The 55898-nt window shown below is 69.4% G+C and carries 59 protein-coding genes and 6 pseudogenes; 54 read left to right on the forward strand and 11 right to left on the reverse strand.

Going from position 1 to position 55898, the window contains the following annotated elements; genetic code table 11:
• The first annotated feature begins 328 nt into the window (after positions 1-328).
• Positions 329-775, forward strand: a complete 447-nt coding sequence (locus tag NQU54_RS32970; RefSeq protein ID WP_257634213.1) for a hypothetical protein — start codon at positions 329-331, stop codon at positions 773-775.
• A gap of 281 nt (positions 776-1056) precedes the next feature.
• Here NQU54_RS32970 and NQU54_RS32975 read toward each other — a convergent pair whose 3' ends face one another.
• The 7 genes and pseudogenes from NQU54_RS32975 to NQU54_RS33005 all read right to left on the reverse strand — a co-directional run bounded on the left by NQU54_RS32975 (position 1057) and on the right by NQU54_RS33005 (position 10871).
• Positions 1057-2451: a hypothetical protein gene (locus NQU54_RS32975; RefSeq protein WP_257634214.1), complete on the reverse strand. Its 1395-nt coding sequence runs from the start codon at positions 2449-2451 to the stop codon at positions 1057-1059.
• Between the two features lie 509 nt (positions 2452-2960).
• On the reverse strand, positions 2961-3383 hold the full coding sequence (locus tag NQU54_RS32980) for a zinc ribbon domain-containing protein (RefSeq protein ID WP_306279319.1): 423 nt from the start codon (positions 3381-3383) through the stop codon (positions 2961-2963).
• A 61-nt stretch (positions 3384-3444) separates the two neighbouring features.
• Positions 3445-4533: pseudogene (locus NQU54_RS32985) on the reverse strand (RNA-guided endonuclease TnpB family protein); the annotation flags it as partial.
• A gap of 226 nt (positions 4534-4759) precedes the next feature.
• Positions 4760-7183 (reverse strand): hypothetical protein, encoded by a 2424-nt coding sequence (locus NQU54_RS32990; protein ID WP_257634215.1) that lies wholly within the window; start codon positions 7181-7183, stop codon positions 4760-4762.
• Between the two features lie 724 nt (positions 7184-7907).
• Positions 7908-8612, reverse strand: a complete 705-nt coding sequence (locus NQU54_RS32995; RefSeq protein WP_257634216.1) for a P-loop nucleotide/nucleoside kinase family protein — start codon at positions 8610-8612, stop codon at positions 7908-7910.
• Positions 8609-9949 carry a UTRA domain-containing protein gene (locus tag NQU54_RS33000; protein WP_257634217.1) on the reverse strand — a complete coding sequence of 447 codons (1341 nt, stop codon included), beginning with the start codon at positions 9947-9949 and terminating at the stop codon, positions 8609-8611. Before NQU54_RS33000 ends, NQU54_RS32995 begins: the two co-directional genes overlap by 4 nt.
• A gap of 1 nt (position 9950) precedes the next feature.
• Complete coding sequence (locus tag NQU54_RS33005; RefSeq protein ID WP_257634218.1) at positions 9951-10871, reverse strand: sigma-70 family RNA polymerase sigma factor; 921 nt, start codon at positions 10869-10871, stop codon at positions 9951-9953.
• Positions 10872-11241: 370 nt separating this feature from the next.
• Here NQU54_RS33005 and NQU54_RS33010 point away from each other — a divergent pair, with 370 nt between their 5' ends.
• The 45 genes and pseudogenes from NQU54_RS33010 (at position 11242) to NQU54_RS33225 (ending at position 44860) form a co-directional block, all read left to right on the forward strand.
• Positions 11242-12045: a hypothetical protein gene (locus NQU54_RS33010; protein WP_257634219.1), complete on the forward strand. Its 804-nt coding sequence runs from the start codon at positions 11242-11244 to the stop codon at positions 12043-12045.
• 430 nt (positions 12046-12475) lie between these two features.
• The gene (locus NQU54_RS33015) at positions 12476-12811 is read left to right on the forward strand and encodes a hypothetical protein (RefSeq protein ID WP_257634220.1); all 336 of its coding nucleotides are present in this window, start codon (positions 12476-12478) and stop codon (positions 12809-12811) included.
• 157 nt (positions 12812-12968) lie between these two features.
• Complete coding sequence (locus tag NQU54_RS33020; protein ID WP_257634221.1) at positions 12969-13616, forward strand: ATP-binding protein; 648 nt, start codon at positions 12969-12971, stop codon at positions 13614-13616.
• Positions 13617-13860: 244 nt separating this feature from the next.
• Entirely contained in the window at positions 13861-14001 is a 141-nt protein-coding gene (locus tag NQU54_RS33025) for a hypothetical protein (RefSeq protein WP_257634222.1), read from the forward strand.
• 243 nt (positions 14002-14244) lie between these two features.
• Complete coding sequence (locus NQU54_RS33030; protein WP_257634223.1) at positions 14245-14430, forward strand: hypothetical protein; 186 nt, start codon at positions 14245-14247, stop codon at positions 14428-14430.
• 154 nt (positions 14431-14584) lie between these two features.
• A complete protein-coding gene (locus NQU54_RS33035) occupies positions 14585-14881 on the forward strand; it encodes a hypothetical protein (RefSeq protein WP_257634224.1) in 297 nt (98 codons plus the stop codon).
• Positions 14882-15005: 124 nt separating this feature from the next.
• Entirely contained in the window at positions 15006-15317 is a 312-nt protein-coding gene (locus NQU54_RS33040) for a WhiB family transcriptional regulator (RefSeq protein WP_257634225.1), read from the forward strand.
• 155 nt (positions 15318-15472) lie between these two features.
• Positions 15473-15670, forward strand: a pseudogene (locus NQU54_RS49465) (DUF5999 family protein); the annotation flags it as partial.
• A 234-nt stretch (positions 15671-15904) separates the two neighbouring features.
• The gene (locus tag NQU54_RS33050) at positions 15905-16576 is read left to right on the forward strand and encodes a hypothetical protein (protein WP_257634227.1); all 672 of its coding nucleotides are present in this window, start codon (positions 15905-15907) and stop codon (positions 16574-16576) included.
• A 320-nt stretch (positions 16577-16896) separates the two neighbouring features.
• A complete protein-coding gene (locus NQU54_RS33055; RefSeq protein ID WP_257634228.1) occupies positions 16897-17685 on the forward strand; it encodes a hypothetical protein in 789 nt (262 codons plus the stop codon).
• A 542-nt stretch (positions 17686-18227) separates the two neighbouring features.
• Positions 18228-19805, forward strand: a complete 1578-nt coding sequence (locus NQU54_RS33060) for a DUF2637 domain-containing protein (RefSeq protein WP_257634229.1) — start codon at positions 18228-18230, stop codon at positions 19803-19805.
• 243 nt (positions 19806-20048) lie between these two features.
• The gene (locus tag NQU54_RS33065; protein WP_257634230.1) at positions 20049-20420 is read left to right on the forward strand and encodes a hypothetical protein; all 372 of its coding nucleotides are present in this window, start codon (positions 20049-20051) and stop codon (positions 20418-20420) included.
• A 117-nt stretch (positions 20421-20537) separates the two neighbouring features.
• Complete coding sequence (locus NQU54_RS33070; protein WP_257634231.1) at positions 20538-22016, forward strand: hypothetical protein; 1479 nt, start codon at positions 20538-20540, stop codon at positions 22014-22016.
• Positions 22017-22018: 2 nt separating this feature from the next.
• On the forward strand, positions 22019-22411 hold the full coding sequence (locus tag NQU54_RS33075) for a hypothetical protein (RefSeq protein ID WP_257634232.1): 393 nt from the start codon (positions 22019-22021) through the stop codon (positions 22409-22411).
• An 84-nt stretch (positions 22412-22495) separates the two neighbouring features.
• Positions 22496-25081, forward strand: a complete 2586-nt coding sequence (locus NQU54_RS33080; protein ID WP_257634233.1) for a hypothetical protein — start codon at positions 22496-22498, stop codon at positions 25079-25081.
• Between the two features lie 44 nt (positions 25082-25125).
• Complete coding sequence (locus NQU54_RS33085) at positions 25126-25359, forward strand: hypothetical protein (RefSeq protein WP_257634234.1); 234 nt, start codon at positions 25126-25128, stop codon at positions 25357-25359.
• A 93-nt stretch (positions 25360-25452) separates the two neighbouring features.
• Entirely contained in the window at positions 25453-25980 is a 528-nt protein-coding gene (locus NQU54_RS33090) for a hypothetical protein (RefSeq protein ID WP_257634235.1), read from the forward strand.
• A 128-nt stretch (positions 25981-26108) separates the two neighbouring features.
• Positions 26109-26462: a hypothetical protein gene (locus tag NQU54_RS33095; protein WP_257634236.1), complete on the forward strand. Its 354-nt coding sequence runs from the start codon at positions 26109-26111 to the stop codon at positions 26460-26462.
• Positions 26455-26799 (forward strand): hypothetical protein, encoded by a 345-nt coding sequence (locus NQU54_RS33100; RefSeq protein WP_257634237.1) that lies wholly within the window; start codon positions 26455-26457, stop codon positions 26797-26799. Before NQU54_RS33095 ends, NQU54_RS33100 begins: the two co-directional genes overlap by 8 nt.
• Before the next feature lie 42 nt (positions 26800-26841).
• Entirely contained in the window at positions 26842-27522 is a 681-nt protein-coding gene (locus tag NQU54_RS33105) for a hypothetical protein (protein ID WP_257634238.1), read from the forward strand.
• Positions 27523-27683: 161 nt separating this feature from the next.
• Positions 27684-27938, forward strand: a complete 255-nt coding sequence (locus tag NQU54_RS33110) for a hypothetical protein (protein ID WP_257634239.1) — start codon at positions 27684-27686, stop codon at positions 27936-27938.
• Positions 27939-28051: 113 nt separating this feature from the next.
• Complete coding sequence (locus NQU54_RS33115) at positions 28052-28402, forward strand: hypothetical protein (RefSeq protein WP_257634240.1); 351 nt, start codon at positions 28052-28054, stop codon at positions 28400-28402.
• Entirely contained in the window at positions 28399-28752 is a 354-nt protein-coding gene (locus NQU54_RS33120) for a hypothetical protein (RefSeq protein ID WP_257634241.1), read from the forward strand. Before NQU54_RS33115 ends, NQU54_RS33120 begins: the two co-directional genes overlap by 4 nt.
• Before the next feature lie 81 nt (positions 28753-28833).
• A complete protein-coding gene (locus NQU54_RS33125; protein WP_257634242.1) occupies positions 28834-29412 on the forward strand; it encodes a hypothetical protein in 579 nt (192 codons plus the stop codon).
• Positions 29413-29564: 152 nt separating this feature from the next.
• Entirely contained in the window at positions 29565-30287 is a 723-nt protein-coding gene (locus NQU54_RS33130; protein WP_257634243.1) for an NUDIX domain-containing protein, read from the forward strand.
• A 26-nt stretch (positions 30288-30313) separates the two neighbouring features.
• The gene (locus NQU54_RS33135; protein ID WP_257634244.1) at positions 30314-31384 is read left to right on the forward strand and encodes a DUF5131 family protein; all 1071 of its coding nucleotides are present in this window, start codon (positions 30314-30316) and stop codon (positions 31382-31384) included.
• Positions 31385-31557: 173 nt separating this feature from the next.
• A complete protein-coding gene (locus tag NQU54_RS33140; protein ID WP_257634245.1) occupies positions 31558-31788 on the forward strand; it encodes a hypothetical protein in 231 nt (76 codons plus the stop codon).
• Positions 31789-32001: 213 nt separating this feature from the next.
• Positions 32002-34569: a DNA translocase FtsK gene (locus NQU54_RS33145; protein WP_257634246.1), complete on the forward strand. Its 2568-nt coding sequence runs from the start codon at positions 32002-32004 to the stop codon at positions 34567-34569.
• Between the two features lie 375 nt (positions 34570-34944).
• Entirely contained in the window at positions 34945-35589 is a 645-nt protein-coding gene (locus NQU54_RS33150) for a hypothetical protein (protein WP_257634247.1), read from the forward strand.
• A gap of 340 nt (positions 35590-35929) precedes the next feature.
• Positions 35930-36292, forward strand: a complete 363-nt coding sequence (locus NQU54_RS33155) for a hypothetical protein (protein WP_257634248.1) — start codon at positions 35930-35932, stop codon at positions 36290-36292.
• Positions 36292-36771: a DUF3307 domain-containing protein gene (locus tag NQU54_RS33160; protein WP_257634249.1), complete on the forward strand. Its 480-nt coding sequence runs from the start codon at positions 36292-36294 to the stop codon at positions 36769-36771. The genes NQU54_RS33155 and NQU54_RS33160 overlap by 1 nt, the downstream gene beginning before the upstream one ends.
• A gap of 137 nt (positions 36772-36908) precedes the next feature.
• Positions 36909-37301, forward strand: a complete 393-nt coding sequence (locus NQU54_RS33165; protein WP_257634250.1) for a hypothetical protein — start codon at positions 36909-36911, stop codon at positions 37299-37301.
• Positions 37298-37900, forward strand: coding sequence for a hypothetical protein (locus tag NQU54_RS33170; RefSeq protein ID WP_257634251.1), 603 nt, complete (start codon positions 37298-37300; stop codon positions 37898-37900). The genes NQU54_RS33165 and NQU54_RS33170 overlap by 4 nt, the downstream gene beginning before the upstream one ends.
• Positions 37901-38091: 191 nt before the next feature.
• Complete coding sequence (locus tag NQU54_RS33175; protein ID WP_257634252.1) at positions 38092-38958, forward strand: AAA family ATPase; 867 nt, start codon at positions 38092-38094, stop codon at positions 38956-38958.
• 12 nt (positions 38959-38970) lie between these two features.
• Positions 38971-39420: a plasmid transfer protein KilB gene (gene kilB / locus NQU54_RS33180; RefSeq protein WP_257634253.1), complete on the forward strand. Its 450-nt coding sequence runs from the start codon at positions 38971-38973 to the stop codon at positions 39418-39420.
• 178 nt (positions 39421-39598) lie between these two features.
• Complete coding sequence (locus NQU54_RS33185; RefSeq protein WP_257634254.1) at positions 39599-39862, forward strand: hypothetical protein; 264 nt, start codon at positions 39599-39601, stop codon at positions 39860-39862.
• Complete coding sequence (locus NQU54_RS33190; protein WP_257634255.1) at positions 39859-40500, forward strand: GGDEF domain-containing protein; 642 nt, start codon at positions 39859-39861, stop codon at positions 40498-40500. The genes NQU54_RS33185 and NQU54_RS33190 overlap by 4 nt, the downstream gene beginning before the upstream one ends.
• Positions 40497-41003, forward strand: a complete 507-nt coding sequence (locus NQU54_RS33195; RefSeq protein WP_257634256.1) for a hypothetical protein — start codon at positions 40497-40499, stop codon at positions 41001-41003. The genes NQU54_RS33190 and NQU54_RS33195 overlap by 4 nt, the downstream gene beginning before the upstream one ends.
• Entirely contained in the window at positions 41000-41152 is a 153-nt protein-coding gene (locus NQU54_RS33200; RefSeq protein ID WP_257634257.1) for a hypothetical protein, read from the forward strand. Before NQU54_RS33195 ends, NQU54_RS33200 begins: the two co-directional genes overlap by 4 nt.
• A complete protein-coding gene (locus NQU54_RS33205) occupies positions 41149-41538 on the forward strand; it encodes a hypothetical protein (RefSeq protein WP_257634258.1) in 390 nt (129 codons plus the stop codon). Before NQU54_RS33200 ends, NQU54_RS33205 begins: the two co-directional genes overlap by 4 nt.
• Before the next feature lie 70 nt (positions 41539-41608).
• A complete protein-coding gene (locus NQU54_RS33210) occupies positions 41609-41965 on the forward strand; it encodes a hypothetical protein (RefSeq protein ID WP_257634259.1) in 357 nt (118 codons plus the stop codon).
• Between the two features lie 157 nt (positions 41966-42122).
• Positions 42123-42641 carry an ASCH domain-containing protein gene (locus NQU54_RS33215; RefSeq protein ID WP_257634260.1) on the forward strand — a complete coding sequence of 173 codons (519 nt, stop codon included), beginning with the start codon at positions 42123-42125 and terminating at the stop codon, positions 42639-42641.
• 281 nt (positions 42642-42922) lie between these two features.
• Positions 42923-43360, forward strand: coding sequence for a DUF4326 domain-containing protein (locus tag NQU54_RS33220; RefSeq protein ID WP_257634261.1), 438 nt, complete (start codon positions 42923-42925; stop codon positions 43358-43360).
• 454 nt (positions 43361-43814) lie between these two features.
• A pseudogene (locus tag NQU54_RS50280) lies at positions 43815-44021 on the forward strand (hypothetical protein); the annotation flags it as partial.
• Positions 43994-44860 (forward strand): DUF5131 family protein, encoded by an 867-nt coding sequence (locus NQU54_RS33225; protein WP_257634262.1) that lies wholly within the window; start codon positions 43994-43996, stop codon positions 44858-44860. The pseudogene NQU54_RS50280 and the gene NQU54_RS33225, both read left to right, overlap by 28 nt.
• Positions 44861-44905: 45 nt before the next feature.
• Here NQU54_RS33225 and NQU54_RS33230 read toward each other — a convergent pair.
• The 3 genes and pseudogenes from NQU54_RS33230 to NQU54_RS33240 all read right to left on the reverse strand — a co-directional run bounded on the left by NQU54_RS33230 (position 44906) and on the right by NQU54_RS33240 (position 47724).
• A pseudogene (locus NQU54_RS33230) lies at positions 44906-45858 on the reverse strand (IS481 family transposase).
• A gap of 250 nt (positions 45859-46108) precedes the next feature.
• Positions 46109-46750, reverse strand: coding sequence for an NADPH-dependent F420 reductase (locus tag NQU54_RS33235; RefSeq protein ID WP_257634263.1), 642 nt, complete (start codon positions 46748-46750; stop codon positions 46109-46111).
• Positions 46747-47724 (reverse strand): NADP-dependent oxidoreductase, encoded by a 978-nt coding sequence (locus NQU54_RS33240; RefSeq protein WP_257634264.1) that lies wholly within the window; start codon positions 47722-47724, stop codon positions 46747-46749. Before NQU54_RS33240 ends, NQU54_RS33235 begins: the two co-directional genes overlap by 4 nt.
• 70 nt (positions 47725-47794) lie before the next feature.
• Here NQU54_RS33240 and NQU54_RS33245 point away from each other — a divergent pair, with 70 nt between their 5' ends.
• The 5 genes from NQU54_RS33245 to NQU54_RS33265 all read left to right on the forward strand — a co-directional run bounded on the left by NQU54_RS33245 (position 47795) and on the right by NQU54_RS33265 (position 52757).
• Entirely contained in the window at positions 47795-48823 is a 1029-nt protein-coding gene (locus NQU54_RS33245; protein WP_257634265.1) for a GlxA family transcriptional regulator, read from the forward strand.
• A gap of 161 nt (positions 48824-48984) precedes the next feature.
• Positions 48985-49491, forward strand: coding sequence for a hypothetical protein (locus NQU54_RS33250; RefSeq protein ID WP_257634266.1), 507 nt, complete (start codon positions 48985-48987; stop codon positions 49489-49491).
• Positions 49492-49767: 276 nt separating this feature from the next.
• Positions 49768-49962: a hypothetical protein gene (locus NQU54_RS33255; protein WP_257634267.1), complete on the forward strand. Its 195-nt coding sequence runs from the start codon at positions 49768-49770 to the stop codon at positions 49960-49962.
• A gap of 504 nt (positions 49963-50466) precedes the next feature.
• Positions 50467-51675 (forward strand): Dyp-type peroxidase, encoded by a 1209-nt coding sequence (locus NQU54_RS33260; RefSeq protein WP_308408518.1) that lies wholly within the window; start codon positions 50467-50469, stop codon positions 51673-51675.
• Positions 51676-51830: 155 nt separating this feature from the next.
• Positions 51831-52757 carry a YVTN family beta-propeller repeat protein gene (locus NQU54_RS33265; protein WP_257634269.1) on the forward strand — a complete coding sequence of 309 codons (927 nt, stop codon included), beginning with the start codon at positions 51831-51833 and terminating at the stop codon, positions 52755-52757.
• 232 nt (positions 52758-52989) lie between these two features.
• Here NQU54_RS33265 and NQU54_RS33270 read toward each other — a convergent pair.
• A pseudogene (locus NQU54_RS33270) lies at positions 52990-53199 on the reverse strand (YceI family protein); the annotation flags it as partial.
• 102 nt (positions 53200-53301) lie between these two features.
• Between NQU54_RS33270 and NQU54_RS33275 the strand changes: the two are divergent.
• From NQU54_RS33275 to NQU54_RS33285, 3 genes and pseudogenes are all read left to right on the forward strand, one after another.
• Positions 53302-53720 (forward strand): annotated as a pseudogene (locus NQU54_RS33275) (DUF1643 domain-containing protein); the annotation flags it as partial.
• 3 nt (positions 53721-53723) lie between these two features.
• The gene (locus tag NQU54_RS33280; RefSeq protein ID WP_257634271.1) at positions 53724-54245 is read left to right on the forward strand and encodes a hypothetical protein; all 522 of its coding nucleotides are present in this window, start codon (positions 53724-53726) and stop codon (positions 54243-54245) included.
• A gap of 447 nt (positions 54246-54692) precedes the next feature.
• Positions 54693-55883: a ParB/RepB/Spo0J family partition protein gene (locus NQU54_RS33285; protein ID WP_257634272.1), complete on the forward strand. Its 1191-nt coding sequence runs from the start codon at positions 54693-54695 to the stop codon at positions 55881-55883.
• Positions 55884-55898: the final 15 nt, after the last annotated feature.

Genomic DNA, 55898 nt, shown 5'->3' on the forward strand with positions numbered 1-55898 from the left:
CGTGGCCAGCTGGCCACCACAACCGCCGAGCAGCACCCCGCACCAGAACGTCTCCTGCTCATACCGGCGACGGAACACGTTCAGCTCGATCGCCTCCAACGGCAGCATGAGCGGCTCCTCCGAATCCGCGCTGCCCAACACCGCTGTCTGGATCTGCCGTCGGTCCTCGAGCACGCAGCCCCCTTCTCTCCCCGAAGTCATCGTGTCACCGGTGGTGTTCGCTCTCCAGAGGGGCTTGAGCCACCACCGGCTTATGCCGTGGGGCGCGCAGGGACTGGCGACGCGGGCGCCGTGGCAGGGCGGCGGTGCTTCTCGCTACCGTCTCCAGATGACCTCCAATGATGAGTTCGCCGCCGACTTACGACCGAGCGAGGCACCGACCGGGGTGATCGTCAGCGCGCTGCGCTGGGACATCCTGAACGAGTGGATCCGATACCTGAACGACGACAAGCACCCGGACAAGACGGCCGAGATGGCGTACGTCTGGGGATTCATCAACCGGGATTTCGGCGGCGACGCGCTGCGGTGCCTGTGGAGCAAGCACGAGACCAACTACCCAATGTTCGCCGAGGCGGTGTGGCTGCTGCACCGCGAGTTCAGCGAAGGCGCCGGATCAGACCATCACCCTGTCTTCGCCGACCTGCCGCCGATCCCTGCCGACGTCCTGTTCCGAAAGATCGCGAACTCGTCCGCAGTGGCATTCCGGAAACTGAACGAAGACCAGATGCTCGAGATCCTCCGCAAGGCACCACAGGACTACGCGGCGATGCGGTAAAGACGCCCCCGAAACATCGACGCCCCGCCTTGGAGTTCGCCTGATAGGCGGGGCCGTCCACAGCTCTCACCAGCCGCGTCAGGGGGCTGACCCATGGTGACCTGCTCTCAAGCCGCGGCTAAGCGGGCAGTCATCTTCGGCGTCAAGCCGTCTTGTGTGACCGAGAACCCCGGCAGGCTGGCCGCCGGTGAAGCGATCAGGGGATACCTGGACTCGCGCTGCCGCTACGGGTCGCGACCGGGGTCCGGAGCCACTGGCATTGGCTCCGGACCTCCTTTACGTCAGGTGGCTTGCTTCCCGGGCCCGAGCCGATCGAAGTAGTCCCTCAGAACCTCCTCGCTGAGCTCGCCGTCCATGTTCAGCGCACTGCGCAGGGCCCTGACGGTGGCGTCGGCGGGGGTGTCCCAGCGGTTGTGGGCCTCGCGCATGATCTCGCCGATTGTCCAGTGGGCCGCATCGGGATGGTGCCGGACGAACCAGTCCAGCATCTTCGCCACCGGGATCGTCAGGTTGAGGTCCCACCAGTAGGGCGCCTGGGCCGCCTTCTTCCGGTCCTTCGCGTCGCGGAGCTTGAGCATCTGACCGAAGTCATCGAGGACGGCATGCCGGATCGTCGCGCCGAGGATGTCGGTGGGCAGGATGCGGTCCAGGCTGACCGCGACGCTCCACGCCAGGTTGTCGGCGACCTCCTTGACAGACGCCTCGTTACGCTGGCGCAGGATCCACCGCTTCCGGACGTCCGGGCGCTCCCAGAGGGTGTTGAGGAAGTCGTTGGCGAACCGGTCCCGGACCTCGGCGGCGCCTGGTGACAGGTCGTGGCGGTCGCCGGCGGACATCGCCGCCCGCACCCCGTCGGCGGAGCGCCGGCGTGCTTCCACCCAGTCCTCGGCTACCGGCCGCGACCACTGCGCGCGGCCGCCGACGGTCGCCTGCGGCAGCGGGACGTCGCTCTCCCGGCGCGAGATGTAGGACCGCAGGGTGGAGGCGCTGATCTCCCCCATGGCGGCCATTGCGGGGATTCCCAGCAGCTGGTCGCCGGAGAGCTCGGGGCTGGCCACGTTGACGACGCACCGTTCCAGCGGCAGTGCGTTCTCCTGCTGCGCGTGCAACTGCGCCCACAGGGCCAGGTGATCGAGCCAGTTCGCCGGCGTCGGCGCCTCGCGGTCGAAGGTGGCGACCTTCAGCGCGTGCGCGCGGGAGGGGTTCGCGCGGCCGTCGAGCATGTCGGCCGCGGTGACGGTCACCGCGGCCTGGGCCTTGCGGCGCTCGTAGTCCTGGCTGACCAAGTCCCAGATCTGGCCGGGCCGGTACCAGGTGGTGCCGTCCCACCAGTAGCCGCCCGCGCGGTACAGCAGCGGGTCTCCCGCCCAGTCGTTGTGCAGGGATGAGGTGTGTCCGTCGCTCATCAGGATCACGGTCCGGCCGTGATCGGGGTGGTAGCGCACGGCCCAGGCGAGTTTGTGGTTGATGGGGTCCGTGGTGAAGGCCCGCCACCCGCCGTTGGAACGCTCGGGGTCGAAGCGCCCCCAGGTGCCCTGGGCCTCGTGGCGGCCGACCGCCTCGATGGCCTCGGGGCCTTCGTCCAGCGGGAGATGGGAGTCGTCGACGAACGGCAGGCCCGGGACTGGGTGATCGGTTCGGGTGCCGTTCGCGAGGGGACGGAAGTAGTGCGACAAAGCGTTGCCCTTCTTTTCCCGGCAAGTGCTGCGCTTCTAGTACAACACTTCCATGTTCGCTTCTACAACGAACCACAGCCCTTTAGCACAGCGGTATTTGGCCAAGTTGAGCGCTCATGCCGTACGCCGGTCAGACAGGGCCTGGTCACCAGCTGCGGCACTGCCTCGTTGGGCGCGCTCGACGCGGGCACGGCGCAGCGCCCGTACGCGCGGCCTCGGCGGTCACTCCCCACGCGTACGGGTCGGACACCCCGACCACCGGATTCGGAAGTCACCGTCACGGTCGCTCCCAACGTGTACGGTCGGACCGCGCAGTCATGCACAATGCTCCTGTCGCGGGCGGTCGCTCCCCACGTGTATGGATCGGACGCTCACCACCAGGCTGTTCAGGGTGATCTCCTCGGTCGCTCCCCACGTGTATGGGTCGGACGACATCCCGGACGTCCAGATCTTCGGCACGGTCGGTCGCTCCCCACGTGTATGGGTCGGACACTGTTTGGCCTGCGACTCTATGGTCGGTTTGCCGTCTCGTGACCGATGTCGTTGAGGGTGAAGAGCGTCAGCGGATCGCTCCGCTGAGGTGGCACCGGCCTGGGTAGGACGGTGTCTTCCCGTTTCATCACCTCCTGCCGTCCAGCCCGTGGGCTGGGCGGTCTCATGGAGGCTCCGCAGGCGTTTGGTGTCTCCCCTCTACCAGGGGCGACAGGGCATTGAGCAGCTGCAACAGCGTGTTGGGCGATGTTCCGGGCGGCGTTGAGGTCCCGGTCGATTCCCAGCCCGCAGTTGGTGCAGTGGAACGTCCTGTCCGCGAGTGTGAGGCGTGGGTTTTGCCACCCGCAGGCGGAGCAGGTCTTGCTGGAGGGCCACCAGCGGTCCAGGACCGCGAGGATGGAGCCGTACCAGAGGGTCTTGTAGGAGAGCTGGCGGCGCAGCGCGCAGCTCGCCGGGCGAGGTGTCGAGGATGGAGCGGTTGAGGCCGGCTTTCTGTTTCACGCGGCGGCCGGGCGCCTCGAGGGTGCCACGGGCGGTTCGCGTCATGCCGGCGACGTTGAGATCCTCGATGGCGACTTCAGCGAAACGCGTGGCCAGCTGCTTGGTCATCGCGTGCAGCACGGTGCCGCGGTGCACGGCGACCTCGTGGTGCAGCCGCGCCACTCGGCGCCGGGCCTTGGCTCGGCGCGCGGAGTCCTTCTGGGCGCGTGAGAGGGCGCGCTGGGCTTTGGCCAGTCGGTGTTCGGCCTGCCGCAGGTGGCGGGGGTTGGCGACGAACGCTGATGCCGGATCGTCGGGGTCGAGGGGCTGGGAGAGGACGGCGAGGTGTTTGACGCCCAGGTCGACGCCGACGCGGCCGCGCTCGCGCTGTCGTCGGGTGGGCCGCTCGGGCAGCTCAGCGGTGACCTTGCACAGCACCGAGGCGTACCACCGGTGCCCTGAGCGGACCACGGTGACCGACTGCACCACCGCCTCTCCGCGGTCGACCAGGCGGGCCAGGCGCTTGGCCGACTCGTGCAGCCGCACCTCCCCCACCGTCGGTAATCGCAGCCGCCGGTAGCCGGCCAGCCGGATCGAAGGCCGCTTCACATCGTGATGCAGCCGGAACGACTCCCGGGCCCGGCCCTTCTTCTTGAACCGCGGATACCCCACCGGGCGCCCCGCCCGAGCCCCGCGCAGCGAATCCAGCCAGTTCTGCCACGCCCGGTCGGCATCAATGAACGCCGACTGGAACACGTGGGTGTTCACCTCATGCCACCACGGGCACGGCCGCGCCGGACCATAGGCCCCCTCGGGGAGATCGCCCCGACGGGAGTCGCCCTTGATCTGGTTCAGGTGCTTTTGGATCACAGGCTTCGTCGGAACGGGCACCCGCACCTTCTTACGGGCCTCTACCTCCGGCAGACCCTGGCCCACGAGCGCCTGGACCTCACGCCGCCACTGCTGGTGCGCGGCCACCTTCATCCCCAGCGCATGGTTGAACGCCCACCGAGCTGCGCCAGCATGCCGCGTGAACGCCTCCCCCTGGACACGGCTCGGGTCGAGCGCGAACTTGAACGCACGAAGGACCTCCTGCCGCACCCAACCCACCTCCTCAACTCAGCCCCACTGCGACGGCGTCGAAAACAGTAGAGGCGACCACTGACAATCGGTGCTGACCTGGGCATTCACACGCGCGCCAGGACCTCCTGATCGACGGCGCGTTGGTCAGCTGAGCCCGTTCGGCACGGCCCCGCGCAGCTCCCGAGCGCGGGACACCCCGATGGACGAGCACCCGAGGTGGGGCAGGCGATCGCACCGTCGGGGACGCAGATCCCTACTCCCGATCGGCAGGGTCGGCCGATCCGGCTGCACCTCGCGGCCGCGCCCGGTCACCCCTGATGCCCTCCCACGGGGGCGGCTTTCCGGCAGCCTCCCGATCACAGGGAGCGCACCGCCCGGAAGCGGGAGGCACACCGACCTGCCGCCGACCGCACGAGGGCACTTTGCACTTCCAGGACCGACTGCTGGCCTGGTTCCCGCCGCCGGAGACCAGCCGCATCAGCAGCCGCTGCCCATCACCGTCCAAACGCTCCATCTCCGGCGCCAGCAGCCCCTGCATCTCCCCCGCACAGGAACCGCACACCCCCGACAGCGAATCCACCGGCCCCTCGGTCCGGCACACCCCGCACACCACCGGCGCCTCCGGAACCGATACTTCCGGAGCCACCCGCGGTTCGACGCCCACGCCCCCACTCCGGTCAGCCGGACGACGTCCCGAGCCCGGATCAACGCTCAAACCGCCCACCCCATGCTGCCGGGCAGCCTTCGCCTGCCGGAGCGCACCGACCGCGGCCTGGCGCTCGGACTCCGCGTGGCCCCCGGCGGCCCCACGGACGGCATGCCAGCGGGCCTGCTCGGCCGCGGCCTGCTCGCGCCGCCACACGAAGTCCTCCGCCTCGATGGCCACCTGCTCACGGAGCCGGTCTTCGAGAATCCGACGCCGCACATCGGCACCGAGGCCGGGCAACGCTCGGTCGATCTCCGCAGCGATCCGGGCACGCCGCGTACGGCGAAGGTGGATCACATTGCCGCAGTTCTCACACTCGCCGCCGGTGTCCAGGCGGATCCCGTCATCGCACCGCAGGTCCGAGCAGTCCGGCCGCTGCACCAGGCCCCGCCGGATGAGCCAGCCGTACGGACTCCGCACCAGGGCCTCACCACCGATCTCCTCCAGCCGGTCGGTGAGCCGGTCGGCCAGCAGCCGCGGGGCGGCATCCGGCTGCATCAGCAGATCCTTCAGCCGCCCCAGCTCCCTCTTCACGGCCTCCTCGACCCGATCCTGCTGCCAGCCGTTCAGCCGTTCCCACAACCACGCGACTGGCCCCAGTGCCACCCGCAGACCAAGATCAGCCGGAAGGCCCACCCTCCGCTGCCGCTGCGTCTTTCCACCGCCCACGGCCTTCGGACGGCCACCGGCCTCAGCTCGGGGAGCGCGCTGTCCATCCCGCTCATCAACCGAGGACTTTTTCGGCTTTTCCCCGCGTAGCGGGCACTCCTCAGCCACCGCCGACGCTGACCCGGCAGAGGCCGTTTCGCCGTCGACGGCCTGGTCCTCGCGCGCACGCGCGCGTTCCGGCCGATCACAGCACCCCGACCCGGCGTTGCCGGAACAGCACCATCCACCAGCACCATCACCACAAGTACCGGCCCCAGAAGCGTGATCAGTGTGAAGGGTAGGCACAACGTCGGGGTCTGGAGTCCCGGCCTCCTCGGCAGCCGGCTCCTCCTCTACCTGCGGTTCTTCATCGGCCTCGGGGCTGTCACTGCCCCCTGGCGTAGCGTCGGGGTCTGAAAAATCGGGCTTCGCTGCCCGAACGCGCTGCTCCCGGACGACGGAGGCGGCGTTCTTGCCGTGCGCGGCTGCGACCGCCGGCACCACGAGCCGACCACGGTGACGCAGATCGGAAACGGTCTCCCGGCGCGGCCGCGCCACCAACCCAGCAGCCTCCAGCCGCTCCAACACCGCCTCAGCCCCAGCGAGTCCACACCCCAGCAGGCGCGCCAGCGTCGCCGCCGCGCGGCCGCGCGCGTTGACCTTCCCCCCGCACAGCCGCACCCGGCCCGTCTCCGTCGCCTCCAGCACCAGCACCAGCAGCGCCAGACGATCGGTGCAGCCACCCCGGCCCTTGCGCCACGCCAACAGTCCAGCCGGCGTGTCCGGCCGGTCACGATGGCGCCAGCCCGGCCCGAACACCGCTTCCACCAGCCGCAGGAAGACCGCGAACTCGCGCTGCACCAGCGCCAGCGGATGCCCAGGCTTCCCATACGCGGCCCACAGCGGCAGGACCTTGCACTCCAGGCCCGTGTGTTCCTTCCAGTCCCCTGTGGCCGTGTCCCGGTCCACGACACCCGCCTCGTGCAGCATCCGCACGATCCGGCGCAGCCGCGACACCGACAGCCCCAGCCACCGAGCCAGCTCACCCGCCCGAATCTCCACCAGACCCGACTCCGCTGACGTCTTCGCCGCCAACACGATGACCGCCAGGCGCGCCGAATCCGGCAAACCCTCCAGCCCCGGTACGTTCAGCAGTTCACGCACCGCGCATCGCAGCCGGGCCCGTGCATCACACCCCAACACCAGAGGATGACTCGGACCACGCCGAGGCGCCGGTCCCGCCTGATCCGGAACAGCCCGCAGGCGCGGCCGCGGACCCAACGCCCGACTACCCGCAGCGGCCTCCGCCGCCGCGGTGCTCACTGGCCCTCCTCAGATGGGGACCTTGAAGCAGCAGTCAGGAAGAACGAGATCAATTCACTCGATGAGGCGAAAATCGCCCTCAATGGGGTGCGGCGAACTGTGATCTTGATCTCAGGTGACCAGCGGTTTTGCCAGGTGAATGGCTCGATAAGGGGTACGCAGGCATGCCAAAGCTGGCGCACCCTCGTGCAGTCATGCACAATGCTCCTGTCGCGGGCCTCCCGCCTGACGGCACAAAGAAGCCCCCTCGTAGGTGCTTCGGTTCTGGTCAGAACCTGAAATGAACCGTTCGTCCGGTCTGCCAACCGGCGAACAATCCCCTCGGAGGGGCTGCCAAACCCTCCGGTCACGTGAGGGGCGCTGAGCCGAGGTGACTGCCACATCACCTGGGCTGAGCGCCCCGGCGGCCAAGCCGCCGTCTCAGAGCTAGATCATGCAGACCCCCTCCACACCAGAGGTGTGTGTCGAGGCGGGCGCAGAGAACACAAACACCCCGCCGTGGGGCCAGCGCTCACGCATGCGTCGCTGACCCCACGGCGGGGTGCGGTGTGTCTGGGGACTGGGCGAGGTACCCTGATCCATGTCGATCATCCTCGTATGGCTATAAGGGTGTCGGCAGGCTTTCGGATCCCCATCACAAGATCCGTCGGCCACTGTGGCCCCTCCCGGCTTGTCCAAGGCCGGTTGATGGGGCCACTCCTTTTTGATCAATGTCGGGGCCACCCTACTCCTCCGACGGGGCGTTAGAGACTCCAGGGGCAGCCGTGTCGGGCGGGAGTTGCGGAGCGACATCCCCGCAAGGAAGGACATGGCGGAGCTCGGTTAGCACGCTGTCCGGCTTTGAGTCGTACACGATGTGCGGCTCATCGGCAGATGGCGGATGGAACCGCGTCGCGAACCTCAGCAGGTCTTCTTCGCTGAACTCGATCGAGTTGGCGTCGACCGTCGCCTTTTGGTTGCGCTCTCTGACCCGCGCCCAACGCACTTCATGTGGTGCGGGTAGGTAGATGAGCACGGGCACGCCGCCGCCTTCCTCTGCGATTCGCCGCCATTCGGCGCGCTCCTCCGGTGTCCAGAAGCCGTGGTCAACTACGGTGTCGTGGCCTGCCTGTAGGTGACGTCGGAACTCCACCGCGATGTCCTTGAGGACAGGAGCCTCCCTGACGCGGAACTGACCGCGAGGGAAATCAATGCCGTAATGACCGTAGCGGCGGAACATCTCCTCATCTGGGCAGAGCCGCTGGTAGCCGGCTTGCTCGAGCGCGCGGGCGAGTGTCGTCTTACCTGCGCCAGGCATTCCGGTCATGAGGACAGCGAGAGGCGTGCGCGCCTGACGGCTGTGCGGGACTGCATGCGTGCGCGTGATCTTGGGTCGCCCATCCGTGATCAGGGCTCTGGTGCCCTCCAGAGCAATGTCGCGGGCGATCATCGCACGTCCGAAGTGGTCCGTCGTGTGCGGCCAGGGGCGCCCAGGTCGACTCCGTACTCCAGGACCTGGCCGTCAGCGTCCAGGAATCTGGCTGTGAGTACCAGGATTGCCGCCACCGTGTCGGCCTCCAGTTCAAGGAGTTGGAGGTCCTGCGTGGTAGCCATGCGCGCGGTCTCCTCATCCTCGCGCGTCACGACTCTGCGCCCCGTAGCCTGTTCGATCAGGTCCAGAGATAGGCCCTCTTTGAGACGCTCGCTGTGCAACAGCTCGGGGACCGCTTCACCGAACTTAATCGGGATCCAAGAGGTCGAGTACGCGACGATGCCATGCCGGTCGCGGTAGACGCGGCTCCGCCGAATGACCTCGTCACCTGGCTCTACACCGAGAGCCCTCGCAACCTCACGCGGGGCGGGAATGATAGTTGCGGTGTGCCCATCGGAGCGCTCCCCCGCACACCAGGAGGAACCGGTGCGCTTCCCGCGCTCCGCGCGCTGAGCCCCAGAGGAGAGAGACACGGGCTGGCCAATACGCACGTATGCGGCGGTCGCGTCGTCCGATCGTTTGAACCGTGGCCACCGCTCGCCAGCCGGGTCAGCGAGCTCAGCTTCACGGGTGCGGGTGATAAGAGCGGCTGGCCCCTCGGTGCGTAGCAAGTCAAGGAGTTGTGCCCAGCTTAGGGCGCCGAAGCTGTCGACGAGTCGGCTCGCGCCGTCCGTCAGGAGCGCGGCCTGCCGGACTTTGGAAAGGTTGAGAGCCCCGGTGATTGCCTCGTCAGCGGCGGCCGGGTTGGTTGCCGCAACCCAGTATCCGCCTGGTCGGTTGCGGAGGCGACGCTGGACGGTGACGAGTGCGGAGACTCGTGCCGCATGCTCGGGAGTACCGGTCGGGCCTTGGAGGGCGGCGCGCATTTCGTGGCCGGCGACCTCTTCGACCCGCTTGTCGGTGACGGTCTGGATGCCGTCGTCGCCGAGGTCGAGCACCAGCACGTTGTCAGAGAGAACCAGGTATTCAAGGACGTCGTCCCGCTCACGGATCATCACGACGGTGGACGCAGGCACGGCCTCCTGGTCCAACGCGCAGGTGTCACGGTGCAGGTCGTTGACCTCAGCAATGGCGGTTCGCAGAGCTTCCCGCAGCCTCACTGTGTTGTCGCCGATCAGATTGATCAGGCACGTGCCGAGCTGTCGCACGAACCATGGAGTGCCGTGGATGCACCCCATGGGCAGGTCTCTCGGGGCAGACAGGCCGTCCAGCACGACGACCCCGGTAGGACTGACGTGGACTGTGTCCTCGTTCGCAGCGCCCATACCCTGGGTCGATGCCACGGATACCTGCACGTCAGGCCCCTTCCGGGCGGTAGAACGGCGTGATTCGCTCGCTTTCGACGATCTCTAGAGTCTCCGGGTCAAACCGGCTGGAAATGAGGGTCGAGAACCGCTTGACCTTGAGCTCGCGGTGCACGTTGGCCAGCTCTTGGCTGAGCCAGTGGACGACGCCACCGGAGCCGCGAGCGTGGATGCCTGCGATGTAAAGGAAGGCCCCCTGGCCGTCTGGCCGGGGAAGGCGGCCGAAGTAGGCGATGTCGCCGTTCCCGCCTTCGTCCATGGGAGATCGGTAGACCTGGCCAGTGTTCCGGTCGACGAGGTGCCAGCCGTCGTCATCCTTCTCGAACCGCAGGTGAGGGTCGCTCTCAAGGATCTGCTCGATTAGGGGCGAGAGCCGCGGGCCACAGATCACGACCAGGTTGTTCCGGTTGAGCCGGACATTGCCACCGAGGGAGATCCGCTCGAACGCGATCTCCAGGCCCACGTCTTCAGCCAGTTCACGTAGGCGCTCGTAGGTCTGGACATCTTCGGTGGCGATCACAGGGCCCTGTACGGGCTTGTCTCGGCCATCCTGCAGCTTGCCATCCTCCAGCTTCTCGGCGAGGGCCACGATGACCTTCCCCGAACCGAGGAACAGACGCTCTGGAGGAGCGCCCTTAGCGAGCTGGCTCACTCGTCCCTTGCTGATGCCGAGCTCAGCTGCCAACTGGGTGCTGTTCAGTTGGCCGACGCGTAGCGTTTCGTTCATAGCCTCGTTGCGGACGGCCTGAAATTCGTTGCCGTGGTCTTGGACCCGACCGGCGAGAGTATGCGCAACTTTTGCCCGCTCTAGGGGGTCGGACAGTTCCTTCAGCCGGGACAGGACGACGTCGAAAGCCGCGTCGAACTGCTCCTTCAGGGAGGGCAAGTCCCCGTCGAGCTGTTCCCGCTCCATGCGGTGCCTCCCTTCGCGAGATCATGTTTACCCCATTAAACCGCATCGGTTCAAGATGGTTGACGCGCGCTGTGACGGGTCCTATGGTTTCAGTAGCCGAGCGGTTTAGGGCGCTAAATTCCTCGGTTGCGTTCGCTATATCGGCACGCCAGCGCCCACAAGCACTACCGCAGTAGGTCGTCTGCCCCTCCACGGGGTGGCCGGGGTCGATGGCACCACCAAATCCCCCGGGTTTCTCGACTGATCTGCGTGCACATCGCAGCGCTGATGCGCTGTCCGTGCTGCAGGACGCCGGTTCGCCGTGCGGCCTGGAGGGCGGAGAGAGCACCGCGACGCACGCCCAGCCCCTCCCTATGCAAGGAGCGCCCGCATGCCCGTTTCGACCCTTGAGCCCACCGCACGCATGCGGCGGAGCCGGACCCGTACTCCGAAGATCAGTGCCCGACCGGCGCTCGTCCTCTCCACTCTCAAGCCTCACCAGTACGACTTGCGGCCCGCCTGCGCGTCGCTCATCTGCCCCGACTGCACGACCTGGGTACCGATCACCGGCATCCAGGCCAAGGTCCAGAAGCTGGTCCCGCACCACACCAGTCCCGCGGGCGAGGAGGAGGCAATCCGCTGCTCGAGGGGCAGCAACCGGCAAGTCATCGTCGACGTGAAGTTCGAGGTGTGGTGGCAGCGCCTGCAGCAGGGCGTCGCGGAGACCGATGGCCGCCGCGCGACCCGCGTCACACGGAAGCCGAAGACGGCGGTCGTCCCGGCCGTCACCCAGATCCTGGCGCCGTTGCTTGACGCCAACGCCGCGCTCAAGCTCTACCGCGCTCATCGCAAAGGTTGCCCGATCTGCAAACAGCCCGGTCACACCCGCTGCACGGAAGGCGGTCGGCTCGCCCACCTCTACACGCACAAGCAGCGCACCGAGCCCGCCCGCCGCGCGGCCCTCACCCTTCGAGAAGACCTGGCTGAGCAGCGGGAGCGCGGCCTGTGGCTGCTGCGCGAGCTCCAATGGGCGTCGACCGCCGCCGGTGTACGCCGGACCGACATCCAGCGCGTCCACGACGCCCTGGAGATGAAGCTCAAGCAGCTGAGCCCGAAGCTCAACCCCTGGGAGCACGCCGACTTCGAGAGCGCGATCGCGATGCTCGCGAGGCGATTGAAGCAGCTCAGCCGATAGATCGCCCACGCACGAACGACTACGGCCCCGGCCATCCCGTACGCGGGGAGGCCGGGGCCGCGGCCGCTCGTCCCGAGTAGTCGGAAGGCGACGGCCCCGGAGGGTGAGAGCTCCGGGGCCGCCTGTACAGGCCCTGATCTGGAGGAACCTGTGATCAGCAGCATTGCATGGCCCACGTCGGGTGGGAACCGGTTGTGGTTCGGGGGGTGGAGTGCGTGACGTGCCACTGCGGAAGCTCCATGTCCAAGGACAGCAGCACGGGTCAGTGGGTGTGTCGAACTCCAAGTGCGGCGCCTGGACGGACCCGGGCGTGGCCCGCTGATCCGCTGATCGCCGGATTGGGTGAGATGCCCAAAAATTTACCAAAGACAACGGCCCCGGGATCGCGTCCCGGGGCCGTTGCCGGTTGCTCACATCTACGGAGATCGACATGACCACGATCGATCACACCAGCCGCCGCTACTCCCCGCCTGAGCAGGAGTTCATCGACCACCAGGCCGCGCTGCGGGGTTACATCACTTCCCGTCTCCTGGTCACTGACTGGCACCGGGCCAATGACCTCGCTCAGCAGACTTGGACCGGGGCGCTCTCTCAGCCTCGCCGCAGTCACGCCCCCGACACCGATGGGGTGCCCGGCTGGATCGCCGACCAGGCCCGCATCGTGCTGTGGCGTTTCCTTCTGCTGCAACTCGCAGCGCGGGAGGACGTCCTCACTCCGGCCGCTGTAGTCCGAAGCCCTGCCGCGGCGGTCGTGGTGGCCGCCTGATCCCTCGTACCAGCGACCACGGCCCTGGACATCCCCGCTCACCTGGCGGATGCCCAGCGGCCGCGGCTGCTCGTCCGGGCAGTCGGTCAAAACGATGAAGGCCCCGGGATAGCGCCCCGGGGCCGATTCGGTCGAAATCTGTAGGAGGAAGACGACCTTGAGCACCATCATGACATCCCCACCGCCTCCTCGCGCCCATGAGGGCGACAGCGATCCGGACCCGGACGAGGCGCTGCGCCGGGTCAAGGAGCAGGAGAGGCGGAGCGAGTTGCCGCCCCTCCCGTCTGCCCCTGGGCTGCGCGTCCGGCGCCACGCTCGCGGCGTCGTCGCTCGGATGACCGCCTCGGCTGTCACGCTCGGTGCCGTGCGCGAGCTGGTCGGCACCGTGCCGGTGGAGTGCGGGGCGGACCGCGAGGCTGCCGAGACCGCGCAGTTGGTGGTCTCGGAGCTGATCGGTAATGCCGTGCGGGTCTGCGGTGACGGCGTCCAGCTGTTAGTGGAGGCGTACGCCTCTGCTGACCGCGGTGTCACCGTCATCGTCCGCGACCCGCGTGGCGATCTGCTGCCCACCCGCCGTAAGACGGCGATGGACAGTGACGACGCGGAGTGCGGGCGTGGCCTGCACCTGCTGGATGTGCTGGCACCGGGTTGGACCGTCGGGCGTCTGCCGATCGGCAAGCAGATCCGATGCCACATCGAGAAGGGTTGCAGCTGCGGACCGAACGACGAATGCAGGCACCCTCACCCGATTCCTTCCGAGATTGCCCCGGCGGCCGGTGTGACGGTGAAGGCGGGTGTCCGATGAAGAAGATCCTTCAACGTCTGTTGATCGTCGCGTCCTGGACGTGCTGGTTCTGCCAGGCCGAAGTGCCCGGCGACCAGAAGGTCTGTGGCTGCCAGCGCCCCATCGGCTGACTCTGTTGTGGCTGGCCTGCCCGAGGCCAGCCACAACAAGTTCCTACCGGCGCTGACGCGCCATCACGAGCGTCTGCGGGCCCCACGGAGATCACTGTGGGGCCCGCATCGCTTTGACCTGCTGCGGCCAACCGATGGCGTCCCGCAACGGCCGGTACGAACGCGACATCTGCTACGGCTGGAACGACGTAGGCGTCACGTTCGTGACCCCGCCGACGGCCACCTGCCGATCGGCCAGGGTCCGGCACCGTCCCGAACCGCCGGACATCACCTGAACATAACCGCGCTGCCCTCGCTCCTCCCGGCGTGAGGGCAGCGCCTTACCTTCCACATCCCTATTGACCATTACCGACATAGCTCGGGCCACGCAGGCGGCTGCCGCACACGTCATCGCCGCGCGAGGCGTGCGGAGTCCGGCCGCCCTCGCCCTGCTGCTCGCCGCGGACGTAGCGGCGGGCGTGGCCTTGGACGCCGGCCACCCTGTCCACGCCATTTACCCACTCCGAAAGGCTCCGACGATGAGTGCACCCAGCCCCACAACACCGAAACCGCGTGATCCGCGTACACCGCTCGAGCGTGCCCAGGCCCAGCTGGCGGCCATCCATGACGAGCTGCGCGGGCCGAGCCTGTCCCGCAGCAGGCGGCGGCAGCTCGCCGACCGGATCCACGAGCTGAACGACGAAATCAGCAGTTTGAGCAGCTGACCTCGGCCGCTGATGCCCTCCCCCAACTGACGCTGACCGCAGCCCGCGCTGCCCTGGCTGCCGCTCGGAGAGGCGGCTGCCAGGAGTGCGCAGGACGCACTGCCCCGCCCCGGCGGGGCCCGACATGCGAAGGCCACTGAGAGGACTTCCGACCTTGAACAGCATCCCCTTGCCGTCTGCCGACGACGAGATCGGCCCCCGCCGCCCCGGCGCCATCTACCAGAACGTCGACGGCCGCTTCGAGGTCCTGGTGCTCATCAGGGACCCGATCAGGGCAACGGCGCTCCTCGGCCGAGCTGGCGCGCGGTGGGCGGTCATCGTGCGCGACACGCTGCGTCCCGACGGGCAGCCGTTCCCGGTCGGGTCGGCCTGGACCGGCTCCGACTACCTGATCCGGTGCGGCAAGGCCGAATCCGGCAGGGGCGCGAACGCTTTTACCCGTGCTGCCTGACGACCCGAAGTTTTCCCCGGACGCAGGTGCTCCGCCCCGGCCATGAGACCGCCGACACACAACAGCCCCGGGGCTCGCATCCCCGGGGCCGCTTCGTCACTACCGGACCTTCTGGGAGGCCCTTGTGCACACCATCGTACGCACTGCCCCGTACAGCTACGGCGCCGTCTCCACCGTCGGCCCCGCCGGCCCCCGCCCGGCCTGCGCCGACAAGGACCCCGAGCTGTTCTTCCCCATCGGCAACACCGCTCCCGCACTGCGCCAGATCAAAAAAGCCAAAGCCGTCTGCCGCCACTGCCCGCTGATGGAGAGCTGCCTCCAGGGCGCCCTGGAGCGCGGCGAGGCGTTCGGCGTCTGGGGCGGCACCGATGAGGACGACCGCCGCCGTATGAAGCGCCGCGCCGCCCGCAAGCGCACCCGCAACACCAGCGCCTGATCGCAGCCCTGGGCTGCCCGGGCGCCACCGGCCCGGAATCTGCTCCGGCCCGGTGGCGGCGGAGAACGCAGGGACCGCACCGAGTAGCCGACCGCTCGATCCGGCTGCTCTCTGGCCCATACCTCAACCTGCATCGCATTCAAGGGAGATCACTCATGGCAACGACGCCCGTTTGCCCGCACACACCGGTGTGCCCGTCGGCCGACAGCTCCGACCGCGAGGCCGCCCACCTCGTGGCGCACCACCCGGAGCAGGGCTGGAGCCTGCTGTGCAACGGAGTCCTTCTTTTTGAAGACACCGGCGAGCTGCTCCCCGACGGCCGCATCATCGCTCCTCACCGGCCCACCAATGCCCACGTCGACGGGGTGCTGTCGTTCCGGCCCGCGGACACCCGCGCGCTCATCGGGGGCGCGGCCGGCAGCGGGAAGTCCAACGTGGCTGCGGCTCTGGCGAACTCCTCCACCGACCACTGGTCGGCCTGACGGCTGCCTGATCCGCCCGCACCGACGCCGAAATCCTGGCGGCCGGTGCGGGCGGTGAGGGGGAGCCGGACAGTCCGGACCGTCTGCCCGTCCAGGAGGACATAGATGATCAGCCTTGTCGACATCGAACAGGCCGTGCAGCAGACCGCGGCATACCACCACCCCCACTTCCGGGGTGCTGAGAAGAACCAGTACAACACTGTTCGCTTGAGCTTCCGGGAGTTCACCGGTGAGGAGGACGAGCCCCGCTGGCCCGCCGCCTCCTGGCGGGACGAGACGCTCTCCCGCGCCGCGAAGGAACTGCTGGAGGAGGAATACAGCATGGCTCGCGCCCTGTGGCGGGACGCCCGCTACGTGCGCGACCTGAAGAGGGCCGCCGTCGGTGCCGACGCCGTGTGGGCCGCAGCCGGACAGGCACGCCGGGAGATGGACGAGGCGTTCGCTGCGCTGGACCGCACCGAGAGCGGTCACTGGTACGCGGCCGTCTCCACGCTCATCACCAGGCAGAACAACGCCATGGATGCCGCGAAGGCGTGGGACGAGCAGGGCCGGAGGATCGCCGGAGTCCACCACGACTACGTGTCCACCGAGCTCTCCCCCGCCCAGGCCTACGAAAGGGCCGGCGTGGACAGCTCTGGCTGGCTGATCGGCGACTACTACGACTACGAGCGTCGCTCCACTCCCCTCATCCGGAAGCTGACCGAGGCGGTCGATCGACAGCGCGTCCACGTGCGCACGGTCGCCTTCCTCACCGGGAGCCACGCCCAGGACGGTTGATCCGCCCGCACCTGATCAACGACTCAACGGGAGTTCTCATGCGTCTCTTCTACGCCTTCGCGATCTTCGCCGGTTTCGCCTCACTGATTTTCGCGATCACCCACAACCTCTGATCGGCACTGCGCCGCCTGTCAGCTGCCTCCTCTGCCCGTCCCGGCCCGTGCGGCTGGTACCGGCAGAGGCGCGGGGAGTCAGACAGCCCGCACCAGTTACCTGCTGGCCCGATTCCACGGCCGGCCGCCCGCACGGGTGGCCGGCCTTTTGCACGCCCCGGCCCCGTAGAGCCCCAGGGCCGGACCCCTTCAACACAGGAGGACCGGATGCCTCGCACCCTCGCTTTGAAGCACCCCCTGGACGACAACGGCCTCGGCGGCTTCCCCCACCCGAAGACGCCGGCCGAGCCGACAGCCCCCGTTTCGGCCGTGCCCGTCGCCGACATGAGCCGGTACCACCACCCGCACTTCCAGCGCGCCGAGCCCGGCCAGTTCGAGGGATGGACCACCTACTGGTTCGCCCCCTTCACCGGCCGCGAGCCCAAGCCGGAAGCGCCCTCGGCCGTCTACGACGACAAGACGACGACCTACGAGCAGCGCAAGCAGCTCAGTTACCAATACCAGGCCGCGCGGACCGTATGGTCCCAGGCCCGGATGCGACTGCTGGCCGGTCCGCTGCTCCGCGAGGCCGCGCCTGTGTGGGAGGAGTGGCAGGCTGCCCTGACGGAGCTGCGCCGGGTGTTCAAGGGCTTTTGGGAGACCGAGGACGGCAGGTGGCGTATGCAACTGCTGCGGCTGACCGATGCCGAGCAGGTCGCCAAGAAGGCGGCCGTCGCGTGGGACCAGGTCGCCGAGAAGCTCGCGAAGCTGGCCGACGAGCAGATCCACATCGCCGGGGAGCGCGACGAGTTGCGGCTGACCACGGTCGCTGAGGAACTCGGCCTGGACGCTTCGGCGTGGTCCATCGACCTCGTTTGGGAGTACGAGACGTCCTACGGGCACAGCACCCCGCTGGTCGAGGCCCTCACCCGCGAGATCAACGAACAGCGGGAGCGGCTGCGTGAGGTCGCGCAGCTGGCTGGCGACGTGGACCTGGCCCACCACTCTCCCGCCTGAACCCGCCACGGGCGGCCGCCCGCCGAGAGCTGACCGAGCGCGTCCGCGCGATCCCCTCGGCACACCGCCTGGCTGAGTCCCGGTGGCTCGAGCCGGGCGGTGACTCGGCAGTGCGATTTCGCTCCCGGCCGGTGGGAACCGCGGTCCGTTTCGCTCGCACCTCCAGCACTCCCCCGGGCCAGCCGTCCGCACCACGGGCAGCTGGCCCTTCTGCACAGCCCGCTCCGGGACGGCAACGGCCCCCACGGAGCCCGTTTCGGCTCCACCGACCGCCATTTCGGCAGCAGCCGCCAGCGTTTCGGGAGCGGCCCCCACCGTTTCGCCCCCACCCTGAACCACCCATTCCGGAGGCCCTCGTGGCAATCACCGACGTGCCGCAGAACGCGGCCACCGACACCCTCATTTCGCCCCCACCTACCCCCGTTTCGGGCACGCCCGACTTCGCTTCGGGCGCACCGGATTTCGTTTCGGAGATAGAGAAGCGGAACACGATCAAGGAGGGCGACGCCCCGGGCAGGGGCCGACTGACCCGCTCGCAGAAGGTGACCGCCGCGCTGATCATTGTGGCCGCGCTCACCCTCGCGGGGATCGGCCTGTACTTGTCGTTCGAGCACGTTGCCTCGTTCGCATACGAGGAGCTCAACTTCGGCTCACTCCGCAAGGGCCAGCTGTTCGCGGTCGGCGTCGACACCGGGATCATGGTGATGATCGCGGTCGACTTGCTGATGGCCTGGCTCAAGCGGGCCATCAGCTGGATCCGCTACCCGGTATGGCTGTTGACGGGCGCGACAGTCGTCCTCAACGCCGCATCCGGCGCCCCGCGTGACCGGGCCTGGGAGCTGCTGGACTACGTTGCCGCATTCGCACATGCCGTGGTCCCGGTCCTGTTCATCATGGTCGTGGAGCTGGGGCGTACGTCTATCGATCGCGTCGTCCGTCCCGACGACCAGGAGGAGCGCGACTCCATCCCGTGGGACCGGTGGCTGCTCGCGCCAGTTCCGACGTGGCGGATTTACCGTCGGATGCGGCTGTGGGGGATCACCTCCTACCCGGAGATGATCCGCCGTGACCAGGACCTTCTCGCCTACAAGCTGTGGCTCAAGCGTAAGCACAAGGGCAACATGGCCGAGGCCACCGAGGACGAGATGCTGCCGATGACGATGGCGCCCTACGGCTACACCGTCTCGCAGGCTCTGGCGATGCCCGATGAGCAGGACAAAGCCGCAGAGAAGCGCCAGGAGGAGGCCGCCCAACGGCAACTGGATGCCAGCACCCGGCGCAAGGTTGCCCAGTTCAAGTCCCAGGAGGAGGAACTGCGGGCCGAGGGCAAGTTCGAAGCCGCGCAGGCCGAGGTGGAGGGCGAGAAGGGCCAGGCCCGCGCCCAGGCCCGCGCCAAGATGAGCGCCGCCGAGCGGGCTGCTGAGCTGGAGGAGAAGGAGCTGGAGACGGCCCTCGTCGCCGAGGCCCGTGCCCGCACCGCTGAGGCCGAGCGCAAGGAGGCGGCCGAACGCAAGGCGAAGGCGGACGACGACCTGGAGGCCGCCCGGCTGGAGGAGCAAGCGGCCAAGAAGCGGAGGGAGATCGAGGAGGCCGACCGGGTCGCCGCGGCGGAGGCTCAGGCGATCGAGACGGAGAAGATCGCCAAAGCCCGTGAAGCTGCTGCCGAAGCGAAGCGCGACGCCGCCGAAAAGGAACAGGCTGCTGCCGAAGCGAAGCGCGACGCCGCCGAAGCCGAGCGGGAGAGGACCGAAGAGGAGGCGCGTCAGAAGGCGGCCTTCGCCGACATCAAGCGGGCGGAGCAGGCTGCCGCCGAAGCCGAGCAGCGCGCCGCCGAAACGCGGCTGGCCACTGCCGAAATCGAGCAGCGCGCGGTCGAAATCGAGGACGCCGCGAAGCTGACCCCGCGCGAGCGGTCGGTCCGCAAGGTTGCGCGCATGGCGTTCGCGGCCGGCCTGGTGACCGTCGGCCTGGACCTTGATGGGATCCACCGTGAGATGTGCCGGGTGATCTCGATCGCTGACATTCAGCGTGAGTTCGAGGTGTCGTCCACGGACACCGCCTCGAAGTACCGCCAGGAGGCTGTCGTGCTGATCGCCAACGGCTACCGCCCGGAGCAGTGACCTGCATTGAACGAGCTGTTTCGACGGTTCCACCGGCCCCCGAGACGAAGTCAGCGTCTCGGGAGCGCGGTGAAGGCGCCGAAGCGCCGGGTCCCACCCTCTCACCCAACCTGCCCGTCAGGAAGGTGACCCGGGAGGTGACCAGCACAAACAGCGGCCGGGTGATCAGGCATCGCACTCTGCGAGCCGCCCGGCCGTTTTGGCCCCGCCTGACCCAGCGATCGAACGGAGGAACACGGAAACGTGGGCGGAACCGCGTACTGGACAAAGCAGATAAGACGGGCGGGTGAGCGGTCGCCCAAGGAGGGCGCGACCCGGCGGATAGACCGGCTGCGCGGACTGCTGAAGGACACCGATCCGGCAGTCGCCGACCGCGTTTGGAAGGAGGTCGCCGACACCCTCCAGCGGATCATCGACCGCTACTCGAAACGCGGTTCCGCGTACTGGATCAACGAGATCAAACAGGCCGACAAACGGTCGTCCAAGGAGGGCGCGACCAAGCGGCTGGACCGGCTGCGCGGCGTGCTGCAGAGGGTCGATCCGGTGGTCGCCAACCGCGCCTGGCGCGAGGTGAGCGACGCCCTCCAGCAGATCACTGTTCGTCACACACGGTGATCGTTCACCCATTCATTCACCCGGGGGAGAGATGAACTCGACCCGCCCCTACACGCGTACGTACGCGCACGAGGGCAGGTGTTCACTCCCCCGGTCGCAGACTGTGAGGGGAAAGCGATGGAATTGCTGCTTCTCGCGTGCGTATGGCTCGTGTACACAGCGGGCGCGCAGGGCGAGCAGGCAAAGGTCGGGCTGTCCCCGGCGCAGCGGGACATCCTCAAGGAGCGGACGCGGCACGAGAAGGCCGTGCAGAAGATCGCCGACAAGCACGGGGTCTCCGCGCCGGCCGACCGTAAGCCGGACAAGGAGTCACCGGCCCCGGAGCTCGATCCGGGGAAGGAGCCCACGGCCCCGGAGCTTGATCCGGTGCTCTCGCTGCCGGAGTCGTTCCGCTCGGGCTACCGCCGGCACACCCGCATCGAGCGTCTGGCGACCCCGATGGGCCGCCGCGTCGGGGGGTGGGCCGCGCAGGGCGTGGCCTGGGGCCAGGACACCGGCCGGGGCGTCCTGCGGGAATACCGCAAGCGCCGCCGAGCCGCTGGCCATGATGACCCGGCGCCGGTGCTCGAGCCCGTGCCCCTGCCGCCGGACGCACCGCCCGTCCCCTCCGGCCCGCCGCCGGCCGCGGGAACCGACAGCGGCGACGGTAAGAAGGGCGTCTCACTGGAGAGGCCCAAGAAGAGGGCCGAGGCCACCGAGCCGGAAGGCTCCGAGAAGCCCCCCGAGGGGGCCGCAGAGCCTCCCGCAGGCGCCGATGACTCCCCGGGGACACCGGGGGCCTCAACAGGCCCTGAAACGCCGCCAGATGGGGCCGGAGAAGCTCCGGTGAAGGAGCCCACGGCTCCCGCCCCGGATGCCTCGCCAGGTCCCGAGAAGGCTGCGACCGGGCCCGAAACCAAGGACGCGGCGGCCGAACCCGAGTCCGCCGCCGAAACCAAGGACACCGCGGAGCCGAAAAGCTCCGAGGAGCCCTCCGGCGCTGCCGAAACGGAACCCGCCCCGGCCCCGGCCGAGCCGGAAGCCACCCCGGCAGCGCCCGAAAACTCGGCAGCCAGGCCCGAAAGCCCGGCCGCCGAACCCGAAAACCCGGCGGCCGCGCCCGAAGGCACCACGCCGGGACCGACCCGAGACAGTGAACCGGCTGCCGCCGGTGAAGGAGTTGGGCGTATGGCAGCAGAGGTCACGTACGAGTCCGTCGCGGAGGAAAGCGACGAGCTCTCCCTCATGTGCAAGGAGGACTCGCAGAGCTGCGACCGGATCAAGAACCGCGCCGACCGCGAGGTCGGGCGCGGCGACACCCTGCTCGCGGAGATGGAGGCGACCGGCTTCGGCCAGTCCCTCCAGGCCTGGGTCACCCGCTGCCGGGAGGACTACCAGGGGATGGGCGCCCATCTCGACGAGCTGAAGAAGAACACGATCGCCCAGGACGAGGCCGTGGTCAGGGCCAAGGGCCACCTGACCGCAGGCCAGGGCGTCTACTACGACATCGCCCTGGACATGGAGAAGGTCGCCGAACGCGAGGCATACATCAGCGACGCGGTCGACTCCGAGGACACCTCCGCACACACCGAGATCTACGAGACAAGGGGAGCCTGACCATGAGCGTAGGCAAGGCTGTTGGCTCGTTCGTCACCGTCGCCGCCATCCTCGCCAGGGCGACGGCCTACGGAGTCCGGGCCGCCCTCACCAAGCGGGCCGTCGAGCGGCTGGAGAAGCGCTACCACGACCGCGCCGACTCGGCCCGGTACCTGTCCGAGGCGATGGGCAAGCTGAAGGTCGACGAGCCGACCACGACCGCCTACATGGAGGTCTCCACCCTGTCCGAAGCCATGGCGGCCAACGTCGCCGGCATCGTCGGCCGCGCCGACTCTCTGCAGGCCAACGCCCAGGGCCTGTCGGAGGCGACCGAGGCCGAGCATGGCCGGATGAGGGACGCCAACCGCACCCACACCGTGCAGATGGCCCAGGCGAAGTTCATCCAGCCCCGCTAGACACCCACACCACCCCCACCTCGAAGGGCGGGACCGCAATCCGCGGTCCCGCCCTTCGTCTTCGCTGAAAACGGAGAAGACCGGATGGCCACGACCCCCCCGACCCAGGAAGAGACCGAAGACAACGCTCCCCCGGAGCTGACCGGACTGCGCGCGCGGATGGCCCAGATGCACAACCCGGGCCTCTACGTCGGCTCCGGCCTCGGCATCGCCTCCGGCTGGCTGTCCGGTGACCCGCTGCTGTACACCACGCTCGGCACCACCGGCGTCGCGGCCGGCTGGACCGCGCTCGGCATGAACCCCGGCCCGTGGCGCTGGCTGCCCGGGCAGGGCGAGCCGTGGGAGTGGATGAACCGCAGCAGCCGGCGCGGCTACCGGCGCCGGGTCCGCCGCATGCGCCGCCGCCTCGGCCTCGACCACGCGTACGGTCCCGCCGTCGGCCCCGACGGCCTGCTCGTGCCAACCGTCGGCATCGCCGACGGCTGGCGCCACCGCGACGACCGTGCCGCCCTGGTCCGTGCGGCGAAAGCCGACGCCTACCGCAAGCGCTCCGCGACGCTGCGCGCCATCTGGGCCAAGGGCCTTCCCGACTGGGAGCGCGGCTGGTGGCGCCGCTACAGCCCCGTGGAGATGGCGCTGCGGGCCGGCCCGCTCGCGGCGATCCCCGCCAGCAGCTACATCGACGTGCCCTGGTGGGCCCGCCTCCTCGTCGCCTCCACCGCGGCGACCTGGGGAGCGCGGATGTGGGCGCTGCCGGACTCTGCGGCGCCCGCGGCCGACGAACACCCGGACGGCCTGGACGGCATCGACTGGTACCTGGCCCGCTGGGCTGAGTGGATCGCCTGCGACCAGGGCCCGCTGCCCGCGTCCAAGCTCACCGACGTCCGTCTGGACGAGGACCGGCTGACCGCGATCATCGTCTCCACCACCGCCCGGCCCGCCCTCGGCGTCGGCCAGGACGCGGTGTCGATCGCGTTCGAGGTACCGCCGCGGGCGGTGAACATCTACCGTCCTGACGACATGGCCGCCTCCCGCGCCAAGCTCAGTGTCAAACTGCGCAACAGGACTGGCGAGCTGGACATGGACGACCTGTCGGCCGTGTGGGAGGAATACAGCCCCTACCACGGCAGCGAGCTGTACGACGCGGAGGAGACCGAGTTCGGCCGGCGCTTCAAGCTGCTGATGCCGCGCCGGGGTTCCTCGGTCGCCGACGTGCAGGCCCTCGCCATCGCCCAGGCCCTCGACATGGACGGCGCGGACGCCGTCTCCCACCTGCACCTGCGGGTGATCGACGCCCGCCGCGTCGAGGTCAACGAGATGTCCATCAACCCGCTCCAGGACGGCGTCCCCCTGGACCCGAACGCGCTGGTCATGGACGACCGGGGCTACGTCACGGTCGGCAAGGACATCTACGGCGACCCCGCCCGGTGGCGCCTGATGATCCCCAACGAGGGGAAATTCGGGCTCACCGGCCAGCAGGGCATGTCCGCCGTGCACTCCTTCTCCTCCGGCACCACCGGCTCCGGCAAGAGCTCGCTGGAGGAGACCCTCCTGATCGCCCAAATGATCAACGGGATCGTCGGGTGGCTGGCCGACGGCAAGTACGGCGCCGGCTTCGCCTCCTGGACCCACGTGCTCGACTGGATGGTCAAGAGCCACTACGGCGCCATGCTCATGGGCCAGGCCGCCGTCGACGCCGGCAAGTTCCGCTTCTCGACCCAGATGAAGATGCAGTGGCAGGACGCCGACGGCTACGTCATGGACGGCCGCAGCTTCTTCGTCCCCGGCGAGCCGTTCGCCCCGATGCAGGTCACCTGGGACGAGTTCAACGAGATGGTGATGGACCCGGTCAAGGACCACGTCAACCCACTCCTGGCCTCCGCGTCCAACCTCGGCCGCCAGACACGATCCGCCGGCATCGGCGCCCGGGTCTACGTCCAGATCCCCAACCTCGACTCCATCGGAACCAACAAGCACGCCAACGCCATCCGCGACATGCTCCAGTCCGGCAACATCAGCCTCTTCCGCACCGCACGCGCGGACATCGACGTGATGTCGCTCGGCTCCAGGACACCGAAGTTCCGCCTGGAGCCGATCCCGGAGAAGTTCCCCAACGGCTCCGGCACCGGCGGCCTGGGCTACATCGCCGACGGCGCCGACCAATACACCCAGTCCCGCATGATGTTCCACCCCAACCCGGTGCGCGTCGCCCGCGAACTGCCCCGGCCGACCCTCACCACCTCCGAAGCAGACGCAATAGCCGACATGAGCCCCGCCGGCATCGCCTACCTGCGGCGGGACGAGTACCGGCACATGGACGCCGGCGAGGAAGAGGCGTTCCTGCGCGACCTGGTCAAGCAGGAAGACGCCAAGCGCGGCAAGAACACGACCGTCGTCGACCTCGCCCCCGTGCCGGCCATCCCGGGCGGCACGGACGTCGTCCTCGACGTCGAAGACGAGGACGAGGACCTGGACGTGCTGGTGCCGCCCAGTCGCTCCGAGCTCGTCTGGCACGCCGTCGACCGCGGTGCCCGACGCAACGGCGAGATCGCCAAGATCACCTCCCTGAAGCCGCCCAACGTCGCCAACGCCACGAAGCGGCTGGAGCGCCTCGGAAAGCTCACCCAGGTCGATCGCGACTGGCACACCGTCGAGCCGATCGACGCCTGACCCCCCCGCCCCCTTCCCCCTTTCACAGAAGTCGGAGATCAGCCATGACATTCGCTCTCACCTCGTCCGGACTCGCCCTGCTCGTCGCCATCGGCATCGGCTGGTGGATGAAGAAGGACAGCAGCTTCCGCAAGCGGGAGGTCGCCGTCGTCTCGGTGTTCTGGATTCTCGTGATGATGACGCCCCTCGGCACGTCAACCGTCGAGAAGGTCCAGGAGATGTTCGGCAACGGAGCGGCCGGGCTCAGCGAGACCGTCAACAACGTCTCCTCCAAGTAAGAGGATGCCCCGCCAGCAGGGCGGCCCGCAGCGTACGGCGGGCCGCCCTGCTGCCGTTTCCACCGCCTTGGGCTTCACAGCAAGGAGCACTCCATGGACGACCAGCGCGAACGCGGGCGGGAGTTGACGGCTCAGGAGCATTTCGAGTCGATCAGACTGCTCGCCGATGGACTCAGCGGCAACAACCCCACCCCCACCGTGACCCGGTGGAAGGACACCGTTCCCGCGCCGACCCAACCCACCGTGGGGGACGCCGTGCCCTTCGCCCAGCACGGACGACCCCCCATGTCCCTGAAGGCCACCGACCACGCCGCCCTTGTTGTCGTCTACACCTGGGGGTCGCTACCGGTCGGCGGCGCCATCTCCCTGGTGCTGTGGCAGCTGTCCAGCGTCAGCCCGATGCAGCTGGCCTTCGCCGGCCTGGGCGCCGCGGGAGTGGTCATCGCGATCGGCGCCGCCGCCCGCATGATCGGGCGAGCCTTCCGGGACGGCGCCTCCGCCCTGCCTGACCACACGGTCAACCAGTACACCGGCACCGTCTACGTGCAGCACACCGAACTGCACACCAACACCCGCGGATTCGGGCGGACCAACAACCAGATCACCGACGGCCAGCAGTAGCCAGCCCGCCGGACACCACCAGCTCACGACGCGCTGACGTCTGCCTGTCCGCCCTTCGACCCCCGCCACGGGGGCCGGGGGCGGGCAGGGAGCCGGACCAGCCACCCACCGACGGGATGAGGATGCACATGAACACCACGAATCCATCCGAGGACGAGACCGCGGCCGTGACCGCTCTCCTCCTGACACGCCACCCGCCAGCAACATTCGACACGACCGGCGCCGTCGCCACAGCAGGATTTCTCTGCTCCCCTGGCGCACCCGGCTCCGCGCAGACTCGCGTCTGCCACCGCGCCCCGTTCCCGAGCGCCTCCAACGGCCACTCCTTCGCCGACGTCGAGGCTGAGGAACACGTCCTCGTCGCCACCTACGCAGACCTGCTGCGCGAAGACGGCTGGACGGTCACCGAGCGACCCTCCGGCCGCCCCGGACTCCTCGTCTCGAAGAACACCGTCGTCGCCGGGGAACTGCTCCATGGCTGACCACGACCCGCATCCGTTCAACTGCCCGGACTGCGCCGCCGCGCCGGGGCAACTGCACGAAGAGGGCTGCGACCACGCGCACTGCCCGGACACCGGCCGTCAGCGCGCGGTATGCGAACACGACGGCGCGTGCGCCAGCCGCTGGAGCGGCGACTTTGTCGGAGCCGCTGAATGCCGTGAGTGGGACTGGTGGCTCATCGAGGACCCCGAGCTCGGTCTCATTCCGTGCCCCGCCGGCACCAAAGACGCCATTGAAGACTTCAACCGGCTGCTCACCCACGCCCGCTGGGACGCCCATCTGCAGCGCTACGTCCGCACCGACCTCACGACCACCTGACGGTGCGCCGTCGTGCGCTCCGTGAAGAGAGGGACACCCACCATGACCACCAACCCCGACGGCGGGAACGGCCACGAGCGTGCGCCCCGGTGGCACCGCTTACACGAGGCCCTCGCCTGGATGGGCCACCGGACCGGCCAGGCGAGGGCGAGGCTGGCGCAGCTGTGGCAGTACGACACCGTCCGCCACATGGCCTTCAGTGCCTGCGTAACCCTCCTCGGCGCCTGGCTGCTGAGTCAGTTCATGCCGCACGTTCCTAGCTGGGCGGCGGTCGTCGACGGGATGCGGGCCACCATCGACGACCCCGTACGGGGCTACCTCGCCACCCACACACAGGGGCTGCCCATCACCGCCGCCACGGCCTACAGCATCTGGAAGGCCCTCGGCTTCGCTGCCTTCGTCCTCGGGTTCTTCCACAACAGCTCTGCCCGGCTCGCCTGGACGGTGTGGGGTGCCGCCACCGTGATCATGGTGTGGATCGGGACCCCCGAGCCCGGCCGCCAGGTCGCCGCCGGAGTCGCCCTCCTGGGCTGGGCCGCTCTGTCCGTCCTGGCGCTGCGCGGCCTGCGTCTGCGACCGCCCGCCTTCGTCCACGTCGACGTGTACAACGAGGCGCCGCCCGCTCCCCAGGTGGAGGTCCACGTGGAGATCCACCTGCCGAGGACCGAGGCGACCCACTACATGCCCTACGGCCTCCCGTACCTGCCGCCGTCGCCGAACTGACGGCCGCCTGTCCGCCCTTCGGGCCCGGTCATCAGGTCCCGGGGGCGGGCAGGGAGCCGGAGCAGCCAACGCGCCGCTTCCCCCACCACCCCTTGGCAGGCCGGTCCCGAGCACGGCCAGCAACCGCCCGCCCGACCACAGCACACAAAGGACCCGTCGTGATGCTGCCCCTCTCCATCGCAATCCTCATCGTCGGCACCCTCTTCGTCCTGACCGGCCACGCCCGCAAGGGCCAACAGGTCAAGGCCAACATCGCTGCGATGAAAGAAGCCGAGGCCGCACTCGCCGCCAACTTGGACCGCGAGCGCGCCGCCGGGATCACCTACGAGACCACCGAGTACCGGCGCCTGAGCCGCGCTGCGAACGAGGCCGCAGCCAAGGTCCCGGTCCGCTACGGCGGCACCAAGCACAGCTGACCCTCTACGGCTCTACACCGATCCGCCCCGAGGAACCCCGGCGCCGCGTCGCGGCACCGGGGTTCCTCTCCTCCGCCCCTGAAGGCGGAGGTTTTCCATGCAAGGAGTTCGTGATGACGCTCGGCACCAGCACCGAGACATACGTGCTCGATACCGCACGCGACGTCCAGCGCATCCTCGCCGGAATCAACGGCGACGCCGCCTACGCGGTCGAAACGCTCATCAGCGAGTACCTGGAGCTGCGCGACCAGGTCCAGCAGCTCAAGGACGGGCTGCCCCAGCACCACACCGACCCCGAACTGTGCCCCGCCTGCGACGCGTTGGAACAGCTGTGCCCCTACCACTTGGGACGGGCCGAGGGCTGGATCGAGCTCTCCAAGGCGGTACGCCTCGTGGCGGGCGATGACTCCACCTACGCCACGCTCGTCATGGAGCACGCGGACGCGGCAGGGGACGACGTATGACGGTCGCCACCGACACCACGCTCTCCACGACAGCGGCCTTGAGCACGCCCCAGGACGACACCGGCCACGACGTCGACGCCGCGATCACCGCCCCGGAGGCCGCGGGGAACGCGGCCCTGGCCGCCGTACGGACAGGGAACCGCGAAGCCGCCCAGCGGATCATCGCCGAGATGCTCCCTGACGAGCGCGCCGACCTCGCCGACCACGTTGAGGAACTCCGCAAGCTGCTCGGCCCGACCTGCGCCGAGTGCGGCGCACTCACCGAACTCGGCACCTGCACCACCGATCCCTTCAGCGCGGAGTGCCGTTTCCTCTGCAGCCGCTGCACCGCCGCCCGCCGCACCCGCTGAACGACCCCACCGGGGCAGCCGCCTCAGGCCTCACCGGACTGCCGCGCGCTGTCACCCCACCTCGACAAGGAGCCCAAGCCCATGGTCCTCGCGCTGTTCCGCCGCACCCGTGACGCGTCCACCGAGCCCCCGGTCATCGAGCCGTGGCCGGAGCTCGGCGAGACCTGGATGCCCGAAGGCGTCACCGTCATCGAGCGGCACTGGAATCAGGCGATGAGCGCGATCGTCCTCGTCTACTCCGCCGACGCCAGCTGCTACCACCACGTCGTGGCCTGTCTCGGATGCCACTTCAGCGCCGTGCAAGACCCGGACTCCGCATACAGTTCCGGCCTGAAGCTGACGGACGCGAACCGGATCGCCACCGAGCACGCCACCAGCTGCCGGGCACTGTCCCGCGCCATCCCGGACCGACCGGACGACGACAGCGCCCGCGAACAGTTACGCAAGTGGGCGCTCAGCTGGCAGCGCAAGGCCGACAAGGTCCAGATCATGGTCAGCTACTTCGACCGTCACCGTCTCACCCTCCAGCGCAGCAACGAGTGGATCGAGGCCGAGCTCCAGCAACTGGCCGTGGACCGGCCCGACGTCTTCGCCGTACAGCGCAGCGACTACGAACACACGACCTTCTACTACTACGTCCTGTCCCCGCCTGAGAACTGACCAGCCCGTACGGCCTCGCCCGCTCGCCGCTGGCAGCTTTCGCGGACCACGCACGGCCCGCACGACATCCGACGCCCTCCCCGGCCACGGGAGGGCGCTCTTGCGTTCAGTGCCTGCTGCTGAACCCACCACGAGATCAGGAGAGATCCACCATGAGCGAGATCACTAGGACCATCCCGGCCGGGCTGCGCTGCTGGTCGGTGAGCTGGCCGGAGTACACGCCCGCGGACGTCACACCGCCCGAGCTGCTGTCCACGGCTCTGGCCGAGCACGTGCCCGGCTGGGCCGAAGGCGCCCCGACGCCGACCGACGTCCACGACTGGGACCGCCGGCGGGCGAACGCGCTCGTGCCGTTCGAGCTGGACGCGCGGGGCTGGCCCCTGCACCCGCATGGGCGCACTGGACGTACCGGCCGCAACCTTGGCAAGTGGGGCGAGAACGCCGCCGCCGACCCGATCGTGGTCGCGGGCAGCGGCCAGGAGCGCCGGGTACTACTGATCCTCCGGGACGACATCCACGTGGAGGCGATTCCGGGCGGCATGGTCGACCCGGGCGAGACCGCCCCGGCCGCTCTGCGCCGCGAGCTGCGTGAGGAGACCGGCGTCGACCTGTCCGACCACCGCCCGATCATCCTCGGCCAGGACCTCGTGGACGACTGGCGCAACTCGGATCACGCGTGGGTCGCTTCCACCAGCGCGCTCTACCATCTGCCCGCCACCGTGACCGCGATCGCGGCCACCGACGCCCTCGACGCCAACTGGTGGCCGTTCGGCTCGCTCGACCAACTCGATGCCGCGATCACCGCCGCCGGACGCACCCTCTACGCCGCGCACCGGCCCCTCCTGCAGCGCGCCCTTGACCACCTCGCCCAGTAACCCACCGAACCCGGCAGGAGGCATCCATGGCTGACATCCCAGCCACACCGACCGATCGCACGTGGCATCCGGTCACAATCGGCACTGGACACGGCCGTAACAGCGTCATCTGGCACGACGACCGCGTTGGCCAGCCCAACCGCTGGAAGAAGACCGGACGCGTCCTCGTGCCCCATCTCTTCCACCACCTGGTGCCGGAGTACTTCATCACCCGCGTCCTGGACGTGATGGAGGCCAACCCGACCATCACCTTCGTCGTCCCGACAGAACACGCGGTCAGGATGCGCGACTTCGTCCAGAAGCGCGAGGCCGGGATGCGGCAGCACGCCGCCCGGTTCGATGGCCCGCCGGACGACGGCCTGCACGCCAGCCCGGCTGCCAAGTCCGCTCGGGCCCGCGCCGCGAAGCCCCCGGCGAACATCTGGCTCGCGGTGACGGTCAACGACCAATGGACGGCCAAGACGCGCATCCGCGCGCTGCTGGAGACTCCGGCCGAAACCAGGGTCATCGTCTGCGAGCCGCTGACCAGTCCCGTCGACCTGAACCCGTTCCTGACCGAGCGCCGCGACGTCACGCACCTGGATGCCGACGCGCCGGAGGACGCCGTCGTCGACGGCATGGTGCGCCACGGCGACCAGTGGCACCGCACCGAACGCCTGCACTGGGTCATCGCCGGAGGCGGGTTCGGGCCCAACGCCCGCCCCCTGCACCCGCAGTGGGCCCGCGACCTCCGCGACGCGTGCGCGCAGCACGACGTGCCGTTCTTCTTCACGCAGCACGGCGACTACCTCACGGCGCCCGTCGTCGACGACCCGGCATTCGGCGGTGGCCGCGCCTACGACGACCCCCTGCACGGAGGCCGCAGCTCGGCCTCGCTCCGCGAGCGAGGCCCCAGCCGCACGTTCCGCTCGGGCCCGTGGCGCGCGATGGTGCCGGGCGACCGCACCCGACACACCTGGATGCTCGACCAGGACACCATCGCCGTCCGCGTCGGCAGGAAGTCCGCCGGCCGCGAGCTCGACGGCCAGCTCCACGACGCCGTACCCGACTCCTCGACGGCCACGAGGCCGTCCGCTGAGTCGGCGGCCACGCACTGACCGCTCGGCTGCCGAAATGGACCGCCGGTGAAGTGCCCACGGCGTCACCGGCCTCCGACTCCACCAACACCCGTCCACGACTGGCACGGGTGACGGAAACACCCCACGGGCGGCGGGCGCGGGTACACCGCGCCCGCCGCCCGCTCTCACTCCGATCCCCTACAGGAATCCTGATGACCAGCCGCTCCGAGGCCGCGGGCACCACTCCGTTACCTCAGTCCATCGCCCTGCGCTCCGCCGAGAACGACCTGCAGAGGCTGCGTGGCCGACTCCGTACGGTCGCCGAGTTCATCCACGACCCGGCCATCGACTTCGCGGCCCGCCACGCGCTCGCGCAGCGCCTGGGCCTGCCCGTGCCGACCTCGGCACCCGCCGCGCGGCAGACGAAAGAGGCCACTCGGTGAACCAGGCCCCGACCACCGACGAGCCCGGCACCCAGCCCTCCTTCGTCGACCAGAACCTCGTCCTCGCGGTCCTCGCGGTCCTCGTGACCGCGATCGCCTGACAGCAGAAGACCCCGGCCACGTCACGACGCCGGAAGACGACTGCTTCGCCCGGCCCCGGCCCCATCACCCAACCCTGCGCTGCCTTCCTGCCCAACCTCCCTGGAGTCCGCTGTGAAGAAGACCCCCACCAAGAAGCCCGCCGCGAAAAGGTCACAGGCCAAAACGACCGCCGCGAAAAGGCCCCCTGCGAAGAGGGCACCAGCCAAGAAGCCGGCCGCGAAGAGGAGCCCCGCCAAGAAGGCCGCCGCGAAACCGACGCCCATCCCCACCAGGATTGTGTACGGGCTCTTCCGCAGCATGGGCCGCAGTGCCAGGAACCTCGATCCGGCACACCGCAAGGACGGCATCGCGCTGCTCCTGCTCGCCAGCGCGCTGATTATCGCCGCGGGCACCTGGGCCCACCTGCGGGGCCCGGTCGGCGGTCTCGTCGAGATCCTGGTGACCGGCGCCTTCGGCCGCCTCGACCTGCTGGTACCGATGCTGCTCGGCGCCATCGCCGTACGCCTCATCCGGAACACAGCGAAGTCCGACGGCAACGGCCGTGCCGTCATCGGGCTGTCCGTCCTGGCCATCGGCGTGCTCGGGCTGGTCCACATCGCCTGCGGCTCACCAGCCCGCAGCGACACCATGCAGGCCATACGGGAGGCCGGCGGCCTGATCGGCTGGGGCGCCGCGACCCCGCTGACGCACACCATGGGCGACGTGCTGGCCGCACCGCTGCTGGTCCTGCTCATCTTCTTCGGGCTGCTGGTCGTCACGGCCACCCCGGTCAACGCCATCCCACAGCGGCTGCGGGCGCTCGGCGCGCACCTCGGTGTCGTCCAGGGCCAAGCGGCCGACGCGCCCGACCAGGACGACCAGCGACACACGGAGCAGCGGCGCAAGGAGCCGCCCGCGCGCGCCCGCCGTCCCGGGCCCGTCGGAGAGGCGCACGACCCCGACGGCGATCAGCAGAAGGCCCTCCCACAGCGCGGGACACTCAAAACCGCAGCAACGCCGGCGCCCGCCGGCGCCCAGCCGCACCGGGCGATGCCGTCCCCCCGCGCCGTCCCCGACCTCACCAAGACACCGCCCGCCGGCCAGGAACGCGAACATCCCGCGCGCGCGGAGCAACTCCAGCTGTCCAACGACACCACCTACTCCCTGCCGGCACTCGACCTCCTCACACGCGGCGGCCCCGGCAAGGCACGCAGCGCCGCCAACGACGCCGTCGTCGCCTCCCTCTCGAACCTCTTCTCCGAGTTCAAGGTCGACGTCGCCGTCACCGGCTTCACGCGCGGTCCGACGGTCACCCGCTACGAGGTCGAACTCGGCCCCGCCGTGAAGGTCGAGCGGATCACCGCGCTGACGAAGAACATCGCCTACGCCGTCGCCAGCCCGGACGTACGGATCATCAGCCCGATCCCCGGCAAGTCCGCGGTCGGCATCGAGATCCCCAACACCGACCGCGAGATGGTCAACCTCGGCGACGTACTCCGCCTCGCCGCGGCCGCCGAGGACGACCACCCGCTACTGGCCGCGCTCGGCAAGGACGTCGAGGGCGGCTACATCATGGCCAACCTGGCCACCATGCCGCACATCCTGGTCGCCGGAGCCACCGGTTCCGGCAAGTCGTCGTGCATCAACTGCCTGATCACTTCCATCATGGTGCGCGCGACCCCCGAGGACGTCCGCATGGTCCTCATCGACCCCAAGCGCGTCGAACTCAGCGCGTACGAAGGCATTCCCCACCTGATCACGCCCATCATCACCAACCCGAAGCGGGCCGCCGAGGCGCTCCAGTGGGTCGTACGGGAGATGGACCTCCGCTACGACGACCTCGCGGCGTACGGCTTCCGGCACATCGACGACTTCAACGCAGCCGTACGAAGCGGCGAAGTGAAGGCCACGGCGGGCAGCGAGCGGGATCTCCAGCCGTACCCGTACCTGCTGGTGATCGTCGACGAGCTCGCCGACCTGATGATGGTCGCTCCGCGGGATGTCGAGGACGCGATCGTGCGCATCACGCAGCTCGCGCGCGCGGCCGGTATCCACCTGGTGCTCGCCACCCAGCGGCCCTCGGTGGACGTCGTCACCGGTCTGATCAAGGCGAACGTGCCCTCCAGGCTCGCCTTCGCCACCTCCTCGCTCACCGACTCGCGCGTCATTCTCGACCAGCCCGGCGCCGAGAAGCTGATCGGCCAGGGCGACGGGCTGTTCCTGCCGATGGGGGCGAACACGCCTGCCCGTATGCAGGGCGCCTTCGTGACCGAGGACGAGATCGCGGCCGTCGTCCAGCACTGCAAGGACAAGATGGGGTCCGATTTCCGGGACGACGTCGTCATGGGCACCAAGCAGAAGAAGGAGATCGACGAAAAGATCGGCGACGACCTGGACCTGCTGTGCGAGGCGGCCGAGCTGGTCGTCTCCACCCAGTTCGGTTCGACGTCCATGCTTCAGCGCAAGCTGCGTGTCGGCTTCGCCAAGGCCGGACGGCTGATGGACCTCATGGAGTCCCGCAACATCGTCGGGCCCAGCGAGGGCTCCAAGGCGCGCGACGTCCTCGTGAAGCCGGACGAGCTGGACGGGGTGCTGGCATTACTCCGTCCCGTGCCCGGCAGTGCGCAAGGAGAAGGCGCCGACACCGACAGCCTCCAGGAGCGGGTTCACACCGCGACTGGCGGAGAGCGGCTGCAATGAGCCGATCCCGGCGCCAGCACCCCGCGTCTGCGCGGCCACCGTGAGCCGGGCATCAGCGGACTGACCGTCGACCTGCCTGGGTCCCGGTCGCCGAGCCCGGGGCCGTCATGGTCGGCCCGACCATCACCCCGACCACGGCAGCACCGGCAACGCGTTGCCGCATCGTGACCGGTGGTCGGGGCCGATGGTCGCCCGCATGGTCGAGCGCCCACGGTGTGGTGCCTCCACGGGACCCAACTCGGGTTCACAGCCCTCATGGGACGGTCTGGCGCCCGCATGCCAGACAGCAACACCTCTCAACGGCCGCCTGCTCCCAAACCAGACGGCCTACCCGTGCTTCCAACCGACTCCCAAATCCAGCAGGAGTAGATCCTCATGTCCAGGACCAAGCAAGCCCTCGCGGCGGCCGCCACCCCCATCGGAGCGATCGCCGTGGCAGGCCTCGAAGTCGTCATCCCAGCCGCCGCCGCTTGCACCGGAGGCTGGGTGGGCTCCAACGCGCCGGGCCTGCCCAGCGGCTGGGCCGGGGCGCTCGGGGGCGCCCTCGGGCTCGGGCTCGCCGCCGGCGTCATGCAGCTGCTCAACTCGTTCAAGGCGTCGCTGCGCGCACTCAACCGCACCTCGAACTCCCCGGCGACCGAGCTGAGCCTGGAGGAGCCGGAGGAAGCCTTGCCCAGTCACCCCCAGGACGTCATGGACCTCCTGACCCAGGCGGCACAGGCCGGGGCCGCACACGAGGCCGCGTTCCACTCCAGGAAGGTCGACCCCGCAGGCGCCCTGCTGGACAAGAAGGAGCTGTGGGTGGGCGTCGACGGCACCAGCGCCATGTTCCATCTCGCTGACGGCGCGTACGTGTACTACGAGAAGGACGACAGCGGGAAGCACCCCAGGCACGAGTACTCCTTCGTCGCCCCCGCCACCAGGACCGAGTCAGTCCCCGTCACGTCCATGGATCAGGTGCGTGACCTCCTGGAGCAGCACGTCACCCGCGAGCTGAAGGACGAGCCGGTCGCGGCCTGACCCTGCCGGCCCCCTGTGCCGCCCCGGTCCCTCACAGGCCGGGACGGTGCGGAGGCCCGGCAGGGCGGATCGTGCCCAGCGCGCACAACTGCGCCACAGGGCCGCTCTTTACGGCGTAAAGAACTGCCACCAGCCCGAAGCTGATCCACGAGCCCTTCGTGCGGCACGCCGCGAGCCCCGTTGGCCCACCGGCCCGCACCTGAGCCGTCATCCCCGACCGGCCCTACCAGCCGTGAGCTGATCAGCCGCGTTCCAAACGGCCAGCACACGCCTGCCGTACGCGTCGGCCCAATCCGACAACCCCACTACCGACTTGATGAGTTGAGGAGTACACCCGACCATGCCCCAAACCCGCGCCATCGAGCGACTGGCGCTCTTCGGTAGCCTCCTCGCCGCGTTCGGCGAGATCCACCCCTTCTGCGATCACTGGGCGCAAGGAAGCGAAACCGCCCGCTGCAAGCGGCTCTACGGCCCGCATCCCGTCTACCGTGACGGCGGCCCCGTCGAAGCGGAGGACGCCGACCGGGCAGACGAGCCGACCATGACCGCCAGCGCGCGAGGCCGCCGGGCCGTCGCGCTTCACGTCATTTCTGTCGGGCAGGGGCCTGCTCGACCGGCTGATTGCTTGGCATCGTTCCTGGTCAGCAGCTCTGGGGTTGGCCGGATCGGTGCGCGACAGGTGTCGCGGACGGTGATGGTCTGATGGCGACCGTCGACGATCTGATGACCCTGGCGACGTTCGCCGGGAGCGGCTTCTTCCTCCTCGTCGGTCACAACCTCGCCGATCACGTGACCGGCCAGTGCGACTGGCAAGCGGCAGAGAAGGGCGCCCCGACACCGGAGGAGGTCGCTGCCGGGGCGAGCCCTCGTCGCGGTTGGAGGGCGAACCTGGCCCATGTCGGCCTATATCACCTCACGCTACTCGTCCTTGGATTCCTGGTCTGGCTGGTGCTGCCGCTGGACTGGTCACCCGCCGGCGTGATCGCGGCGCTGGCGTGGTCGGCGGGCACTCATGCCCTGCTGGATCGGCGATGGCCGGTGCGGTGGGTTCTGGAGCACACAGGCTCGCCGGACTTCGCCCGGTTGAACGTCGGCGGGCTGAACGGGATGTATGCCGCTGACCAGGCCCTGCACTGGTTCGCCCTGGGCATCGCGGCGGTGCTGCTGGCGGTGGTCCCGTGAGCCTGGCCTCAGCCGAGTTGGCGGGTGCTGTTGAGCTGGGTCATCAGCTCCCGATTGGTGGTCCGAGCGGCATCGAGGTCCCCCCGACGTGCACGACACGGCGACGTGAACCGTCGTACACAGCAGACCTCCTGCGGGTGACGCGACAGTGCACGACGCACCTACGACCCCGAGAGAACGTCGCGACACACACCGCGATCCAGACCGGCGCGGCCACCGCGCTCACCCGAGCGTTCGGCTACCGCATCCCGGCCTCCGCCCTTCTGACCGGGGCCGCCATCAACGGCTTCACCCACGCCGCGATCGACCGCGGCGCCCTCTTCCTGTGGCTCGCGAAGAAGGCGGGCCAGTCCGGCTACATCGAGCACTGTCAGACCGTCCGCCTGGATAAGGACGGCACCCCGAAGGAGGAGATCAACGGGCCCGGCACCGCGTGGATCGAACTCGACGCCGCGCTCCACCGGTTCATCGGCGTCGGCGCCGCAGCGGTCACCACGTGGCTCGCCACCCGCAAGGGCGGCCGCCGATGAAAGAGCTCGATCTCAGCCTCGCCCCCGATCCGGTCGAACGCCTCGCCTCCCTGCTGCGTCTGCGCTTCGGAGAAGCCTGGGTACCTGAACCGGACGCCGACCGCTGCAGCGCGGTGCTGCGCACCCGGGAAGGCCGCGCCATGTGCGCCACTCCCGACCCGGCGGAGAACCGCATCATCCTGCAGGCCTGGGTCGACTGGGACTGGGTGACCCCGACCGCCGTGTTCACGGTCGACCTGGCGGGCCACCGCCACCTCGATCACTGGCTGTCGTGCGCCGACCTCACCGACGCCGGTTACGCCATCAAGAAGCTGATGCGGAGCCTGCTCGACCAACTCGAGCCAGTTCCGCCCCTCACCGACGGCGGGAAGCCCCTCGACCTGAACGCCGCCGAGCAGCAACTCGAGAACCTCGCCGTGCAGGCGGGAGAACTGGCCCGGCAGACCAGCCAGTTCACGGCCCGGCTCATCTACCGCAAGCCCGTCGCGGCCGGCGCGAAGGGTCTGCTCCGGCTGGCCGGGAAGACCGCGCGCACCGCGACCCGCGTCGATCTGCTGCGCGGCAACATTCCCACGGACATCAGCGTCCCCCACTGCTGACGGCTCCTCGTGCTGTCCCGGTCCATCCCGGATCGGGACGGTGCGGAGGACCGCCGGACCGGACGGCCCCCTGGACGGCGGACCACCTCCCATCCACTTCGGCGACTGCCGCCACCTGACTGTGCGCACGAGCGACAGGCTGCTGAAGCCGCCAGCCCTCCGTGCGCCTCCGACGCCCTTTGGAGGACTGCGTGCGTTCCCAGAGCGATTCCATACTCGCCCCGCTCTCCCTGCCCGACGGCCCGTTCCTACTCGCGATGGTCGGCGCCGCCGGCAGCGGAAAGAGCCGCGTCGCCCGGGCGTTCCCGCCCGACTGGCGGCTCGAGCTCGACAACTACCGCTGGCAGGCCACCGGGTCGCCCGGAGACCAGACCGCGACCCCGATCGCGAGTGTGGTGTTCCGCGAACTGCTGGAGGCCCGCCTCACCCGCAACCTGCCCGTCCTGGCGGACTCCACGAACAGTGAGCGCGGTGTCCGCGCCTACCTGACCCAGCGCGCCCGGCACTGGCGGATGCCCACCGTGGCGATCGTCTTCCGGGTCCCCGTGCAGGAATGCCTGGCCCGGCAGGAGACGCGCACGAAGGCCAAGCAGGTGCCGCCCGATGCCATCTCCCGACAGGCGGACGGCGTACCCACCCCCGACCAGTTGATCGACGAGGGCTTCGACCACGCGTACTACGCCGACGAACTCGACCTCCTCGGCCTGCTGCTATGCCGCGCGGCCACCGCCGACCCCGACCCGCTCGCCGACGTACGGTGCACCTTCGGCGAGGACCTGGCCGCCGTGTTCGCCTGGCACAGCGAGCGCGAGCACGGCTTCGCCGCCGGCACCTTCGCCGTGGCCGGCCGTGAGATCACGGTGCGCTGGATAGACGACGGCGACCCGTACGACCACCACTGGCAGGCCCGCCTCAACGAGGCCTGCACCGACGGCTGCCCGGGCCCGCTGTGGGTGAAGGTCACCGACGCGGCAGACCTGCAGAGCGTCTACCTCGGCGGCGCACCCGACGAACCATGGTGCGACGGCTGCCACAGCCACGGCCTGGCCGTGAGCTGACCGGAGGCACCGATGGACGCCGTACTCGCCAGCCTCATCGCCGTCGCCGGCACCCTGCTCGGGACGGTCCTCGGCCCCCTCCTCCTGCGGCACACCACCGGCAAGGAGCAACTGCGCACCACCGCAGCCCGGTTCGCGTCCCAGCTCTCCGTCCACCGCGGACACCTCTACAAACGCTGGGAGATCGCCCGGCGGGAGAACTCGGACCCCCGCGAGACGGAGGCCGCCAACGACACAAGCAACACCTCCCGCGACGACGTCACGCTCCGCCTGTACGAGCTGCGTGTCCTGACCCGCAGTGCGGAACTGCTGAGACTGGCCGACGCCGCCGTCGACGCGACCTACGCGGTGAAACGGCCCGGCGAAGACCTGTCAACGGTCACCCGTGCAGAGATGGACGCCCGCCGAAACCGTGCCATCACCGCGGACCATGCGTTCCTCTCGGCGGCCGCTGCCATCTGAGCCAGCTGGCCTTTACGCCGTAAAGACGCTGACGCCACCGCGCCCCGGTGAGATGAATCCGCCGCACCCACATACCGGACCCGATCCGGCTGCCCCCGAACGTCACATGCGCAGGGCACGCCCCCGGCCTGCAAGCACTGGGCGTGCCCTGCTCCCCCAACGAAGGAGGTCTCCCGAGATGACCACAGCCAGCACCAGCACCGCAACCACCCACCCCGGACAGGTCGCTACCACCTCCAGCGCGCCCGGGTACAAGACCTGCGGCGGCCGCCGTGCCCGGCGTCTCGACTCCTACGGCCGAGGTCGGCCGCGCTCCGATGCCGACGCCACGATGGCCGCCATTCGCCTCGGGGACGGCGCCCACGTCCACTTCTCCCTCGTCGACGACTGCTTCGCCGTCGTCCGCGCCGTCGACCCGCACACGGACGAGGCGACCGCGTGATAGCCGTCGACGTCATCACCGCCGCCGCCCTCCCCACCGCAGGCTGGGCCCTGACCGCCGGACTGCTGGGCCGCAAACTGTACGCCGCACGCCACGACCCGCTCAGCGGTCTGTGGACCCGCATGCCGTGGATGCGCCGCACGGACCGGCTGATCTGCCGGCACCAGGCCAGCCACGTGCTCATGCTCGACCTGGACGGCTTCAAGCCGGTCAACGACACCTTCGGCCACCCCGCCGGCGACGCCGTCCTGCGGGCAACCGGCGCGCGCCTGGCCGACTTCACCGCCCAGCACGGCGGACGGCACACCGAGTGCGCGCGCCTCGGCGGGGACGAGTTCGTCGCCATCCTCACCCTCAACGACAGCGACGTGGCGGCCTTCACCGACGGCCTGGCCCACGAACTCGCCCACCCCGTGCCGTGGCCCGACGGCCCCCTCACCGTCACCGCCTCCATCGGCATCGTCGCGATCGCCGACGTAACGCAGCCGTCCGCATCCACCGTGCTCAAACGCGTCGACGACGCCATGTACGACGTCAAGAAGGCCCGAGGCGGACGCGGTCACCGCGCCCCGCGCCGAGCCACCACCACCCGCGGGGCCGAAGAGCGCCTCCAGCTGACGAAGGGGGCGAGCCGATGACCGCACAGCACAACGTCGTGGTCCTGGAAGGCTTCCTCGACGAGGAGACCTTGCCCGGCCCACGCGATGACACCGCCCGCTTCCGTATCCATCTGGCGGCGGACGAGGACCGCGTCGACGAAGCCGTGCTGCCCTGCGTCGTGGCCAATCCGGCCCTGGCCGCCGCCGTCCTGAACGAACGCAAACGGGGAGACCTGCTCCGCGTCGCCGGCCACCTCCGGCTCCCCCAAACACCGGCCGGCGCCATGTGGCTGGAGGTCCACGCGATCGACGTCCTCCACCCCACGCTCCTCCCCGACCCCGACCCCGACGACGAGGAGAGCACACCATTCATCGAGCGCTACGCCTCCTACGTGGTCATCTACGACCCGGACGGACTCACCCACGTGTGGCACGAGACCGGCGACCAGATCGGCTCGACCGACGACCCGTCGGAGATCAGCGACCTGATCCACGCATACGAACAGCGCACCGCCTCCGGCGACACGGGAGGCACCACGTGATCGACATCGCGTACGCCTGCGCTCTCTACCCGCTCGCCGCCTACCAACTCACCGCTGCTGCGCTGCGCGCAGCCCTCACCTCGGCGGCCAGCGACCAGCGAGACCCCACCCGCGAACGGTTCCGCCAGGAGAAGGAGGACCCCCGATGAACACTCCTGCGCTGACCCTCAGCGGCGCGCTCGCCGAACCAGCCGTCCTCGACGGCGACGAGGCCCGCTTCCGCCTGCTGCTCGCACCCGAGGGCGACGGCCACGAGCTCACCCCGCAGGAACACGACGTCCGCGAAGCCGTCCTTCCCTGCTACCTGGCCGATCCCGTCGGCGCACCGGAACTTGCCGCGCTGCCGCCCGGAGCCTCGCTCAAGGTCACCGGCTACCTCGCTCTGCCCGAGCAGCCGACCACTCCCCTGCGCCTGGTCGTGCTCACGGTCCAGCCCGAGGACCCGGAACACGAGGCATTCGCTGCCCCATCGCCCCCTCCCTCGCAGTGCCCGGCACTGCGCCTCGTCTACACCAGCGGGCCGACCGAGCCCTGAACCACCGCACCCCGCGGGCAGGTCCACCGCGGCCTGCCCCTCTGTACCCCCTGCACCGAAGGACTCTCCGATGGCGATACCCGCCACCCCCACCAGCCCGCCGGCCGTCACCACCGCCGAGGCCCTCGCCCTCGACCTCATGGCCGACGGCTTCTCCGCCGACGACATCAGGCTGCGCACCGAGATCGCCCCCGACGACCTCTACCGCCTCGCAGCCCTGCACAACGTGCCCTCCCCGCACGGCACCATCGAGGGATTCGGCTGCCACCGAGCACGCCGCGAACAGCCCAGCGAGAAGTGCGCGCCCCTGGAAGCCCGCTGCGAGGCCCAATTCCGAGCCAGGCAGCGCATCGCTGATGCCGAGCGCACCCTCGGCCGGCAACACCGCACCCGCCGCGGCCGCCGCAACACTCTCGCCCGCGCGTAACTCCCGTCCGGCCCGGGGCGGCCGTCGACCTCCGAGCCCGGCCGCCCCGGCTGCCCCGTCACCGTCCTGTCGGCAGACCACCGGGACACCAGGACCGACCAGCCCGCCGCGGGCCCGCCCCTTCGGGCCGGCCGTCGACCCTTTCGCAAGGAGCCCAATGCCCATCCCCCAGACCGTGGTCCCCGAGCCCGCACGGGACCAGACCGCCAGCCGCCAACCGCACGCCGCCCAATCCGGCCAGCCCACCGCCGTCCGCGCACTGACCATCCAGCCACCCTGGTCCGACCTGATCGCCTTCGAGAACGAGGCGATCGCGAAACGAATCGAGAACCGCAGCTGGACCAGGACCTGGCGCGGAACCCTGCTCATCCACGGCGGCCTCACCCTCGACCAGATGGCGCTCGCACTGCCTGCCGTACGAGCCGCGCTGCCTGACGACTACCAGCCGGTTCAGGGATTCGTCGTCGCGATCGCCGACCTCACCGGCATCCACCCCGACGACGGCGAATGCACCCCCTGGTCGGAGCGAGGATGCTTCCACTGGGAGCTCACCAGCGTGCAGCGCATCCAGCCGGTCAAGGCCCGCGGGATGCAGGGCCTGTGGACCCCCAAGCAGCCCCTGCTCGACCAGATCGTCACCGCCAACCCGGCCTTCGCCATGCGACTCGCCGCATAGCCCCCGTCACACACCACACCCACCAAGACCAGAACGCCGGGGACCAACTCCCTGCCCCTCCCGACCTCGCCGCCGCCGTCAGCCCCACCAAGCCCGCCCTCCTCCGCGGCCACGACGCGGACGACCAGGCGCTGCGCTACCTCCTGATGCCAGTCCGCCTCAGCGGCTGAACCCCAGCCAGGCCCGGGTCTCGCGCTCGCCACCTCGACCGGCGCGAGGCCGGGGTCTTTACGCCGTAAAGACCCACAGCCCGCCCTCCAGACCGAGCCCGAACCAGGAGCATGAGACGCCTGGCCCACCTCCACCAACAGCCCCCGAGCCCTGCTCGTATCCGGCGCACGCGAACCAAGAACTGGCGCGCCGGAAGCGCACGGTGCGTCGACCGCAGCAGCCGCTACGGCAACCCGTGGCGCATCATCGACGACGTCGTCGTCCTCGCTCCGGACGGCACAACCCAGCCCCTGGCCTCACCTGGAGAGGCCCGCAAGGAAGCCAGCAGCCGCTACCAGGCCTGGCTCCACGGCGAAGGACCCGACACCTACCGCGTCGGCAAGAGGACCTTCGACCGGCGCCGTGTCCACACCGACCTCAAACACCTCGAAGGCCGTGACCTGGCCTGCACCTGCCCGCTGCCCAGTGACGGCGAAGACGACCACTGCCACGCAACTGTGCTCCTGAAGCTGGCCAACCACCCCGAGAGGACCAGGACGTGCACGTGACCGGCTCTGTACAGGCTCCGTCGCCGCGCGGCTACCGCACCGCCACCCTGCACCTGACGGTCGAGGCCGCCGAACACGCACGCCGCCAGGAAGCTGGCCTCGGGTACATACGCGACTCGCACTGTGCCCTGCTGGACACCCTGATGGCCCTCCCACCAGGCCCTCCCGGTCCAGCACGAGGACCTGACCGCACGGCAGCAGGCCGACATACGACGTGCACCGGCCGGGATCCTGGACCTGACCCTCGGCGTCGTCACCCGGCACGCCGTACGTCCGTGCCGCGTCGACCTCGCCACAATCCACGCCACCTGCACCCGCGACAGCATCGGGCGAGCAAGCTCCTACGCGCCGTTCTGCACCCGCGACGTCGTCACCCCCACACCGCCCCGCCGCAACTTCCTGCTGTCCGAGGCGAACTACTGGGGAATCGGCGTCTTCCTCGACCACGGGAACGGTGAGCTCGAGACACTCGTCGAGCCCGAGCTGTGGCGACCGAAGCGGCACACACCCGCCGCCTGGCGCTTCGCGGAGGCCGCGTACGCCTCCTACCTCTCGCACACCCCAAGCCCCCAGACGACCAAGGCCCTCAACCACGCAGGAGAACAGACCCGTGGGTGACCACACCGGCATCGAATGGACGGACTGCACCTTCAACCCCTGGTGGGGATGCTCGCGGGTCTCGCCCGGGTGCAAGAACACTGCTACGCGGACCAATTCGCCCGCCGCTGGGGCCTCGACCTCTTCCACCGCGGCGGCGAGCGCCGGATGCTGTCCGACCAGTACTGGCGCAAGCCCCTCGCCTGGAACCGCCAGGCGGAGGAAACCGGCGTGCCCCTCCGCGTCTTCACGGCCTCCATGGCCGACGTCTTCGAGGCCCACCTCCAGGTCGCCGAACCCCGCGAACGGCTCTGGAAGCTCATCGAGCAGACCCCCTGGCTCCGGTGGCAACTGCTGACCAAGCGGCCGGAGAACATCGCCACCATGGCCCCGTGGGGCGACGCCTGGCCGGACCACGTGTGGATCGGCACCAGCGTCGAAGACCAGCGCTACGCCGAAGAGCGCATCCCCCTCCTCCTGAAGGTCAATGCCCGTGTCCGGTTCCTCTCGTGTGAACCGCTCGTGCAGCAGATCGATCTGGAGCCGTACCTGGCTGACGTCACCACCGGCGCGGGCATCAACTGGGTCATCGCCGGTGGTGAATCCGGTGCCAAGGCCCGCCCGATGAACCCGGCGTGGGCCCGCAATCTCCGGGATCAGTGCGACGCAGTGGGCACGCCCTATTTCTTCAAGCAATGGGGCGAGTGGGCGCCGTCCGGCCGCATCGCTATCGGCGGGAACCAGCGTGGCCACGCCCTGGTGGGCGACCCGGTCGACGGACTGGGGCATCGGGTCGAGATGGTCCGCCTCGGCAAGAAGAAGGCCGGGCGCCTCCTGGACGGCCAACTGCACGACGCCGTGCCGCCTCTCAGCACTGCCCGGGCAACAGCTTCCGAAGCCTGACTCACCCTCGGCGGTCTTTACGCCGTAAAGACCGCCGGCCTCTGCCTAGTTGTACTGACCCGCGAGGTTGGGGACGCGACTGGCGGGTGACTGGCCCTTGAGTGCGGTGTGTCCGCGGTGGTGGTTGTAGGTGTGCAGCCAGAGAGGGTAGGCATCGCGTCGTTCGGCTTCGGACCGGTAGGACTTGGCGTAGGCCCATTCGTCGAGGAGGGTGAGGTTGAACCGTTCAACCTTGCCGTTGGTCTGGGGGCGGTAGGGGCGGGTCCGCTTGTGTGAAATCCCTTGTTCGGCAAGCGAGTTGCGCCAGAGGTGGGACCTGTAGCAGGAGCCATTGTCGGTCAGGACCCGGCGGATGGTGATTCCGGCATTGGCGAAGAAGGTGTGGGCCCGCTGCCAGAATCCGACGGCGGTTTCCTTCTTCTCGTCGACCAGGATCTCGCTGTAGACGAGCCGGGAGTGGTCGTCGATGGCGTTGTGCAGGAAGCTCATGCCCGCCTTCGCGCTGTTCTTGCGGCCCGCCTGCCGGCCGAGGACCTTGTGGCCGCCGCCGTCGGGGATGTTGCCGAGCTTCTTGATGTCGACGTGCACGAGGTCGCCCGGGGCCGCGTGTTCGTAGCGGCGGATCACCCGGCCGGTGGCCCGGTCCAGGTGGGCCAGGCGGGCGAGACCGTAGCGCGTCAGGACGCGGTGGACGGTGGCCGGGTTCAGTCCGAGAAGGTAGGCAATGCGGGCAGGCCCCCAGCGGCGCAGGATGCGGACCTTGATGATCCGGCGCTCGGTGCGGGTGGGGTCCGGCGTGGGCTGCGGTGAGGCCGTGAGGAGCGGTCGGCCATACCGGCCTCGCCGAGCTCGCGGTAGCGGGTGGCCCACCGCTGGGCCGTGGTGGGCGAGACCTGGAAGCGTTCGGCGGCCCGCCGCAGCGGCCACCGGTCCTCGACGACACAGCGGGCCAGACGCAGACGGCCGGTCTCGGTCAGGGGTGCGTTGCGGTGGACCATGCGAGGACTTTCTGGCTCTGAAAATGACGATGGCCGGGTGCACGGGTGATGTCCCGTGCACCCGGCCGTGGTGCTGGCTGTGTAAGCGGCCGGCGGTGAGCTCCGGATTGCCGGTGGCGTGGCTCGTTTCGCCCCGGCGTCAGCGGTCACGACGGCGTTCGCGCCCACGTCCAGCTCTGGCGTCGTGGTTGCGGGTGACGGCACGTGCGTGGGCGCGCGGCGCACGCCCGAGTCGGATCGCTGCGTCGGGTCACACGATCCGAGGGGCCTCGGCCAGACGAGCCCGCAGGTCAGCCGTGCCCACTGCGGCGAGGAAGGCGGGACGGCCGAACTCGGCACGCCAGCTCTCCGAGAGCGGGCCGAGATTCACGGTGTCGAAGCCGAACCGATCGTAGAGTTCCGTGACGAACGCTGCGGCCTTGGGGAAGTCGCTGGCGGTCGTGAGTGCTCGCCGTCCGGGGGTGCCGCTGGGGCGGCCGTCGGTGGTGATGTCGGCCGCGGCGATGTGGTTGAAGCCCTTGGCGACTTCGGCGCCTTCGAGGTGCTGCTGCACCAGCCCGGAGGTGGTCGTCTCGCCCGTGTCCAGTGCGGGGATGTGGCCGTCGCGGGGCGGATAGTAGTTGATGGCGTCGATGACGATTTTGCCTCGGAGAGGTGCGACGGGCAGGTCTCGGTAGGCCGCCATGGGGATACCGGCCATGACGACGTCGGCGTCCTGCGCGGTCTGGATGACCGTTGCTGCGCGTGCCGTGGGCCCCAGCTCGGCAATCAGGTCCGCCAGGGTCTCGGGCCCGCGCGCGTTGCTGAGGATGACGTCGTAGCCGAGCGTCACGGCCTTGCGGGCGACCTGGCCAGCGACACTGCCCGCGCCGATGAAGCCGAGCGTCGTCACGACCGGCTCTCGGTCTTCTCGCTCTGCGGGTGGACGGTGAGCACCAGTTTGCCGGTGGCGCCGCCCGCCTCAGCCAGCGCGTGGGCCTTGGCGGCCTCGGTGAGCGGGAAGGTGGCGGCGACGTGCGGGCGAAGCCGCCCGGCCTCGGCGAGAGCGGCGAGGCCGGTCATGCCGGAGTGGTCGTGCTCTACGACCAGGTTCTTTGCCCGCACTCCCAACTCGGAGGCGCGCGCGGTCACTTCGTCGAACTCGACGGGCAGACTGGAGACCAGGATGCCGCCGGGCCTGAGGGTGTCCAGGGCGCGCAGCCGGTCCGTGCCGCCGACCACGTCCAGGACCACGTCGATGTCGTGGGCCTCCTTGACGACGTCGGCGGTGCGGTAGTCGATGACCTCGTCCGCACCCAGGCCGCGCACGAGATCGCACTTGTCACCGGACGCCGTGCCGATCACGTACGCGCCGCGCGCCTTGGCGACCTGCACCGCGATGTGCCCGATACCGCCGGCCGCACCGAGGACCAGCACCCGCTGCCCCGGCCGCAGATCGGCGGTGTCCACCAGCGCCTGCCAGGCGACCAGGCCCGCCATCGGCAGCGCGGCGGCCTCTACGTGGCTCAGCTCCGCGGGCTTGGGCGCGAAGGCGCGGACCGGCCCGGTGACGTACTCGGCGTAGGCGCCGGCGCCATCCGGGTAGGGCAGCATGCCGAACACCTCGTCGCCCACCTCGAAGAGCGAGACGCCCAGGCCGACCGCCTCGACGACGCCGGACACGTCCCAGCCCAGGGTGAAGGGCGGCTCGCCCAGGAACAGGCCGAGCCTGCGGTGCTGGCCGTCGGTGGGGTTGATTCCGGCGGCGTGGACGGCGACCAGGACCTGTCCGACGCCGGGCTCCGGGCGCTCGCGCTCGACCGAGTGGAGCACAACCGGGTCTCCGAGGATGTCCTGACTGATGGCCTGCATGGTGTGCGTGTTCATGTCTCCAGGCTGCGGCAGCGGCCCTGACCTCGCCAATGGCAAGATGGTCATAAACCCATAGAATCGTGCCATGGCCACGCCCACACCCCTCACCACCCCCAGCACGCCGCCGCACCGGGTCGTCGTCCTCGCGCTCGACGGCGTGTACCTCTTCGACCTGGGCATCCCCGAACGGGTCTTCGGCGGTGTCCACTACGCCGGGGTTCTGGGGGCGTACGAGGTGGTCAGCTGCGCCGCGACCGGGGACCGCACAGTCACCACCAGCACCGGTCTCACCCTCACCCTCGACCACGGACCCGAGGCACTGGAGAGCGCCGACACCGTCATCCTCCCGCCCTACGACCTGAGCCGCTTCACGGCCGACCTGCCCGAGCCGGTCCGCTCGGCGCTCGCCCACATCCGCCCCGACGCCCGCATCGTCTCCCTGTGCACCGGCGCGTTCACCCTGGCCGCCGCCGGGCTGCTCGACGGGCGGCCCGCGACCACGCACTGGGCGCTCGCGGACGAGTTCCGCCGACTGTTCCCCCAGGTGGCATTGGACCCCGCCGTGCTGTTCGTCGACGACGGCGACGTACTCACCTCGGCCGGCGTCGCCTCCGGAGTCGACGTATGCCTGCACCTGGTGCGCCGCGACCACGGCAGCGCCGTCGCCAACCAGGTCGCCCGGCAGTGCGTGGTACCGCCCTGGCGGGAGGGCGGCCAGGCCCAGTTCATCATCCAGCCCATGCCCAAGGAGAGGAACGAGGGCACCGGCGCCACCCGCGCCTGGGCTCTGGAACGCCTTGACCGGTCGCTCGCTCTGCGGGAACTCGCCGCGCACGCCCGGATGAGCCCCCGGACCTTCTCCCGCCGCTTCCAGGAAGAGACAGGCACCAGCCCCGGCCGCTGGCTGACCCAGCAGCGGCTGAACCAGGCCCGTCATCTCCTGGAGACCACCGACCTCACGGTCGACCGGATCGCCGCGGAGGTCGGCTTCGCCACAGCGAACTCATTGCGGCAGCACCTGCACACAGCCATCGGAGTCACACCGCAGGCGTACCGCACCACGTTCCGTGGCCGCAGCGAGAAGCCTGGCGAGGAGCGAGCACCTCGCCAGTGAGCGACGGGATCGGCGCACGCTCCTGGCGGGCGATATCGCCAGCAGTCAGTCCCACGCGTACGGATCGCGCCCTGTCACCAACCTCTGTGGGTAGAACACCTAGTCCGCATGGCGCCGCCTGCGGAGGACACCGCTGATACCCACTGCCGGAGATCTGCCAGATGACCGGCAGCCAGCTGACAGCACGGGAGCCAGCCCCGACCTCGGGAGACACGAATGGACCCGACCCCATCGCCCCCCTTCCTCCCGCTGCCCCAGTCCCCGACGCGCGGGCCGCTCTCGTCCGTGACGATCCCGCCTGGCCCTTCCGGTCGGCGTGCGCAGCCGACGGAGGCATCGCCCACCTTCGGGTCTGGAAGGCCGAAGGTGAAGGCCACGTTGCTATCGTCACGGAGACCGGCCTCGGAGCCTCCACGACCAACAGTGCGGGTGAGATCTGGGCGGAACTCGCCGCCTGCTATCCCGGCCCGCTTGTCCTCTTCGAGCACTGGCCCGCTGGTGACTGTGACGACCACGACCGCCTCGATCAGGTCGCGATGGAATACCGGCGGCCGACCTGGCGCCGCATCTGGCCAACCGCCCCGGCCAACCCTGACCACGACCTCTGCACGGCCTGGATGCAGGCGTACGGGCACGATCTGCTCGTCACATCCAACCCAGCCGTGTGAGCAGCACGAGCAACAAGGCCCGGTAGCCGCCCGCGTACTTCTGAAGCGGCTTCCGGGCGTTGCCAGTGCCCCTCATCTACGGCGATACCCGCCCCACGGCCCGCCTCCTGCGCGACCGCTCGTGGAGCAGGACGATCTCTCCACCCTCTTTACGGCGTAAAGACCTCCCGAGCTGTCTCACCGGGGAGCAGGGGACGGGCCGCACACCATGCACACGGTCTTGCCGAATCAGGCCACGACCGCACCCATCGACAACCTGCCTTCAGGGAGGCAGCAATGCTCGAAAGCACCGACTACATCGAACCCGGCGACCGCCCCGCCGCCTGGATGGCGCTGGCCCGTGAGTACGCCGCGCGGAACTGGCCCCGACACGAGATCGCCTACGCCCTGTGCGTCGACGAACCCACCGTCGACCAGCTGCTGGCCGATGGTGGAGCGGCGCAGCAGGCGGCCCCCGCACCCGTCCAGTGAGCACAGCGGCCGCCCGCACCTGGCGCCCGGACGGGCCCGGCTCATTCCAGGCGCCTGCCGGTGTGACCGCCGTGCGGGACCGTGATGGACGCCTCTGGACCCGCGGCGCAACCCGCTGGACTTGCACGGGCACGCACTGGATCCGGTGGCGGGGCCTGGTCGCCGAACATGGGCCGGTCACCGAAGAGCCGGCCCCGTGACCCTGAGCGGCGCACCACGGAAACCAGCCCCGCCTCCACCCCGTCTCGGATCGCTCATCGAGCCCCTCATCCCCTCTCATCCCTCACCCTCGTGGCGCCCTTCATGGCGAAATGCGTTAATTTATTCGTTAATCTCTAATTTAACGTCTATCCATGCACAACCGGCGCATCTCCGGACGCTGGTCGGAACTGCCTGAGGGGAACCATGGCTGAGGAGACACCAGCCCCGTCGGCTGAGGGGTGGAGTGGCGGTGGGTGCCCGATGGGGGCCTTCGCTCGGCGGTGGTTTCTTCAGGGTGCCGCCGTGGGTGTGGCCGGTGCGGCGGGCGGGATCGCGGCGGTCGGCGGTGGGGCGGTCGCGGACTCGGTCGGCGAGATCAAGGCGGCGCCGAGGTCGCGGGTGATTCCCTTCCATGGGTATCACCAGGCGGGGATCGCCACCGCGCCGCAACAGGTCGCGATTTTCGTGTCGTGCGATGTGACCGCCGCCAACCGCAAGGAACTCACCGAGCTCTTCCGCATGCTGACCGCGCGAGCCCGCTTCCTCACGGCGGGCGGCACGCCACCGAAGGCACCCCTGACCGCTACGCCGTCGGACAACGGCATCGTGGGGCCCACGGTCGCGGCGGATGGTCTCACCGTGACCGTCGGAGTGGGTGCGTCCCTCTTCGATGAGCGCTACGGACTGAGCGCTCGCAAGCCGGTCCAGCTCGTCCCGATGAAACCCTTCCGCCATGACGACCTGGACCCCGCCATGAGCCAGGGCGACCTGCTGATCCAGATCTGCGCTGATTACCGAGACACGACGGTCCACGCACTGGTCGACATCCTGACCCACACCACATCCGCGATGAAGCTGCGCTGGCGCGTCGACGGCCAGCGCAATCAGGAGCGCCCCGTCGGCATCCGGCGCGACTGGTTCGGCTTCCACGACGGCATCGCCAACCCGGACGTCTCTGACGAGGCCCAGATGAACCAGGTGGTGTGGGTTCAGCCGAAGAGCGGCGAACCGGCCTGGGCCGCGGGCGGCACCTATCACGTGGTGCGCATCGTGCACTTCTTCATCGAAGCGTGGCAGAAGGTGCCCGTTGCCCAGCAAGAACGGATCTTCGGCCGCCGCAAGGCGAGCGGCGCCCCGCTGTACGCGGTGGGCGAGAACGTCCCGGACGTGTTGGACCCGATCTACACCAATGACCCGCAGGGCCTGATCACCCCGCTGAACTGCCACATCCGCCTTGCCAATCCCCAGACCCCGCAAACCGCTGCGACCAGCGCCATCCTGCGCCGCAGCTACGACTACGACCGGAGCCCCAACCTGCGGGAACTCGACATGGGGCATGCGTTCAACTGCTTCCAGCGGAAGCTGAACACCTACATCGCCATGCAGACCCGGCTCGAAGACGAGGCACTGGTGCCGTACATCAGCCCACGGGGCGGCGGCTACTTCTTCGCACTTCCAGGTGTTCGGGACGAGAAGGACTACTACGCCCGCGGACTCCTCGCCCGAGCCTGACCCCCGGCCGAATCACTGCACCGCGCACAGGAGGCGAGATGTTCTCTGTCCTGCGGACCCGGGCCGGCAGCGGCCATCGGCGCCCCGGCAGGCCGCTCCAGTCGGTCCTGGCGGCAGGCATCGGGATTCTGTTGGTCTCCTGTACGTCCACCGGTGTGGACAAGGAAGCCACGCACGTGCCGACCGCACCCAGGGGCGGTACCAGTGGCCGGGTGTATGTCACGAATCAGCAGGACAATACCGTCTCGGTGGTCGACGCCCGCACCTACAAGGTCGTCGCGACTGTGCCGGCCGGCCTGGCACCCGAAGGCATCGCTGTCACCAAGGACGGCAGGCACCTGTACATTGCCAACAACGGTTCGGCCCGGGTCTCGGTCGTTGACACCCGGAAAAAGAAGATCGTCAAGACCGTGCGGGTGGGGAAGAGCCCCACCGGTATCGGTCTCAGCCCCGACGGAAGGGCCCTTTACGTCGCCAACGGCCGCTCGAACACCGTCTCGGTGATCGGCATCGGGACCAACCGGGTTGCCAAAACCATCTCGGTCGGCAAGTCCCCGGTGAACGTGGCGTTCAGCCGCGACGGTCGTACGGCCTACGTGGCGAATTCCGGGTCGGGCAGCCTGTCGGTGATCGACACCCGTACACGCCGGGTCGTCCGGCGACTCCCAGCGGGGCGCTTCCCCGTGGCGGTCGCCATCACCCCGGACGGGAAGTCGGCCTACGTCGCCGACGAAGTGGGAAAGCGGGTCCTGGCCATCTCGACCCGCACCGGCAAGGCGACCGCCGTGCGGGTCGGCCAGGGACCCTTCGACGTGGCCGTCGCGCCCGATGGCCGTCGCGCCTACTCCGCCGATCTCGGCCCGGGCAACATCTCGGTGATCGACACTGGCACCCACCGGGTCTCGGCGACCATCGCCCTGGGCCCTCCCGGCACCGACCCCTTCAATCTGGAGGTCACCGGCCAGGCGGTCTACGTCGCGAACCAGGGAGCGGGCACTCTCTCGGTCATCGACCCGAATTCCCGCAAGGTCGTCGCGACGGTCACCCTTGGCGCCAGCCCGTACGGCGTGACGGCCAGCTGAGCCCGCTACGCACGCCGGTACGGGCTGACGCCTCGGCGGGCGGCACCGGTGGTGAGGACGACTCGCCCTCCTCCACCAGCGGTGGCGGCACGTCATCCGGCGAGTCGTCGTCAACGGCCTCCAGGGGTGGCGGGTCGTCATGCGGGCGGGTCGTCGTCCAGCGGCAGCGGTGATCTGACAGGGCAATGGGACGGGCCGCGGGGCCCGCCCCCTTCACATGCCCGGTAGGGGCCTACTCGGGCGGCGTCGGCGTGTCGTGGCTGCGGTACATCGCCTGGATGTCGAGCTCCAGCTTCACCGTGGGGCCGACCACGGCGATGCCGCGGGCGAGCATATTGCGCCAGTTCAGGGTGTAGTCCTCGCGGTGCAGCTCCGCCGTGGCGAGGGCGGCGCAGCGCAGTTCCTGGTCGTAGCCGCCGTTCACGGCGCCGAGGTAGGTGGACGTGCCGAGCCGCCCTCGATGCCCGTCCACGGGCTTCGGAACAGCGGCCCCGCCAAAGCCCGCGCATCTCTTCGACAACACCCGCCGTACGAACGGACAGCCATGGAATCCCTTGAACAGGCCCCCACCGCGGCCCCTGAGATACGGCGCGCCGCAGTCATCTCGGACTGCGGCCGGTACCGCTATCTCCTGGTGCGGCAATGGGCGGACACCGGCCCCACAGCAGTGTTCGTACTGCTGAACCCCAGCACCGCTGATGGGACCAGCGACGACCACACCAGCGGGCACTGCATCCGCTACGCCCGGAGCTGGGGCTGCGGCGCCCTGCTCATCGTCAACCTCTACGCCTGGCGCGCGACCAAGCCGATCGATCTCGGACGGTCGAAGACCCGGTAGGCCCCGAGAATGACGCCTTCCTGTACGCCGCTGCCGCCTCCGCCGAGGACTCCGGCGGTCCACTCGTCGGGGGATGGGGCATCCATGCCCGACCGGACCGCATCTCCGCTGTCCTCGCACTGCCTCACATGCGCCGACTCAGCGCCCTCGCGGTCACCCGGCTGGGACAGCCCCACCACCCGCTCAGGCTGAGCCAGGCCCGGAAACCGGCCCGCTGGACACCGCCGAGCAATCAGGCCTCTCTCTCGCCACCGTGGCAGGGTGATTCCAGTACTGCGCTGGCCGTGGTCATCATGCGCCCCGGCCTCCCCGACATCCGGCTGGGCCCTTACGCGTTCCCGCACCAGGCGACCTCGGTCGCGAGCAGCCTGCGCCTCCAGATGCACAGCACCCAGCACGTGGACGGCACCACCGTGACCGTTCAGCCGTACCGGCCGCACCTCACCCACCAGGATCCCCACGTCCCGACGGACACCTTCCAGCTCGCCAGAATGATGGATGAGGAGGAACCGAGCGCGGTGATGGGGCACGACTTCCCCGACCTGTGGGCACGCCTCCACGCACACGAGGGGCACGACCGCGCGAGTTCCATCTGGCGCGCGGCCTGCACCATGTACGACGCGATACACAGCGAGGCCGTCTCCGAGTGAGTAGGCGCCCAGGAGACGGCCTCGCATCGACCGTCCATCCCGCAGGACTGCGGACGATCCGCGCCCCGAAGAGCCCCGCACCCTGGACACGCTTCCAGGGTGCGGGGCTCTTCGTGTTTCACGAGTGATCTTTACGCCGTAAAGAGCCTGCCGCGCCCGACCGGGTGGGGGAGCCCTCCTTGCTGACGTAGAACGCTCAGTGCTTGGAGACCCGTGGAAGTGAAGCCCTGCGTCAGCGCCCAGCGCCCAAGGGACCGATTCGGATTGCCCAGTTGAGGCGCTGGACAGTGTGCCGATGGCGACCACCAGGTCCGCCGTCAGGCCCAGCGGCGCCTCGCGATGACGGCCTTTACGGCGTAAAGACCGGGGGAGTGCGAGCCATGGCGTGCTCTGCTCGTTAAGCTCCAGCCTGAGAACCCCCATCGAGTACCACCCTCAGGAGCGTGAATGGCCGGGGCGCAGAACAGCCTGTCCGTGGCGGAACGACGGGCCCAGCGGGAAGCGGAGCGACGTGCTGAGCAAGGGCGCCAGCGCGCTGAAGCCGAGCAGAGGGCTGCAGGCAGCGGCTTCGAGGTGGCGATCGAAGAACTCGCCAACAATCCCCGCAACGCTCGCGAGCAGCTTGAGGGACTCGAAGGGCTCGCCAGCACCTACGAGTCCGTCGGCCTGCTCCAACCGGTCGCCGCGATCCCGGCCGAGGTTTTCAAGGCGGCCTTTCCGGAGAACGCGGACGAGATCGGCGACGCCCGCTTCGTGGTCATCGGCGGCAACCGACGCCTTGCGGCGGCCCGGCTCGCGGGCCTGGAGAAGCTGCCCGTCCTGGTGAACAGGAAGGCCACGACACGCAAGAACATTCTGGTCGCGGCCGCCACTGAGAACCTCTCGCGCGAGGAGCTCAAGCCGTTCGAGGAGCTCGCGACCATTGAGGAACTCAAGAAGGAATTCGGGACCTACGAAGCGGTCGCCAAGGTCCTCGGGAAGTCCGGCGGATGGGTCTCCCAGCGTCGACGTCTGCACAACCTGCAGCCTGAGGTCCGCCAGGCCCTTGAGGAACGCATCCCCGGTATGACGATCGAGCTGGCCCGAGACCTTGGCACGATCAAGGACCGCGACGAGCAGCTCGCTGCCTGGGAGCAAGAGAGGGCCCTGGCGGCCGCTCGTGATGCTGAGCCCAAGCCAGACAAGGGCCGGAAGCAGGGCGGCGCCAGCAAGAAGGCCGCGAAGAAGCCGGTCCCCAAGCAGGGCGGCGCCGGTGGTGACGAACTGGACGAGGCCACCAAGGCGCGGCGAGAAGCGTGCCTGGCGACCGTCTTGGATTTCACTGAGGATGCATCCCGGCTCCACATCATCGCCCTGCAGGCCTCAACCGACCCGGATGAAGCTGTTGCGCTCGCATCTCAGTGGCTGGGCGAAGCCGGCATCGGTGCCTCAGCTCTGAGCCTTCCGTCGCTGCCCGGCGATGAGGGCAAGGGCCGACAGGCGAGGGCCGCACTCGCGCTCTCGCTCGCGCACTGCGAAATCCACATGGTGCGCAACGGCGGCAACGACGCTGCACATGCCAGCGCCTACCTGGACTGGCTGGGCACGCACACCGACTACGAGCAAGCCGACGACGCCGAGTCCGCCCTCACCGCGTAACTACGGAGACTCTTC

The organism is Streptomyces malaysiensis subsp. samsunensis, from assembly GCF_024519315.1.
Taxonomy (GTDB): Bacteria; Actinomycetota; Actinomycetes; order Streptomycetales; family Streptomycetaceae; genus Streptomyces; species Streptomyces malaysiensis.

Excerpts from the sequence above, each read along its gene's own strand:
- NQU54_RS32970 (WP_257634213.1), top strand. The coding sequence starts at position 329 with ATGACCTCCAATGATGAGTTCGCCGCCGACTTACGACCGAGCGAGGCA.
- NQU54_RS32995 (WP_257634216.1), bottom strand. The coding sequence starts at position 8,612 with ATGATCGCCCGCGACATTGCTCTGGAGGGCACCAGAGCCCTGATCACG.
- NQU54_RS33005 (WP_257634218.1), bottom strand. The coding sequence starts at position 10,871 with ATGGAGCGGGAACAGCTCGACGGGGACTTGCCCTCCCTGAAGGAGCAG.
- NQU54_RS33010 (WP_257634219.1), top strand. The coding sequence starts at position 11,242 with ATGCCCGTTTCGACCCTTGAGCCCACCGCACGCATGCGGCGGAGCCGG.
- NQU54_RS33015 (WP_257634220.1), top strand. The coding sequence starts at position 12,476 with ATGACCACGATCGATCACACCAGCCGCCGCTACTCCCCGCCTGAGCAG.
- NQU54_RS33025 (WP_257634222.1), top strand. The coding sequence starts at position 13,861 with ATGGCGTCCCGCAACGGCCGGTACGAACGCGACATCTGCTACGGCTGG.
- NQU54_RS33030 (WP_257634223.1), top strand. The coding sequence starts at position 14,245 with ATGAGTGCACCCAGCCCCACAACACCGAAACCGCGTGATCCGCGTACA.
- NQU54_RS33050 (WP_257634227.1), top strand. The coding sequence starts at position 15,905 with ATGATCAGCCTTGTCGACATCGAACAGGCCGTGCAGCAGACCGCGGCA.
- NQU54_RS33055 (WP_257634228.1), top strand. The coding sequence starts at position 16,897 with ATGCCTCGCACCCTCGCTTTGAAGCACCCCCTGGACGACAACGGCCTC.
- NQU54_RS33070 (WP_257634231.1), top strand. The coding sequence starts at position 20,538 with ATGGAATTGCTGCTTCTCGCGTGCGTATGGCTCGTGTACACAGCGGGC.
- NQU54_RS33075 (WP_257634232.1), top strand. The coding sequence starts at position 22,019 with ATGAGCGTAGGCAAGGCTGTTGGCTCGTTCGTCACCGTCGCCGCCATC.
- NQU54_RS33080 (WP_257634233.1), top strand. The coding sequence starts at position 22,496 with ATGGCCACGACCCCCCCGACCCAGGAAGAGACCGAAGACAACGCTCCC.
- NQU54_RS33085 (WP_257634234.1), top strand. The coding sequence starts at position 25,126 with ATGACATTCGCTCTCACCTCGTCCGGACTCGCCCTGCTCGTCGCCATC.
- NQU54_RS33090 (WP_257634235.1), top strand. The coding sequence starts at position 25,453 with ATGGACGACCAGCGCGAACGCGGGCGGGAGTTGACGGCTCAGGAGCAT.
- NQU54_RS33095 (WP_257634236.1), top strand. The coding sequence starts at position 26,109 with ATGAACACCACGAATCCATCCGAGGACGAGACCGCGGCCGTGACCGCT.
- NQU54_RS33100 (WP_257634237.1), top strand. The coding sequence starts at position 26,455 with ATGGCTGACCACGACCCGCATCCGTTCAACTGCCCGGACTGCGCCGCC.
- NQU54_RS33105 (WP_257634238.1), top strand. The coding sequence starts at position 26,842 with ATGACCACCAACCCCGACGGCGGGAACGGCCACGAGCGTGCGCCCCGG.
- NQU54_RS33110 (WP_257634239.1), top strand. The coding sequence starts at position 27,684 with ATGCTGCCCCTCTCCATCGCAATCCTCATCGTCGGCACCCTCTTCGTC.
- NQU54_RS33115 (WP_257634240.1), top strand. The coding sequence starts at position 28,052 with ATGACGCTCGGCACCAGCACCGAGACATACGTGCTCGATACCGCACGC.
- NQU54_RS33120 (WP_257634241.1), top strand. The coding sequence starts at position 28,399 with ATGACGGTCGCCACCGACACCACGCTCTCCACGACAGCGGCCTTGAGC.
- NQU54_RS33125 (WP_257634242.1), top strand. The coding sequence starts at position 28,834 with ATGGTCCTCGCGCTGTTCCGCCGCACCCGTGACGCGTCCACCGAGCCC.
- NQU54_RS33130 (WP_257634243.1), top strand. The coding sequence starts at position 29,565 with ATGAGCGAGATCACTAGGACCATCCCGGCCGGGCTGCGCTGCTGGTCG.
- NQU54_RS33135 (WP_257634244.1), top strand. The coding sequence starts at position 30,314 with ATGGCTGACATCCCAGCCACACCGACCGATCGCACGTGGCATCCGGTC.
- NQU54_RS33140 (WP_257634245.1), top strand. The coding sequence starts at position 31,558 with ATGACCAGCCGCTCCGAGGCCGCGGGCACCACTCCGTTACCTCAGTCC.
- NQU54_RS33150 (WP_257634247.1), top strand. The coding sequence starts at position 34,945 with ATGTCCAGGACCAAGCAAGCCCTCGCGGCGGCCGCCACCCCCATCGGA.
- NQU54_RS33155 (WP_257634248.1), top strand. The coding sequence starts at position 35,930 with ATGCCCCAAACCCGCGCCATCGAGCGACTGGCGCTCTTCGGTAGCCTC.
- NQU54_RS33160 (WP_257634249.1), top strand. The coding sequence starts at position 36,292 with ATGGCGACCGTCGACGATCTGATGACCCTGGCGACGTTCGCCGGGAGC.
- NQU54_RS33170 (WP_257634251.1), top strand. The coding sequence starts at position 37,298 with ATGAAAGAGCTCGATCTCAGCCTCGCCCCCGATCCGGTCGAACGCCTC.
- kilB (WP_257634253.1), top strand. The coding sequence starts at position 38,971 with ATGGACGCCGTACTCGCCAGCCTCATCGCCGTCGCCGGCACCCTGCTC.
- NQU54_RS33185 (WP_257634254.1), top strand. The coding sequence starts at position 39,599 with ATGACCACAGCCAGCACCAGCACCGCAACCACCCACCCCGGACAGGTC.
- NQU54_RS33195 (WP_257634256.1), top strand. The coding sequence starts at position 40,497 with ATGACCGCACAGCACAACGTCGTGGTCCTGGAAGGCTTCCTCGACGAG.
- NQU54_RS33205 (WP_257634258.1), top strand. The coding sequence starts at position 41,149 with ATGAACACTCCTGCGCTGACCCTCAGCGGCGCGCTCGCCGAACCAGCC.
- NQU54_RS33210 (WP_257634259.1), top strand. The coding sequence starts at position 41,609 with ATGGCGATACCCGCCACCCCCACCAGCCCGCCGGCCGTCACCACCGCC.
- NQU54_RS33215 (WP_257634260.1), top strand. The coding sequence starts at position 42,123 with ATGCCCATCCCCCAGACCGTGGTCCCCGAGCCCGCACGGGACCAGACC.
- NQU54_RS33220 (WP_257634261.1), top strand. The coding sequence starts at position 42,923 with ATGAGACGCCTGGCCCACCTCCACCAACAGCCCCCGAGCCCTGCTCGT.
- NQU54_RS33225 (WP_257634262.1), top strand. The coding sequence starts at position 43,994 with ATGGACGGACTGCACCTTCAACCCCTGGTGGGGATGCTCGCGGGTCTC.
- NQU54_RS33240 (WP_257634264.1), bottom strand. The coding sequence starts at position 47,724 with ATGAACACGCACACCATGCAGGCCATCAGTCAGGACATCCTCGGAGAC.
- NQU54_RS33245 (WP_257634265.1), top strand. The coding sequence starts at position 47,795 with ATGGCCACGCCCACACCCCTCACCACCCCCAGCACGCCGCCGCACCGG.
- NQU54_RS33250 (WP_257634266.1), top strand. The coding sequence starts at position 48,985 with ATGACCGGCAGCCAGCTGACAGCACGGGAGCCAGCCCCGACCTCGGGA.
- NQU54_RS33255 (WP_257634267.1), top strand. The coding sequence starts at position 49,768 with ATGCTCGAAAGCACCGACTACATCGAACCCGGCGACCGCCCCGCCGCC.
- NQU54_RS33280 (WP_257634271.1), top strand. The coding sequence starts at position 53,724 with ATGCGCCGACTCAGCGCCCTCGCGGTCACCCGGCTGGGACAGCCCCAC.
- NQU54_RS33285 (WP_257634272.1), top strand. The coding sequence starts at position 54,693 with ATGGCCGGGGCGCAGAACAGCCTGTCCGTGGCGGAACGACGGGCCCAG.